Annotated in this window: 55 protein-coding genes, 1 tRNA gene and 1 pseudogene (2 of these 57 cut by a window edge); 14 read left to right on the top strand and 43 right to left on the bottom strand. The window is 36.1% G+C overall.

Annotated features, from left to right (window positions below; all coding sequences use genetic code 11):
* From C8D70_RS16900 to C8D70_RS16890, 3 genes are all read right to left on the bottom strand, one after another.
* On the bottom strand, window positions 1–213 hold the beginning of the coding sequence (locus tag C8D70_RS16900) for an NADP-dependent malic enzyme (protein WP_076596834.1). Its footprint begins 2,076 nt before the window's first position; only the first 213 of its 2,289 coding nucleotides appear in the window; the start codon lies at window positions 211–213; its stop codon lies off the left edge, out of view.
* A 16-nt stretch (window positions 214–229) separates the two neighbouring features.
* Window positions 230–1,081 carry an ATPase gene (locus C8D70_RS16895; RefSeq protein WP_076596835.1) on the bottom strand — a complete coding sequence of 284 codons (852 nt, stop codon included), beginning with the start codon at window positions 1,079–1,081 and terminating at the stop codon, window positions 230–232.
* Window positions 1,082–1,166: 85 nt separating this feature from the next.
* The gene (locus tag C8D70_RS16890) at window positions 1,167–1,430 is read right to left on the bottom strand and encodes a hypothetical protein (protein WP_076596836.1); all 264 of its coding nucleotides are present in this window, start codon (window positions 1,428–1,430) and stop codon (window positions 1,167–1,169) included.
* 362 nt (window positions 1,431–1,792) lie between these two features.
* On the opposite strand from C8D70_RS16890, the gene C8D70_RS16885 reads away from it, so the two are divergent.
* The 8 genes and pseudogenes from C8D70_RS16885 to C8D70_RS21120 all read left to right on the top strand — a co-directional run.
* Window positions 1,793–2,251 carry a GtrA family protein gene (locus tag C8D70_RS16885; protein ID WP_076596837.1) on the top strand — a complete coding sequence of 153 codons (459 nt, stop codon included), beginning with the start codon at window positions 1,793–1,795 and terminating at the stop codon, window positions 2,249–2,251.
* Between the two features lie 3 nt (window positions 2,252–2,254).
* On the top strand, window positions 2,255–2,992 hold the full coding sequence (locus C8D70_RS16880; protein WP_110368085.1) for a lysophospholipid acyltransferase family protein: 738 nt from the start codon (window positions 2,255–2,257) through the stop codon (window positions 2,990–2,992).
* 30 nt (window positions 2,993–3,022) lie between these two features.
* Window positions 3,023–4,468 carry an MFS transporter gene (locus tag C8D70_RS16875; RefSeq protein WP_076596838.1) on the top strand — a complete coding sequence of 482 codons (1,446 nt, stop codon included), beginning with the start codon at window positions 3,023–3,025 and terminating at the stop codon, window positions 4,466–4,468.
* A 94-nt stretch (window positions 4,469–4,562) separates the two neighbouring features.
* Window positions 4,563–5,522: a DUF3810 domain-containing protein gene (locus C8D70_RS16870; protein ID WP_317047800.1), complete on the top strand. Its 960-nt coding sequence runs from the start codon at window positions 4,563–4,565 to the stop codon at window positions 5,520–5,522.
* 770 nt (window positions 5,523–6,292) lie between these two features.
* Window positions 6,293–7,807: a thioredoxin domain-containing protein gene (locus C8D70_RS16865; protein WP_110368083.1), complete on the top strand. Its 1,515-nt coding sequence runs from the start codon at window positions 6,293–6,295 to the stop codon at window positions 7,805–7,807.
* A gap of 191 nt (window positions 7,808–7,998) precedes the next feature.
* Entirely contained in the window at window positions 7,999–10,194 is a 2,196-nt protein-coding gene (locus C8D70_RS16860; protein ID WP_110368082.1) for a peptidase domain-containing ABC transporter, read from the top strand.
* Window positions 10,195–10,357: 163 nt separating this feature from the next.
* Complete coding sequence (locus C8D70_RS16855; RefSeq protein ID WP_110368081.1) at window positions 10,358–11,656, top strand: HlyD family secretion protein; 1,299 nt, start codon at window positions 10,358–10,360, stop codon at window positions 11,654–11,656.
* Window positions 11,657–11,898: 242 nt separating this feature from the next.
* Window positions 11,899–11,994, top strand: a pseudogene (locus C8D70_RS21120) (DDE transposase); the annotation flags it as partial.
* A 110-nt stretch (window positions 11,995–12,104) separates the two neighbouring features.
* Here the strand turns inward: C8D70_RS21120 and C8D70_RS16850 are convergent.
* The 7 genes from C8D70_RS16850 to greA form a co-directional block, all read right to left on the bottom strand.
* Window positions 12,105–12,178: transfer RNA gene (locus C8D70_RS16850), tRNA-Met, on the bottom strand.
* Between the two features lie 44 nt (window positions 12,179–12,222).
* Window positions 12,223–13,515 (bottom strand): TlpA family protein disulfide reductase, encoded by a 1,293-nt coding sequence (locus C8D70_RS16845; protein WP_076596843.1) that lies wholly within the window; start codon window positions 13,513–13,515, stop codon window positions 12,223–12,225.
* A gap of 61 nt (window positions 13,516–13,576) precedes the next feature.
* The gene (locus C8D70_RS16840) at window positions 13,577–13,807 is read right to left on the bottom strand and encodes a signal peptidase (protein ID WP_076596844.1); all 231 of its coding nucleotides are present in this window, start codon (window positions 13,805–13,807) and stop codon (window positions 13,577–13,579) included.
* A 5-nt stretch (window positions 13,808–13,812) separates the two neighbouring features.
* Window positions 13,813–15,780: a T9SS type A sorting domain-containing protein gene (locus C8D70_RS16835; protein WP_083688886.1), complete on the bottom strand. Its 1,968-nt coding sequence runs from the start codon at window positions 15,778–15,780 to the stop codon at window positions 13,813–13,815.
* Between the two features lie 74 nt (window positions 15,781–15,854).
* Window positions 15,855–17,042 carry an ATP-dependent Clp protease ATP-binding subunit ClpX gene (gene clpX, locus C8D70_RS16830; protein WP_110368080.1) on the bottom strand — a complete coding sequence of 396 codons (1,188 nt, stop codon included), beginning with the start codon at window positions 17,040–17,042 and terminating at the stop codon, window positions 15,855–15,857.
* A gap of 66 nt (window positions 17,043–17,108) precedes the next feature.
* Complete coding sequence (locus C8D70_RS16825; RefSeq protein ID WP_110368079.1) at window positions 17,109–17,498, bottom strand: HIT family protein; 390 nt, start codon at window positions 17,496–17,498, stop codon at window positions 17,109–17,111.
* Between the two features lie 57 nt (window positions 17,499–17,555).
* Window positions 17,556–18,026 (bottom strand): transcription elongation factor GreA, encoded by a 471-nt coding sequence (gene greA, locus C8D70_RS16820; RefSeq protein WP_110368078.1) that lies wholly within the window; start codon window positions 18,024–18,026, stop codon window positions 17,556–17,558.
* A 109-nt stretch (window positions 18,027–18,135) separates the two neighbouring features.
* On the opposite strand from greA, the gene C8D70_RS16815 reads away from it, so the two are divergent.
* From C8D70_RS16815 to C8D70_RS16805, 3 genes are all read left to right on the top strand, one after another.
* Entirely contained in the window at window positions 18,136–18,591 is a 456-nt protein-coding gene (locus C8D70_RS16815; RefSeq protein ID WP_076596848.1) for a hypothetical protein, read from the top strand.
* 9 nt (window positions 18,592–18,600) lie between these two features.
* Window positions 18,601–19,050: a D-aminoacyl-tRNA deacylase gene (gene dtd, locus C8D70_RS16810; protein ID WP_076596849.1), complete on the top strand. Its 450-nt coding sequence runs from the start codon at window positions 18,601–18,603 to the stop codon at window positions 19,048–19,050.
* A gap of 268 nt (window positions 19,051–19,318) precedes the next feature.
* Window positions 19,319–20,977 carry a S8/S53 family peptidase gene (locus C8D70_RS16805; RefSeq protein WP_110368077.1) on the top strand — a complete coding sequence of 553 codons (1,659 nt, stop codon included), beginning with the start codon at window positions 19,319–19,321 and terminating at the stop codon, window positions 20,975–20,977.
* A gap of 87 nt (window positions 20,978–21,064) precedes the next feature.
* On the opposite strand, the gene C8D70_RS16800 is transcribed toward C8D70_RS16805, so the two are convergent.
* The 14 genes from C8D70_RS16800 to C8D70_RS16735 all read right to left on the bottom strand — a co-directional run bounded on the left by C8D70_RS16800 (window position 21,065) and on the right by C8D70_RS16735 (window position 33,515).
* The gene (locus tag C8D70_RS16800; protein ID WP_076596851.1) at window positions 21,065–21,577 is read right to left on the bottom strand and encodes a hypothetical protein; all 513 of its coding nucleotides are present in this window, start codon (window positions 21,575–21,577) and stop codon (window positions 21,065–21,067) included.
* A 60-nt stretch (window positions 21,578–21,637) separates the two neighbouring features.
* A complete protein-coding gene (locus tag C8D70_RS16795; RefSeq protein ID WP_076596852.1) occupies window positions 21,638–22,177 on the bottom strand; it encodes a hypothetical protein in 540 nt (179 codons plus the stop codon).
* Window positions 22,178–22,230: 53 nt separating this feature from the next.
* Window positions 22,231–22,935, bottom strand: a complete 705-nt coding sequence (locus C8D70_RS16790; protein WP_110368076.1) for a DUF1361 domain-containing protein — start codon at window positions 22,933–22,935, stop codon at window positions 22,231–22,233.
* Window positions 22,919–24,313, bottom strand: a complete 1,395-nt coding sequence (locus tag C8D70_RS16785; RefSeq protein ID WP_110368075.1) for a DUF4153 domain-containing protein — start codon at window positions 24,311–24,313, stop codon at window positions 22,919–22,921. The genes C8D70_RS16790 and C8D70_RS16785 overlap by 17 nt, the downstream gene beginning before the upstream one ends.
* Window positions 24,314–24,333: 20 nt before the next feature.
* Window positions 24,334–24,657, bottom strand: a complete 324-nt coding sequence (locus tag C8D70_RS16780; protein ID WP_110368074.1) for a hypothetical protein — start codon at window positions 24,655–24,657, stop codon at window positions 24,334–24,336.
* A 9-nt stretch (window positions 24,658–24,666) separates the two neighbouring features.
* On the bottom strand, window positions 24,667–25,152 hold the full coding sequence (locus C8D70_RS16775; protein ID WP_110368073.1) for a Coq4 family protein: 486 nt from the start codon (window positions 25,150–25,152) through the stop codon (window positions 24,667–24,669).
* A gap of 25 nt (window positions 25,153–25,177) precedes the next feature.
* A complete protein-coding gene (locus C8D70_RS16770; protein WP_110368072.1) occupies window positions 25,178–25,477 on the bottom strand; it encodes a hypothetical protein in 300 nt (99 codons plus the stop codon).
* 2 nt (window positions 25,478–25,479) lie between these two features.
* Entirely contained in the window at window positions 25,480–26,319 is an 840-nt protein-coding gene (locus tag C8D70_RS16765; protein WP_110368071.1) for a metallophosphoesterase, read from the bottom strand.
* 24 nt (window positions 26,320–26,343) lie between these two features.
* Complete coding sequence (locus C8D70_RS16760) at window positions 26,344–26,634, bottom strand: hypothetical protein (protein ID WP_083688888.1); 291 nt, start codon at window positions 26,632–26,634, stop codon at window positions 26,344–26,346.
* A gap of 64 nt (window positions 26,635–26,698) precedes the next feature.
* Window positions 26,699–26,989: a winged helix-turn-helix domain-containing protein gene (locus C8D70_RS16755; RefSeq protein ID WP_076596858.1), complete on the bottom strand. Its 291-nt coding sequence runs from the start codon at window positions 26,987–26,989 to the stop codon at window positions 26,699–26,701.
* A 90-nt stretch (window positions 26,990–27,079) separates the two neighbouring features.
* Window positions 27,080–27,697, bottom strand: coding sequence for a hypothetical protein (locus tag C8D70_RS16750; RefSeq protein WP_076596859.1), 618 nt, complete (start codon window positions 27,695–27,697; stop codon window positions 27,080–27,082).
* 172 nt (window positions 27,698–27,869) lie between these two features.
* Window positions 27,870–29,369 carry a RagB/SusD family nutrient uptake outer membrane protein gene (locus tag C8D70_RS16745; protein ID WP_076596860.1) on the bottom strand — a complete coding sequence of 500 codons (1,500 nt, stop codon included), beginning with the start codon at window positions 29,367–29,369 and terminating at the stop codon, window positions 27,870–27,872.
* Between the two features lie 11 nt (window positions 29,370–29,380).
* The gene (locus C8D70_RS16740) at window positions 29,381–32,329 is read right to left on the bottom strand and encodes a SusC/RagA family TonB-linked outer membrane protein (protein WP_076596933.1); all 2,949 of its coding nucleotides are present in this window, start codon (window positions 32,327–32,329) and stop codon (window positions 29,381–29,383) included.
* A 421-nt stretch (window positions 32,330–32,750) separates the two neighbouring features.
* Complete coding sequence (locus C8D70_RS16735) at window positions 32,751–33,515, bottom strand: enoyl-CoA hydratase/isomerase family protein (protein WP_076596861.1); 765 nt, start codon at window positions 33,513–33,515, stop codon at window positions 32,751–32,753.
* 255 nt (window positions 33,516–33,770) lie between these two features.
* Here C8D70_RS16735 and C8D70_RS16730 point away from each other — a divergent pair, with 255 nt between their 5' ends.
* Both C8D70_RS16730 and C8D70_RS16725 read left to right on the top strand, forming a co-directional pair.
* Window positions 33,771–34,322 (top strand): phage tail protein, encoded by a 552-nt coding sequence (locus C8D70_RS16730; protein WP_076596862.1) that lies wholly within the window; start codon window positions 33,771–33,773, stop codon window positions 34,320–34,322.
* 36 nt (window positions 34,323–34,358) lie between these two features.
* Window positions 34,359–35,180, top strand: coding sequence for a T9SS type A sorting domain-containing protein (locus C8D70_RS16725; RefSeq protein WP_076596863.1), 822 nt, complete (start codon window positions 34,359–34,361; stop codon window positions 35,178–35,180).
* Window positions 35,181–35,269: 89 nt separating this feature from the next.
* Here the strand turns inward: C8D70_RS16725 and C8D70_RS16720 are convergent, their stop codons facing one another.
* From C8D70_RS16720 to C8D70_RS16630, 19 genes are all read right to left on the bottom strand, one after another.
* Entirely contained in the window at window positions 35,270–37,954 is a 2,685-nt protein-coding gene (locus C8D70_RS16720) for a DEAD/DEAH box helicase family protein (RefSeq protein ID WP_110368069.1), read from the bottom strand.
* A gap of 60 nt (window positions 37,955–38,014) precedes the next feature.
* Window positions 38,015–38,701, bottom strand: coding sequence for an SMUG2 DNA glycosylase family protein (locus C8D70_RS16715; protein WP_110368068.1), 687 nt, complete (start codon window positions 38,699–38,701; stop codon window positions 38,015–38,017).
* A 142-nt stretch (window positions 38,702–38,843) separates the two neighbouring features.
* Entirely contained in the window at window positions 38,844–41,339 is a 2,496-nt protein-coding gene (gene paaZ, locus C8D70_RS16710; RefSeq protein ID WP_110368067.1) for a phenylacetic acid degradation bifunctional protein PaaZ, read from the bottom strand.
* A gap of 104 nt (window positions 41,340–41,443) precedes the next feature.
* On the bottom strand, window positions 41,444–42,271 hold the full coding sequence (locus C8D70_RS16705) for an alpha/beta hydrolase (RefSeq protein ID WP_076596867.1): 828 nt from the start codon (window positions 42,269–42,271) through the stop codon (window positions 41,444–41,446).
* A gap of 68 nt (window positions 42,272–42,339) precedes the next feature.
* The gene (locus C8D70_RS16700; protein WP_110368066.1) at window positions 42,340–42,906 is read right to left on the bottom strand and encodes a transposase; all 567 of its coding nucleotides are present in this window, start codon (window positions 42,904–42,906) and stop codon (window positions 42,340–42,342) included.
* Between the two features lie 91 nt (window positions 42,907–42,997).
* Window positions 42,998–43,591, bottom strand: a complete 594-nt coding sequence (locus tag C8D70_RS16695; RefSeq protein WP_047429267.1) for a transferase hexapeptide repeat family protein — start codon at window positions 43,589–43,591, stop codon at window positions 42,998–43,000.
* 96 nt (window positions 43,592–43,687) lie between these two features.
* On the bottom strand, window positions 43,688–44,893 hold the full coding sequence (pcaF, locus tag C8D70_RS16690) for a 3-oxoadipyl-CoA thiolase (RefSeq protein ID WP_076596870.1): 1,206 nt from the start codon (window positions 44,891–44,893) through the stop codon (window positions 43,688–43,690).
* 89 nt (window positions 44,894–44,982) lie between these two features.
* A complete protein-coding gene (locus tag C8D70_RS16685) occupies window positions 44,983–45,396 on the bottom strand; it encodes a PaaI family thioesterase (protein ID WP_110368065.1) in 414 nt (137 codons plus the stop codon).
* A 9-nt stretch (window positions 45,397–45,405) separates the two neighbouring features.
* The gene (locus C8D70_RS16680; protein WP_076596872.1) at window positions 45,406–45,714 is read right to left on the bottom strand and encodes a hypothetical protein; all 309 of its coding nucleotides are present in this window, start codon (window positions 45,712–45,714) and stop codon (window positions 45,406–45,408) included.
* An 89-nt stretch (window positions 45,715–45,803) separates the two neighbouring features.
* Window positions 45,804–46,940: a 3-hydroxyacyl-CoA dehydrogenase NAD-binding domain-containing protein gene (locus C8D70_RS16675; RefSeq protein WP_110368064.1), complete on the bottom strand. Its 1,137-nt coding sequence runs from the start codon at window positions 46,938–46,940 to the stop codon at window positions 45,804–45,806.
* A gap of 106 nt (window positions 46,941–47,046) precedes the next feature.
* Window positions 47,047–47,847 carry an enoyl-CoA hydratase/isomerase family protein gene (locus C8D70_RS16670; RefSeq protein ID WP_110368063.1) on the bottom strand — a complete coding sequence of 267 codons (801 nt, stop codon included), beginning with the start codon at window positions 47,845–47,847 and terminating at the stop codon, window positions 47,047–47,049.
* 142 nt (window positions 47,848–47,989) lie between these two features.
* Window positions 47,990–48,454: a 1,2-phenylacetyl-CoA epoxidase subunit PaaD gene (paaD, locus tag C8D70_RS16665; RefSeq protein WP_076596876.1), complete on the bottom strand. Its 465-nt coding sequence runs from the start codon at window positions 48,452–48,454 to the stop codon at window positions 47,990–47,992.
* A gap of 3 nt (window positions 48,455–48,457) precedes the next feature.
* Window positions 48,458–49,267, bottom strand: coding sequence for an alpha/beta hydrolase (locus C8D70_RS16660; RefSeq protein WP_110368062.1), 810 nt, complete (start codon window positions 49,265–49,267; stop codon window positions 48,458–48,460).
* A 6-nt stretch (window positions 49,268–49,273) separates the two neighbouring features.
* Entirely contained in the window at window positions 49,274–50,023 is a 750-nt protein-coding gene (paaC, locus tag C8D70_RS16655) for a 1,2-phenylacetyl-CoA epoxidase subunit PaaC (protein ID WP_076596878.1), read from the bottom strand.
* A gap of 69 nt (window positions 50,024–50,092) precedes the next feature.
* Window positions 50,093–50,374, bottom strand: coding sequence for a 1,2-phenylacetyl-CoA epoxidase subunit PaaB (gene paaB, locus C8D70_RS16650; RefSeq protein WP_027373980.1), 282 nt, complete (start codon window positions 50,372–50,374; stop codon window positions 50,093–50,095).
* A gap of 111 nt (window positions 50,375–50,485) precedes the next feature.
* The gene (gene paaA / locus C8D70_RS16645; protein WP_034695794.1) at window positions 50,486–51,424 is read right to left on the bottom strand and encodes a 1,2-phenylacetyl-CoA epoxidase subunit PaaA; all 939 of its coding nucleotides are present in this window, start codon (window positions 51,422–51,424) and stop codon (window positions 50,486–50,488) included.
* 86 nt (window positions 51,425–51,510) lie between these two features.
* Entirely contained in the window at window positions 51,511–52,596 is a 1,086-nt protein-coding gene (locus C8D70_RS16640; RefSeq protein ID WP_110368061.1) for a 2Fe-2S iron-sulfur cluster-binding protein, read from the bottom strand.
* Entirely contained in the window at window positions 52,596–53,912 is a 1,317-nt protein-coding gene (locus C8D70_RS16635; protein WP_110368060.1) for a phenylacetate--CoA ligase family protein, read from the bottom strand. The genes C8D70_RS16640 and C8D70_RS16635 overlap by 1 nt, the downstream gene beginning before the upstream one ends.
* A 219-nt stretch (window positions 53,913–54,131) precedes the next feature.
* Complete coding sequence (locus tag C8D70_RS16630; RefSeq protein WP_110368059.1) at window positions 54,132–54,710, bottom strand: TetR/AcrR family transcriptional regulator; 579 nt, start codon at window positions 54,708–54,710, stop codon at window positions 54,132–54,134.
* Window positions 54,711–55,079: 369 nt separating this feature from the next.
* On the opposite strand from C8D70_RS16630, the gene clpB reads away from it, so the two are divergent.
* On the top strand, window positions 55,080–57,671 hold the 5' portion of the coding sequence (clpB, locus tag C8D70_RS16625; protein ID WP_076596882.1) for an ATP-dependent chaperone ClpB. It continues 3 nt past the right edge of the window; 2,592 of the gene's 2,595 nt are visible here — the first part of the coding sequence; the start codon lies at window positions 55,080–55,082; its stop codon lies off the right edge, out of view.

The raw sequence follows: 57,671 nt of genomic DNA, 5'->3' as shown, positions 1-57,671 counted from the left end.
TCCTTTTCCCGTATAATCATATACTGTTTCCGGCTTATCATGAATTTCCATACAAGGAACCGCTACTCCCGGAGAGTAAGCCAATGACAGATCTCTTTGAGAAGAGTGTGGCTTTGATGGGATTACTTCAATTTTTCCTTTGGGTTCTGCTTTATGATAATCCAGCGCGGCCTGGCTAAAGTTCTTTTCGTCACGATTGTTGTTACTTGACATAAAATTTTGTTTTTTGTTAAAGTATATATTTAATGTGGTAATCTACTAAGCTTTCAATTGGTTTCTGCACAACATGTCCCACATTTAAATTAAGTTCTGCAGCTACAGAACGTAGTGTATTTTCATAATAATAAGCGATGGAACCGATAAAATTAATCTCGGCGTCATGCGCTTCCTTATAAGGAAGAACCTGATATTCGAAGAAACTTTTCATTTCTTCAAACACCATGTCTTTGAAATAAGGATGGTCTTTTCTTTCGATTACAAATTTGGTAAAATTCGCCAGATATGCGTTGGGCCTTGGAGTATGATACATGTTTTTCAATGCATCTTCAACGGTAAGATGATAATCTGCTTCAAATTCTTTATGAAGATCTGCAGGCAGTTTTTTCATAAAGTATCTGCGTACCAACTGCTTTCCGATAGCACTGCCACTTCCTTCATCTCCGATCAGGAATCCCAGCGAAGGCAATTCTATCTTTACATTTTCACCGTCAAAAAAACAGGAATTAGATCCTGTGCCAAGAATGCACACGATAGCAGGTTTTCCGCTGTACGCTGCATATGCTGCAGCCATCAGGTCTTCCTTTACTATAATCTCTGCTTTTCCAAAAACCTTTTTCAGCTCTTCTTCTATGGTTTCGCAATTTTTTTTCACACCGCATCCGGAACCATAAAAAAAGACTTTGGTAATTGAATTTTTAACCGATATCAGATTGCTATTCTTCTGTATTTCAGGAGCGATCAGTTCTCTGTTGATAAAATTCGGATTGAACCCAATTGTTTCTGTTTTCAGAAAAACTTTCTTAAAGTCATCAAGTATTACCCAATCCGATTTAGTAGAACCACTATCTACAATAGCAACCATATTTTAGATTTTAATTTAAGCTTGCTAAATTATGAATTTATCTTCAATTAGCGTTTAAAAACAACCTGGAAGCTGTCTAAAATCATTAATGTTTGATTTGTGTTTTTTTTTCGTTGAATTGCAAAAGCCAGTCTTCTATTTCGTCTTCCAGATAGGAAGTCTGTAATACCATTGCATTGATAAAATCATCAGGTACTGCTTCTCCATTGGAGTTTTCAAGATTCCACAATTCGTTTGACATATTTTCATATTCTGAATACACTCTTTTGAAGCGGGAATTTTCTTTCTCAAGAGCCTCAATATTTTTCTGTTGAAGCTGGAATTTTCTGTATTTGTTTTGACGTTTCATACAAATATTATTATTAATTGGGTCATAAAAAATTGGAGTATATGCTCTTAACCGCGCACTACAAGATAGAAAAACCATCAACACAAAGAGTTGAAAATGAATTTATTATCAGGTCTTAATTACATCATTCTGAATATTAAAATTAGACATATTTTTTATTAAAAAAAATATTTTAACAACTTTTTTCAGTGTTTAACATATAGTTATAAATTTGCATATTCATATTGTGAAGCTATATAACTGTTGGGATTTCAAAACCATTATGAACAGAAGAAATTTTCTAAGATGTTTATCTGGTGAAAGATAAATCAACCCGGCAGGCTGCCCGATATGTACAAAGATTTTAGTTTTATACTTATTAAATGAAAGAAATACTCTTACGCCAGAAACAGGTTTTGTTCTTCATCATTGCAGGAGGGCTGAGTGCCATTGTAGAAATAGGCAGCTTTAAGATTTTCAGCACCTATCTTCCGCACTTCTTTGTAAAGGAGACCAACTTCTATGGAGTACATTATCCTTTAAGTAACATTTTTTCTACGAGCTGCGGGATTATTACCAATTACTTTCTGAGCATCTGGTTTGTATTTGAAAGAGGAAAACATTCCAAGAGAAAAGAGTTTGCTTATTTCATGGTAGTCTCTTTTTTTTCAACAGTACTCAGCTTAGGTTTTTTCCAAATATTTTACAGCTTCATATTTAAAGATAATATCAATTTATTTTTTTATACCTTGAGCCCGGAAATGATTAGTAAAATTGCAGCAATATTGCTGGTTTCCATTCTGAATTATTCGATAAAAAAGAAAGTAATTTTTAACGGTTAAGCTGTGACAAAAATTTTAAATTATCTCTGGAGATTCTGGCTGCTGCTGTTGGCATTTTTTCTGACGGTAAGTATCGGGATTCCGGTTTATATTTTATCCTTTAATAAAAAGCATTATAAATACGGCTATAAACTAGTCAGGGTCTGGTGTTTCGGTATGTTCTACGGAATGGGCTTCAGATATGACCTGATTAAGCTTTCGGAACAGGAAAAAGACAAAAATATCCCTTATGTTTTTATCTCCAACCATACATCCATCATGGATATTATGCTTGTATGCATTTTGTTTCCGGACCACCCGATATGTTTTGTAGGAAAAAAAGAGCTGGTGAAGATTCCTATTTTCGGAACCATATATAAAAGAATATGTGTAATGGTAGACAGAGCAAGTGCAAAAAGCCGTGCAGATGTATACCGCAGATGCGCCGAGAAGATGGAGGAAGGCAACAGTATTGCCATTTTTCCTGAAGGCGGTGTGCCTGACGACACTTCTATTATCCTGGATGATTTTAAGGACGGTGCATTTATGCTGTCTTCAAAACATCATTCTCCTATAGCTGTTTATACCTTTGTGGGACTCAAGGAAATGTTCCCTTTTGAAAACTCAAAAGGCTATCCGGGAAGAGTAAAGGTATACTTCAATGGAATCATTGAGCCTACGGATTCGCCAAAAGACTTAAAGGCAGAGGCTTATGATAAAATAAAAAAAACCTTAATCAGGTATTCCGTTGAAAGGAAATAGCTATATTTGTTTGTGAAATCTATAATAAATATGTCAAATTATTCTAAACAAACCAATTGGGCCCAATTCATTCCGTTGGTTACTGTATTCTTCTTTTGGGGATTTGTAGCAGCCAGTAATGATATTCTGATCCCTGTTTTTCAAAAAGCCTTCAATCTATCCCAAACGGAAAGTATGCTGGTACAGATATGCTTTTATGTAGCGTATACTGTAGGTTCTTTAATTTATATGCTTGTATCAAAGAGCCTTAAACAGGACTTGATTAATAAAATCGGATATAAAAACGGGCTTATTGTGGGGCTTCTGATTTCCGCATTGGGAACGTTATTATTCTATCCTGCCGCCAATATGCATTCTTTCCCTTTAATGATCTCCGGATTATTTATTGTAGGTTTAGGATTCTCTCTCCAGCAGATTGTTGCCAACCCACTTGCTATTGAAGTAGGTCCTACAGAAACAGGATCTCAGAGATTAACAATGGCTGGAGGAATCAACAACTTAGGAACTACCATTGGACCGCTTATTGTTGCATTTGCTATTTTCGGTTCTGCAAGTGCCGCCAATACAGAGGCGAGTATAGAAAGTGTAAAAATACCTTACCTTATATTAGGAGCAGCTTTTGCTTTGGTGGCTTTAATGCTTAAGTTTTCTTCACTTCCTGCAGTAACCCCAACGAATACTGAGAATACCGATGATACAACTCCGGGAGAGCACAGAACTTCGGCTTTCCAGTATCCTCAATTGGTTATGGGAATGATCGCCATTTTCGTCTATGTAGGAGTGGAAGTATCCACAGCGAGTAACCTTCCTGCTTATATGGAAAAAAATCTAGGATTTGAGACAAAAGATGTAGCACCTTATATCTCTTTATACTGGGCCTCCATGATGATTGGCCGTTGGACAGGTGCTGTAGAAGCATTTGACGTAAATGCAGGATTCAAAAAGATATTAAGATTCTTAGCTCCTTATCTTGCGTTCTGTCTATTTTTATTCGTAAACGCTATTGCGAACCACGATCTTTCTCCTTTCTATGTTTATGGATTTATCATCATTGCGATGATTATCTGTGATATCTTAAGTAAAGGAAACCCGGCAAGAATGCTTCTGATCTTCTCTCTGGCGGGGATTACAGCATTGGTTATCGGGATGTTCACTACCGGAATGGTATCTGTGTATGCATTTACGAGTGTGGGTCTTTTCTGTTCTACGCTATGGCCATGTATCTTTGCACTGGCTATCAACGGACTTGGAAAGCACACCAACCAGGGTTCAGGATACCTTATTATGATGATTATGGGTGGAGGTATTGTAAGCTTTATACAGGGTTATATTGCGGATATTACCAATATTCATTTCAGTTATATAGTAGGAGTTATTTGTTTTGCTTATCTTGCATTCTATGCGATCCGTGTAAGTGGGATTCTGAAAGCCCAGGGCATTGATCTGGATAAAGTATCTAAAGGTAATGGTCATTAATATAACAACAAACATATATAAGAAAAAGAGATTTTGGGCAGGTGTATTACTTGCCCAATTTCTTTTGTTTTATGGATTCTCAAAATCCAAAGTAATGATTTCTTTTTTTGAAATTTTTTTTGAACTTCAGAAAGAAGCTCATCAGATACTTTTCAGCTGGATTCCGTTTTCTATTGGAGATTTGATTTATATTATATTGGGAGGCTTTCTTTTATATTATTTAATTTCTCTATTCAGGAAGCAGCGAAGAAACAATTCCATGATAAAGCTCCTGATCATCATTAATGTCTTTTATTTCATTTATCAGGTATTCTGGGGAATGCTCTATTTCCAGACTCCTATTATTAAAAAACTTTCGAGCCAGAAAGAACCGGATGTAGAAAAAGCAAGAAAACTGGCTCTTGTTTATCTTGAAAAATGCAAGGCGACACGACAGTTTGTACAGGAAGACAGCAAGGGAGTATTTATCATTACTAACCTCACCTCTATTGAAAAGGAAATTCTGTATCAACAGAAAAAGCTTCCTTCTTATATTTCGGATAAAAAAGCTCCTCAGATCCTGAACATTAAACCTAGTATCTTCAAAAATGTAATGAGTTTTACCGGAATTCTCGGATATTATAATCCTTTTACTGCAGAAGCTCAGTATAACTCTGAATTGCCTCATAGTTTCATTCCTTTCACTACTGCCCATGAAAGTTCTCACCAATTGGGTTTTGCCAGAGAACAGGAGGCCAATTTTGTAGGGTATTTATTAGGTATTCATTCCAGCAATCCGGAATTAAGATACAGTACTGAATTTTTCACTTTAAAAAGTCTTTTAAGATTTATTGCAGAGGAAGATCCTCATTTTGTAAAGAAGATCCTTCATCAGTATTCCCCTGCCATGAAAAGAGACCGTGCTTATGAAAAAAGTTTCGTTCTTCAGCATCAGGGATGGCTGGATGAGTTCTTTGGGTTTACTAATAATCTGTTTCTGAAAAGTAATCAGCAGGAAGGTTCTGTTACCTATTCTTACTTTATTGATCTGCTCTTAAATTACGAAAAAACATAAAAAAAGAATCGTATCAGGCGATACGATTCTAAAAACACAAATGATGAAAAAAAATTTATTACCTTGACTTGTTCCCTCATTCAAGGCGATGTAAAAGTACGACATATTTTATAAATACAAAAACATTTCTATCCTTTTTTAAAACTTTATGAAAAATTTATGATTTTTTAAGTTTTTTTGAGTTCATTTTATCTTGTCACAAATCATACAAAATAGCGGTATCCTACACTCAAAACAAGGTTAAAAGTCGTATAAGCTATGAAAAATTAAAAAAATAAAACATTTGTTTAAATAAAAAACATTTCAATTCCATCCCGTTTTACCTATTTTAAAAATTAGAGTTATCCCCTATATTGTATGAGATATTTCTAAAATTTCAAATTCAAAAAATCAAAATATATCCATCATTTTTTTAACTACTATTAAACCTGTTTTTATTCCAAAATTCGCAAAAGGAAGCTAAAGATATATTTCACCCCCGAAAACTCTCAAATATCATAATATTGAAATCAAAACAAGAGAATCTGTAATTCACATCAAAAAAGGTGGTTCCAGCTTGTAATAATACAAACAAACTCATACTTGGGAGATGAGATAAGACTGCTCATTATTAATATCAGTACTATACTACATCGTAAAACTCTAAATCTAATACAATAAAATACTGAAGATCAAATAAAATCTACCAATACCCGTTCATATCTCACTAATAAAGGAAAATATTTTTTGTATATTTAAAACATCTGTGTATTTTAGATAAAAATATTAATATGATTTTTGACAAACTAATTAACCATTTAAAACTCGATAAACAGGAATTTATCTTCCAGTTCAATTCCCATCCCAATTACCCATCTGCACTGGCATTTAGTGACACTCTGAACTTTATGGGAGTAAAAAATGACGCTTACGAACTAGACAAAGAATATTGGGACGAACTTCCTGAAGAATTTATTGCCATTGTTGAAAATTCATTTTCCCTGGTAAAAAAGTCAGGAAGCAATTATTCAGTATATTCAGAAAAAGCAAAGACCTTTGGTAAAGAAGAACTTTATAATAAGTCAACAGATTTCGTGCTTCTGTTTGAGAAAACAGAAAGTGCAGAAAGCAAACTGGTTTTCAATTTCAAACCGGTACTTTATATCATTTTTGCAGTTGTTCTTGCTTATTCTTTTATTAGCCAAACCATTTACGAAGCTCTATTTAACATTCTTTCATTAGCAGGAGTCTATATTTCTCTTGAAATTTTCAACCAGAAATTCGGAAATACTTCTACTGTGATCGGTAGTATATGTGGAGGCGGAGGTGCAGCAGCAAATCAGACAGCCAACTCATGTGATAAGATTATAAAACAGGATAAAACCAGTATTCTAGGGTTAAAATTTGCAGATTTTTCTCTGATCTATTTCGCAGGGCTTGCGGTATTGGGTCTTTTCTTACCAGCTACAGCGTATATCGTAAAAGGTTTTACATTCGTTTCCGTACTGGCAATAGGATATTCTCTGTATATCCAGGCATTTGTAGAAAAAACATTTTGCAGGGTATGTCTTTTAATTATTTCAATCCTTGCAGGACAAATTGTAATAAGCAGTTTATTTTTTGAGAATCTGTCTTTCAGTGTGGGAACTCTCTTATTAACTGTCATTCTGTGGACTCTTGTATTTTCTGCAGTTATTTATTTCAACACTCTTCTTGAGCAAAAAGAGGCACTGCAAAAATCAAATGCAAAAAATCTCAGATTCAAAAGAAACTATGAACTTTTCAAAAATCAGATGGAACAAAATCCAAAAATAGAATTTCAGGATACTGAAACTTTCGCCGTTGGAAAAAGAGATGCCAAGCTCCGTATTTCTATCGTTTCCAATCCATATTGTGGTTTCTGTAAAGATGCACATAAACTGATGGAAGGTCTTCTGGAAAAATATCCTGATGACATTTCATTGCAGATGAGATTCAATTACAGCCCGGACAGAGCTCCTGAAAAATACACGCAGCTTATTTCAGATTTAACTTATATTTACCATAATAAACCTGAAAAAGAATTTTTACATGCTGTAGAAGAATGGTTTGAGACTAAGGATGAAAGCAAAATCAATGCACTTTCCGGCGGAAAAATAAACTCAGAAAATCTGAATCCGCTGGTAGAGATGTCTGTAGAAAACAATAACGCAGGATTAAGCTTTACTCCTATCTTTATCATCAATGGATATCAGTTCCCGGATAAGTATGACCGTGAAGATATATCGTTCTTTATTGATGAATTAATAGAGGATGATGAGATTTAGTAAATAAATCTTCTTCATCTAAAAATTTCACTATCTTAGGAAAAACAAAATAACCATCTGAAAAGATGTAAAAGAATAGAAAAAAAGGTGATCAATGGGACTATTTCCAGTTTACCATTTCATTGAATTATAATTGAATTAAAGCAAAAATGTCGTCATTCATTGACGGCATTTTATAATGAGTAGTAGTTTTGAAAAAAAAGTTTCCTTTTTATAAGCAACCAGATACCAAAGACTGTGGTCCTACATGCCTCAGAATCGTAAGTAAGTATTATGGTAAAAGTATATCCCTGCAGCAGATTCGTAACCTTTCCGAAACAACCCGTGAAGGAAGCAGCCTTCTTGGCCTTAGCGATGCCGCAGAAAATCTTGGATTCCGGTCCATGGGAGTCCAGATCGATTTCAATACCCTCGCAGAAGAAGTTCCTTTCCCATGTGTAGCGCATTGGAACAAAAATCATTTTGTTGTTGTATACAAAATCGACAAAAACAACAAAGTATATATTTCAGATCCCAGCTATGGACTGATCACTTATACCAGAGAAGAATTCATCAAATCCTGGATTGGAGAAAATGCCAAAGAAAATACAGAAGAAGGAATTGTCCTGATTCTTGAAACAACTCCTGCATTTTTCCAGACAGAGTTTGATGCTGAAGAAAGTAAGGCCAGCTTTACATTCCTTTCCAAGTATCTTCTCAAGTACAAGACACTAGTTATACAGCTTGCTATAGGACTTTTAGGAGGAAGTTTACTTTCCCTGATATTTCCTTTTCTTACGCAAAGTATTGTAGACGTTGGAATCCAGAACCAGGATATTAATTTTATCTATGTGGTTTTACTTGCACAGATCATGCTTTTTCTGGGAAGAATGGGAATTGAAACAATCCGAAGCTGGATTCTTCTTCACCTTTCAGCAAGAATTAATATTTCGATCATCTCCGATTTCTTTATCAAACTGATGAAACTTCCGATAAGTTTCTTTGATACCAGGATGACAGGAGATATTATGCAGAGAATTAATGATCATCACAGAATTGAACAGCTTCTTACCAGTTCTTCACTGAATACATTATTCTCACTGGTGAATCTTATTATTTTCAGTATTGTATTATTATTTTATGATTACAGACTTTTTATTGTTTATCTTGTAGGAGCTGTATTATATATCGGCTGGATCAGTTTTTTCCTGAAAAAAAGAAAAGAACTTGACTATAAGAGATTCTCTCAGGTATCTCAGGAACAGAGTAAAGTAATTGAGCTTATCAACGGTATGCAGGAAATCAAAATGCATAATGCTGAAAAACAAAAACGATGGGACTGGGAATTTCTACAGGTAAAACTTTTTAAAATCCGGATAAAATCCCTTTCATTAGAACAATGGCAATCTGTGGGAGGAAACTTTATCAATCAGATGAAAGATATTCTGGTGAGTTTTCTTTCTGCTAAACTTGTTTTAAGCGGAAACCTTACTTTGGGGATGATGCTTTCTGTTCAATATATCATTGGACAGTTAAACAGCCCGCTTCTTCAGCTTATCGACTTTATCAAGCAGACTCAGGATGCTAAGATTTCCCTTGAAAGGTTAGGAGAAATTCATGATAAAGATGATGAAGAAGATAAAAATGAACAGTATGCCACAGATGTTCCGAAACAAGATATCGAAATCAAAGATATGTCATTCAGATACATTGGTTCTGATGTCCCGGTTTTTGAAAATTTAAGCCTTACAATTCCTTATCAGCAGACAACAGCTATTGTTGGAGCCAGCGGAAGTGGAAAAACCACTTTATTGAAACTGTTGATGAAATTTTATGATCCTGACCAGGGTGAAATCAGAATCGGAAATACCAATATGAAAAATATTTCTCCAAGGTACTGGAGAGATCATTGCGGTGTAGTAATGCAGGAAGGATATGTTTTCAATGATACCATTGCCAATAATATTGCTGTAGGTGAAGATCATATCGATAAACAAAAACTGAGACGTGCTGTAGAAATCGCCAATATCAAGGATTTTATTGAAAGTCTTCCATTAAGTTATAATACAAAGATTGGAAATGAAGGAGTTGGAGTAAGTGGAGGCCAGAAGCAGAGACTTTTCATTGCAAGAGCAGTTTACAAATCTCCTGAATATATTTTATTTGATGAAGCCACCTCTGCATTGGATGCCAACAATGAGAAAGTAATTATGGAAAATCTTGAACAGTTCTTTAAAGGCAAAACAGCAGTAGTGATTGCCCATAGGCTTTCTACGGTAAGACATGCTGATAAAATCATTGTACTGGATCAGGGGAAAGTGGTAGAAGAAGGAAGTCACGCTGACCTGGTAGATTTAAGAGGAGAATATTACAGACTTGTAAGAAACCAGCTTGAATTAGGAAGTTAATGGTATATGCAAAATTTGAAAGTTTAAATTAAAATTAATAGTGAGAAATCCCAAATACCTACTGACTCAAGTATTTCAGCACTGGAATAGGTATGATGGAGGTTTTTCAATTATTTAAATTACATTCCCCCTGAAAAATGGGTGGAAATTTTACTACAGAACAATGAAAGAAGACGTTTTAGACAATATTGAACTGCGCTCAGAAAGCGTACAGGATATTCTTACCCAGCCACCGCATTGGATGATCCGCTGGGGAAACACTGTAATATTTATTATCCTCCTGTTGATTCTCTTCATGAGCTACATTATAAAATATCCGGAATTTGTACCGGCTCCTATTATTGTGACTTCCCAGAATCCGCCTGAGAAAATAGAAGCTCGAACCAGCTCCAAAATTGAAAAAATATTTATAAAAGATCATCAGCAAGTTAAAAAGAACGATGTTCTCATGGTGATGCAGTCTGCTGCTAATTATAAAGATATTTTAGAGCTTAAAAAACTGGTAGACTCAATCACACCTGATCAATTATATACCTTTCCAATTGCCCAGGCTTCAAGATTTAAACTGGGTGAATTGCAGGGTGAATATAACAGTTTCGCAAAAGCATTTCAGGATGAAGCTCTTTTTACAAGACTACAGCCTTACGCTCCTGAAAACCTCGCCGCCAATCAGAGCATTTCAGAATATAAAATAAGAATTGCTACTTTGAAACAGCAGAAAAGTCTGGAATCTATAAAATATGACCTGACAAAGAAAAACTTCAACAGATCTCAGGAACTATTTAATCAAGGGGTTATTTCAGCAATGGAACTTGAAAACGAAAAGATCAAATATCTTCAGGCTCAGCAAAATCTTGAGAATATTAAAATCTCCATATCACAAATGGATGAAGGAATCTCCAATCTGAATAAAACAAAAAGCGGAACTGCCATTAATACAGAAAAAGACAGAATTACCTACTCTTCACAAACCCTTCAGCTTCTTGAACAGCTTCGAAAATCTCTAAAGCAGTGGGAACTGAACTATCTTGTTATCTCATCCACGGATGGTGTTGCCAGCTTCCAGCAGTTCTTTGGTGAAAATCAGTTTGTAAAGGTAGGTGAACCCATCCTTTCTATTCTTCCTGAAAATAAAGAACAATTAGTGGGCAGAATGTCTGTTCCTACAACAAATTCAGGAAAAATAACTCCGGGTGAAAAAGTTCTGATTAAACTGGATAACTACCGATTCCAGGAATATGGTATCATCGAAGGAAAAGTACAAAACATATCTCTGATTCCTGATGATAAAGGAAATTATTATGTAGATGTAATTTTACCAAAAGGATTAAAAACAAGCTACAACAAGACACTTACATTTGACAAAGAATTGAGAGGCAGCGCAGAAATTGTAACACAGGATCTGCGACTGATTGAAAGATTTTTCTATCAGATCAGAAAGCTGCTTGGATATCAGGTTTAATAAACTTTTATGAAAAATTAAAACCGTTTTACAGATTTGTAAGCGGTTTTTTTTTGCCTATATTCTAAAAATTGTTACTCAAAATTTATAAGACAGAAAAGTATACTTATTTACACATTTAATCCCTCATTAAAAGGGTTTTCACTGCTCAGACAGGTTGTCAACTGTTTCTTCAAAGAAAGGTATTAAAAAAGCCACTGCTGAAAAATAATAACCAAGTTTTTTCGCGCTTGATCCCTTAATCCTTCAATGCGAAAATAAAAAACTTCAGAATGCAGCTCCGCGGTGTAAAAGACAAAGCATTCTTCTTATTCAGATTAGCTAAACTTTTTGCTTAGCCCCCAACTTTTGCGCTTGATCCCGTTTAAGCTTGATCCTTAAAAGATAAAGTGGCAATTTTTTTAAAAGTAAAAACCGCAATCATTAAATCAATGATTGCGGTTTATTGTAGCGAAGACGGGAATTGAACCCGTGACCTCAGGGTTATGAATCCTGCGCTCTAACCAACTGAGCTACCTCGCCGTTTTGGTGGTGCAAATATAGAAAATATTTCTTTACCTCCAAAATTATTTTAGCTTAAAATATTCTAAAACATCACCAACATGATCTGGTTTACTGATTATCTTATTGTTAGCATCTAAAATAAAATACGTGGGAGTTGCATGAATATTATACAAATCTGTGTAACTACTGTTCCATCCTCTCAATTCGGAATCATTCACCCAAGGAAATGCAGCAATTTTTTGGGTATATGAGTTCTTATCAACATCTAAAGACAGCCCTATAATCTGAATATTTTTTGATTTCAGATCATTATATTTTTCCAAAAGTTTAGGAAGTTCACTTTCACAGTGTGAGCATGTAGATGACCAAAAGACAACAACCTTTTTATCTGCTTTAATATCGTGTAATGATTTTGCAGTGGTATTAACGGGTGACTGGAACTTATAATTAGGAAAAACAGCCCCCATTTCAATATTCGCATTGGATTTCAATGTGGAAGCAAGCCTATCAGTGATGGTACATTTAAGATTTTTGGCAAGAGACAGATATTTACTCTTATATTCATCCATCTGATAGACATCAAAAATATCAATCAATTCTGACAATACAGTCTGTCCTCTTGGAGTCTCTACTTTTAAACGATCTAACAACTTATCAACAGAAGCCGTAACATTGGTATTCCCCCCTGAATTCAGATATGCTACCAATACAGGTCTCAATAATGATGAGCTTTCAAGCATATCACCTGATTTATCCAGAAAGTTGATTATTTCTTCCTGATCTGCCTTTTTAGCTGAATCCGGTGAATTGGAAAGAAACTTGCTGTAATTCGTATTATAATAAGCAATAAACGGATGTTGTGCTGCATCAATTGAACCTGAAGTACCGGAAAGTCTTTCAATTTCTGTTTTCAAAGCTTTTCCAAAATCAGTATTGTCTTTGTAATATTCTTTGATCTGTGCTAAAGCCGGCAAAATAAGCTCTTTCTTTTGTGAACCTTCTTGTTGTTTACTCATCAGATTATTGGCTTCATCCAGATATGTAACATCCTTTACTTTACTATTCTGGATATCCAGTTTAATGCTGACATTTTTATTTTCAGAAATAAAGCTTACGGTATTATTAGAACCTGGAAAATAAACTTTCATCATCCCCATATAATGGTTGGGATATTTAAAAGTCCACGTACTATTCTTACTCTGTTCTTTGGTAACAATAATATCTTTTGATCCGTTTAGTGTATATAGAATGGCATCCTGGTCTTTAAAATCTGACGGAGTCTGAATTGTAACAGTAAATTGAGCCTGCAAAGCAAATGCAGCCAAAACCGCTGATAGCGTATAAATCTTTTTCATAGAGTAAAAATAAAAAAACTCTCCGACTAATCAGAGAGTTTAATATTATTTTAATAAAATTTTATGCTTTTACGCTCTTGTACTTTTTTGTAAAGTAAACAATAAATCCTATTGCCATGATACCCAGTACATATACATACATATCGATTGAGGATGCTGGTGCTCCCGGACCTCCACCTCCGGTTCCTGCCCTAGCTGCTGTTGCACCAGGTGTAGGCGGTATTTTCTCTGCATATGCAAATGATATCACAAAAAGCAAAAGAGCCGATACTAGTTTATTAATAGTTTTCATAGTTGTTATTTTAAGATTTTAGTGTTAATAATTACTCCTTTTTCAGAAACCACTTTTACAACATATGAACTTTTCACTGAACTATCAAGTTCAAGTACAAAATCCGTAGATGTATTTACTGCTTTCTTAGAGATAATAAGCTTACCACTCATATCATAAACTTCAATATCTGCTTTTTTCCAGCTTGGATCAAATCTAACTATATAATTGCTAATTGTAGGATTATAAACAACCACTGTTTTAGACAATGTACTATTAGTATCTTTAGTTATTAGCGTACCTCTGTTAGGCTCTCCATAGTATAAGTTATAAATCTTAGAACCTACAGGAACTACAGCTCCTTGTTTAGCTTCTTGCGGGGTTCCGTTAGCAGATTTATAGTAGAAACCAATTCCTGAAGATAACTGATGTACTCCTGCAGGAATCAATTCAGCATTTTCTCTGATTTCAAATTTATAAGATGTAATTTTCTGACCTGCAGTACCATAATCAAAATTATCCATTACGATATCCTTTCCTAAAAAGTTATTTTCATTAGCTTCGTTAATGTATAACTTATATTGGCCAGAGTAATTAGGATCTTGTCCGCCATTTAAGGCTTCTTCATATGTAACAAGACTATTGCTGTTATCTGTAGCCGCCTGTATTGATGTTGCATTAGAAACCTGGTGACCTGTTGTAGCGTTTGGAGTAACTACGTAATATACTCTTGCTACTTCTTTACCATTAGCATCTAAACCAATTACACCTAATTGTTTTACAGTACCGCTATTAGTTTTAAATGCCGATTTACTTGCATTTACATTATAATCCGTACCAGCTGCTCTAGCGGTATTACTAAATCTTCTGAGAGTGTTAAAATTTAAGGTTTGAGGAGTATTATCTCTTAATTTCATAATGAAAACCCCCATCGGTTTTACGATCAAATTATTAACATCTCCTACCGGAATATGTGTGCTCACATCAAAGGTCATCGTAAGAGGATTCGTAAATGTACTTCCCACACCGGCAACATACTGAACAGTTCCGGGAGAATACTGAATTCCCCAAATATTACTGATAGCATTACCATCAGTAACTCCCCCATTTTCAACATATCCGATTCTTGACAAATCTAAATTCGTTAAAAAAGGATTTCCAAATTCGTAAATGTTCTTACCAAAGGTTCCAGCCCATAGACTGTTAGTTTCTTCAAACTGATCCCAAAGATAAGTATTGTACTTCTCATTATATGAGTTGGTGAAATTACCGTTTGTACCAAAGTTAACTCCATTACCTGCGTTAACTAGGTTGGCAGTCGCTAAAGTAGAATACGGCTTACCATTAATTGTGTAGACTCCACTTGCTGCAGGAGGATTACTAAGATCTAAATTATTGTTTTTTGATCCCAGCATATAATAACCATGAGCAGTAGCTACATTAGTAGTTGTTGCAACAGGTTTTGTATCTGATACAACTGTAGCATTATTCCACATAAAAATAGCATTACCAGAATATCTTACCCCACTGAAAGTTTTGTTTAATTCCGGAGAAAGAGATGATAATACTTTATCATTAAAAGGCAAAGCCATTTGCTGGTAAAAATCACCATTACCATGCTTAGCGTTTCTATACTCTTTACTAACAATACCTGTAACATTAGATTGGGATAATCCGTCTACGTATAGCTGACCATACGTAGAAGTAGCAAAGGAAGCAGGGGTATTAAGTCTTAAGATTATATTTCCGCCATCAGTCTTATCAGCACCACTGGCATCAATTGTTTTTAAGAGATCCGTACCAGATCCTACAACCATGATATTTCCATGTACGTCCAAAAGACCATTACCTTTTGTTTGTACACCTCCACCACTATAAACTAGGGTGCCTTCGCTCACATACATATTAGCATTAGTGTCAACATGACATAATATCTGCGCCTGAACAGAATAACCAATTGCTAAAAGACCTATAGCAAATAAACTTTTTCTCATTGTATAAATTATTTGTGTGTTAATACAATCTTCACCCGCAAAGGTATTATTATTTTTCTTAAAAAAAAAATTTTTTATCTATTAATCAAAACATTATCTTCAGTTAGGATAATTTCTTTCTCCTCTCCTATTGAAAACATATAGTCTTCTAGAACTTTTTCGGTGGTACCTCTAAGGCCTCTAGCACCTAATCCTTTTTCAATAGTTTCCTCTACGATTCTTTCAATTGCTCCGTCTGTAATTACCAAATCTGTGCCATCCATTTTAAAAAGTTCCACAAATTGATTCACGATAGAGTTTTTAGGTTCCTTCATAATTCTTACCAACGTCTCTTTCGTGAGTTTATCAAGGTAAGTAATGATTGGAAATCTTCCTAAAAGTTCCGGAATTAATCCGAAAGTACGAAGATCAATCGCATTAATATTTGTTAATATATATTCGTCCTCGTCAGTTTTATTGATTTTTTCAGAGCTGAAACCAATTGCCTGCTTGTTCATTCTTCTTTCGATGATCTCCTTGATTCCGTCAAAAGCTCCTCCTGCAATAAATAAGATGTTCTGAGTATTGACCTGGATATATTTCTGATCCGGATGTTTTCTTCCTCCTTGTGGCGGAACATTCACAATACTTCCTTCCAGCAGTTTCAGTAATCCCTGCTGTACGCCTTCTCCTGAAACGTCTCTTGTAATACTTGGATTGTCTGATTTTCTGGCAATCTTATCAATCTCATCAATGAAAACAATTCCTCTTTCAGCTTTTTCCACATCATAATCTGCTACCATCAGAAGTCTTGAAAGGATACTTTCGACATCTTCTCCTACATATCCTGCTTCTGTTAAAATAGTAGCATCCACAATACAGAAAGGAACATTAAGTTCTCTGGCAATTGTCTTTGCCAAAAGAGTTTTACCTGTTCCCGTCTCCCCTATCATAATAATATTTGACTTTTCAAGCTCCACTTCTCTGTTTTCGTCCTGAGCATGAAGCAATCTTTTATAGTGGTTATAAACAGCAATTGATAGCTGCTTTTTCGCCTGATCCTGTCCAATCACATACTGATCAAGGAATTCTTTGATCTCTTTCGGCTTTTTAAGCTCATCCATGCTGTTTGCAGGTGAATATCCTGTTTTTGATGCACCATCTTTTACAATAGCATGTGCCTGCTCTATACAATTTTCACAAATAAAACCATTCTGCCCAGAAATCAGCATCTGTACTTCATTTCTTTTTCTGCCACAGAAAGAACATTGGTTGGAATTCATATGATATAATATATATATATGTTAAAGAAAATCGTAAAAAATTACTTTTTTACGATTTTCTGGTTGTTAAGAATTAATTATTGAGTGTTGAATCTCTGTATATTCTTCGTTCGTTAATTTTAATCTTTCATTTCTGAAATTCATGTCTTCCATCTTATTTAAAGGAATCAGATGGATGTGTGCATGAGGAACTTCAAGCCCAACCACTGCTACTCCTACTCTCACACATGGAACTGCAGTTTTGATCTTCTTGGCTACCTCTTGGGCAAATCCCCAAAGGTTTTTGTATTCTTCACTTTTAAGATCAAAAATCAAATCCACTTCTTTTTTAGGTACTACTAAAGTATGTCCCTTCACCAAAGGCATTGCGTCTAAGAATGCAATGAAGTCTTCATTTTCTGCAATCTTATAAGAGGGAATTTCGCCATTGATGATTTTTGTGAATATAGTGCTCATTTTATCAGAAGTTTGGGTTAGATATTTAGAAGGTTAGAAATAAAAGGGAATATCAGACTATAATGAGATGTCTAATACTTCAAAAGACAGTTTGTTTCCGTTTGGTAAAATAATTTCAGCAACTTCACCAATAGCTTTTCCTAACAGCCCTTTTGCAATAGGCGTGTTCACAGAAATCTTTCCTGTCTTCAGATCGCTTTCGTTATCTGGTACCAATGTAAATACCTGCTCTTGCTTGGTAGCATTGTTTTTAAGTTTCACTGTCGTTAAGATGGAAACTTTTGAAGTATCTAATTGGCTTTCGTCTATAATTTTAGAAGTAGAAATTACGTCTTTCAGCTTGGAAATTCTCATTTCAAGCATCCCCTGAGCCTCTTTAGCCGCATCGTATTCTGCATTTTCAGACAAATCTCCTTTATCTCTTGCTTCTGCGATCTGCTGAGTAATTTTTGGTCTCTCTACAGTTTCCAACTGTTCCAGCTCAGCTTTCATTTTCTCCAGGCCCTCCTTAGTTACATAGCTTGCCATAATTTTCAAAATTTAGTTTTAGTATAAAAAAATAATCCGACATTTGTCGGACAATGTTTTCGTGTTGTAATCGTTTAACTTTTACAAATATATAAAAATTTAAATTGAAATGAAAAAAACTTTCTCAATCTTATCCATTTTCATTTTATTGATTTTCAGTAATTTAACCATAAACTCTTGTGGAAGCAGAGAAGATACGGTGAACTGCTTCCCCAATGTTCCTATCAATGTATCACTTAATCTAAACCTTCCTGCTTACTACGTTTTGAACAATATCAACGGCTGGATTTATGTGAATGAACAGCAATCTGGCACGAGAGGACTTATTATTGTTCGAACCGCAAACGGATTTAAAGTCTATGACAGGAATGCTCCACATATATGTCCTGATAATAACACCACTCTTGAGGTAAAAGACAATATTGCCATCATATGTCCGCAGGATGATACAAGATGGATCTTAAGTACGGGACAGCCGGAATCGGGAGCCAAAACTTCTCTGCCGCCTAAAACTTATCCTTACAGTTACGATGCCGCAAGTAAAATCTTAAATGTTTATTATTAAAAATATAAGATGAAGATCGTTATACAAAGAGTTTCTGAAGCCAGTGTAAGAGTAGAAGGAAAAATTGTTGGAGAAATCGGAAAAGGACTAATGCTGCTTGTAGGCATAGATGAAAATGATGAAAAGACAGATGCTGACTGGCTTGTACAAAAAGTTTTAAACCTGAGAATCTTTGGAGATGAAGATGACAAGCTTAATCTTTCTGTGAAAGATATTTCAGGAGAAATCCTTTGCATCAGTCAGTTTACATTGATTGCAGATTATAAAAAAGGCAACAGACCTTCTTTCATAAAGGCAGCAAAACCGGATAAAGCTGTACCGCTTTTTGATTATTTTAAGGAAGAAACAGCTAAATCGGGATTAAGAACCGAAAGCGGAATCTTCGGAGCTGATATGAAGGTTTCTCTTATCAATGACGGACCGGTTACCATTGTAATGGATTCCATTACCAAAAGCTAAGCGGAGAAGATAAAGGGGTAAAACATACGCAATACGTTTCAATTTATGAAGCGTATTTTTTTGGTTAGTAAGCAGAAAAATATCTGTCATTACACCTCACAGGTTTTGAAAACCTGTGAGGTGTACCATTCATAAACAAAGAAATCCTTTATAGAAAAGGAAGGAGTAAAAATAAAAAAAATAAATTCACAAAAATGTGATTTGTTCTTATTTTATTATTATTTTTGAAGCAAATAAAAACTGATTTACAACCATTTAACAAAATTATATGAAAACAAAAACCACCCTTTTCGCATTATTTGCGTTCTGTTCTACGCTGTCTTTCGGGCAGGACAGCCAGTCTAAAATGGCTGATGATCAAAATTCAATTATTTATGTATGTTTTTCAAAAGGCATCAATTCAGAAAAAACAGCTTTCAGCAGAAATGCTGATCTGGAAAGATTTTCAAGAGAAAACCACATCACATTTAAGTATGATCTGGACTTTACAGACAGCAAACTTGATGAAATGGCCAGAAGCAGCAAAGCCATCGGTAATTCCGGAGAGTCTGTGGAAAAGCTGAAAAGAATCTATAAGGCTGATATTCCTCTTCAGAATAAAGAAGCTTCAGAAAAAATCATTCATGCTCTTGAGAGATTTCCTGAAATAGAATATGTTTCCGTAATGAGTGCCGAACCTATCGAACCACCTTTGGTAAATGCTTTTGTGGCAACTCCTGATCTGGAAGGCCTGCAGACCTATCTGAATGACAATCCGGGAATCAATGCTAAATATGCATGGTCAAGAGGAATCACAGGACAGAATATCCGTGTGCGTGATGTAGAATATGGCTTCTATAAAACTCATGAGATGCTGTCTAACCAAAATTCAATACAACTTGAGTCCGGTTATTCTCCTAATGCAGGATTAGCCAATAATAATTACCGTGATCATGGAACTGCTGTGGTAAGTATTTTAGGTTCAGTAAAAGATAATACAGGACTTACCGGAGCTGCTTACAGTGCTTCTGAAATAAAAGGTTATATGGAATGGACCACCGTGGGATACAACCGGGCTTCTGCAGTGAGCAGATCTATTAATGCATCTCAGGCCGGAGATATTATTTTATATGAAATGCAGACTGGCGGAAAAGACGGTCAGTATTGTCCTGCGGAATATGATAAAGTAATCTGGGATCTTACCAAAGCCGCTACTGATTCAGGAATTATTATCATTGCAGCAGCAGGTAATGGAAACCAGAATCTGGATGATCCGTTTTATGCAGCCTATCTTGCAAGAGGAAACAGTGGTGCTATTATTGTAGGAGCAGGATCTCCTAATACTACCCATTCGAAATTAAGCTTCAGTACTTTTGGAAGCAGAGTGGATGTTCAGGGCTGGGGAAGCAGTGTGATGGCGGCAGGTTATGGATATTATGCGAAATATGACAATGACAACAACAGAACTTATAATTATTTCAGCGGTACAAGTTCTGCAACACCGGTAGTTTCTTCTGCAGCTATTTTAATCCAGTCTTTTTATCGTCAGACTACAGGTCAGTATTTAACGCCTTCGGCAATGAAAAACCTTTTAATTTCAACGGGAATTCCTCAGGGAGGAACTGTAACGGGTCAAAAGATTGGCCCACTTCCTAATGTGAAGAATGCCATTCTTAAGCTGGAAAGTAAATTTGCAGCACCTGTTAAAACTTTATCTGCCTTAGAGGTTAAAATTTATCCTAATCCGTCCAACAGTTCTATCGCTCTTAAAAGCAGTGAAAATAAAAAACTGGATGTAGAGATTATTAACCTTCAGGGACGAACTGTTATCAAAAATTCAGTTTTACCAAATGAAAAAATTGACATCTCACAGCTGCCAACAGGTCAGTATATTATTAACATTAATGAAGGCCAGAGAAGAGTTGTTGAGAAACTGACAAAACTCTAAATAAAAGATTTTTTTACCTATTTTACTTCATATCAAACCCTCTTCCAGAATACTGAAAGAGGGTTTTTAATAGTATTTTTTATGTACTTATTTTGCAGGAACGCTGCTGAAATTAAGCGCCACTTTGATATTCATATCTGAAGAAGTCTGATTCTTCAGCTCATAAACTGTTCTTACAGTTAATCCTGAACTTTTTACAATTTCATCCAGGAATCCTGTATCATTAAGATCAAGATTTAAGCTGGAAGAATTGCTAGAGATATTGGAACGTGAAGCCACCAATCTTTCTCCTGTTCCGCTAGAAGAAACGTATATTTTTACAGTTTTAAAGGCACTCAGATTCCCTCCTGAAGGAGATGCCACAGAGATTTTCGCGTCTGAAATTCTTACGTCTTTAATCTTTGCATTGTTATTTCCTCCGAACCATGTCTGTACATTGGTAGCCGTTGCAGTGGAAGAAACTTCTTTATCTGCAGGAACTCCCGTAGATACCAAAACATTAGTTGTGTATGGAAATGTATTCTGAACCAATGACTGTACGGTTCCGCAACTTACAAGTACAGCTGAGGCAGCCATTGCTGTTAGAACTATATTTTTCATAATTTAAAATTTTAAACTTCAGAGTTTAGTTTTCAGAAATTGTACCAAATTGATTAAATATTATTCAACCGTTACTGTGAAACTTCCTTTGGTATTTCCTGAAGCCATATTACTTTTTCCGATAATCAGCCACACTTCACCTTGTCCGGGAGTATCATAAGTAATTTCTCTTCCAAAAGGTCCATCATAGTTTCCGTTAGGAAGCCTGATTTGATTGAAACGAATATTAAAATCTTTCTCTTTTGTTGAAATTTTCGCTTTAATATTGGGACGGTCGTAACGGGTCAGCTTTAAGACTAAATCCTGATCATCTTTCGTAAACTCTTCTCCAATTGTAAAAGGGAGCTGGTTAGCATCCGCCGTTCTTATAATCTGACCATCTTTTTCATTTCTCATTACCCCTTTGCGTAAAACTTCCTTAGTGACCGGAGCATTGTTAATAATTGAATCTTTTTTTCTTAATGCTGCAGAATCTGCTTTTACTACAGAATCCGGCATTTCTGTTACCACTGTAGAATCTTTCTCCGGAACGTTTGCCACAGCAGGTTCTTTTTTACAGGCAACAATAATCAAAGGAATTAACAATAGGCTTTTTTTCATAATATTAATTTTAAAAGTGGATCAACATTTATTATGCTGAGCTCATTTAAATGCTAAAATTGTTCCATTCCGTTTAATGATTTATCTTCCGGCTGCAATTCTTTTTCATTATTGATTCCTGCCCATTTAAATGTAAAGTACATAAAGTTGAGCATAATTCCCATCAAAAGGGTGACGCCCCATGTTTTGGTATATTCCATGGGATAGATGAATCTTACCACAATATCTGAGAACAGACCAAAAGGATTGTTGAGTACATCCCAGCTGTTCCATCTCAAAAATCGGCCAAGATAAACCCCAAAGCTGCTCATGAAAAGGAAAAGCACAGTTACTCCATTGATAATATTTGTTTTTCCATAATCAGAAAGTCGTTTTTCAATATCATTAAGACTTATAAAACCACAGATCAGCCCCGTCCATGCATAGGAAAGAATCACAATCAGGTCATACCAGATTGGTATGCCATTTCTTGCTCTGAGATGAAAAAGATCCGTAAGAATGTAGGGAGAATTGGGGAAGAACAATATCCAGACTACTATAATAAAGATGAGTGAAATTGTACTTCTGATCTTAAAAGCAAGAATGAATGAACTTAATAATAAAGGAATCCACGCCAGAAAAAGATTCCAGTTGAGAAACAAAAATACTTTTGTATCACTGATATAATATCTGAAAGCAGAGAGACTGAAACAGAATATAGTCATCATTATCAACAATACATTAATTTTAAATCCTGAGGATTCAATAAGGTTTTTCATGATCTTCTATATTTATGGTCTGATAATACAAAATCTTTGAAAGGAAGGTTTTGGATCTCTCATTTTTCACTTTATCCTGCAAAGTCTTTTTTAGTTTCTGATCATTTTTTTCATCTGCATATTTCAGGAGTGCTTTTTCACTGAAGCTAATAGAAGTTCGGTGATAATTAACCGCAAAATCTTTTCGTTTCATATTCTGGGAAGTGATAAAACCACCCCAGTTGAAATAGCTGCATACAAGAACGGTTGCATAAAAATACCAGATCATTGTATTAACAAGGAAAATGTTTCTTTTTTGCTTTTGAATTTTAATATAAGTCAAAGCCAGGCCGATCAGTGATAAAAGAAGGAAAGCAAATACACCAAGTCTTTTATAGGTAAATGCATAATAAACAATATACTCATAGTTTTTAAGCGCTGCGGAAACAACAAGAACAGCATTGAGAAAAATCCATATTTTGGCTAATAGTTTCAGTGAACCTGCTTTTGAATCAAAATTAAATCCTGATTTAAAATAAAACATAATCACCAGAATTGCCATGACAATAGACATAATAACTGCGTTTACTCTTTCATGGGTTTCTTCTGAAAGCTGAACAGGTGTTTTTACGGCTTCATAAAACTGTTCATAATTGTAGGTAACAATAAAGAAAATCAATAGAATATTCAGCAAAACAAAAGAGATTACTCCACTCATTCTTTCTGCGTCAAGATCAAGAAAGGAATAAGTAGCTTTGGGAATCCGGGAATCTTTGCGGAAATCGTTATCCAGAACATGATTGTTTTTATAGATTAACTTTTCCACCGCATAATTCCAGTAATTAAAGGCAATAAAGAATCCTAACACAGAGAGACAGAATACCTGCCATAGATTAATATCCAGCTCATAATCTGTGAAAAGGGCTGCAAAATGGTCGCTTCCTGCAGAATATATCCCAAAGAAAACAGAAACCAGCACCAGCGGAATCAAAAAGAAAGCCAATGTCTTTTGCCATAGTCCTGAAAAGTTTTTCTTAGGCAGCCATTCATCAAAGCTAAAAAAACGACAGAAGGAAGTACAGCTATTCAAGATAAAAACCGGAATTAAAAAGAGGATCTTCAGTCTTCTGTTCTTTGATTTGTATCCCAGCAAAAGCAGCGAACTCATCACAGCAATAAATGATGTAAAATCTCCAAACCAGGCAAATGCAATACTGGAAAGAATACTTGTTGCAAAAAGAACATAAAATATTCCTGTTTTATTTTTTGCAGGTGTCCTGAAAAGGGTTAATGCTGCGTAGACTATTCCCAGGATTCCAAGGTTTAGCCCTACATCCTGTTCATAAAAGACGATAACAAAGAGAATGGCTGTAAGAAATATATAATGATGTGTTTTCATGAGGTTAATTATTTAAAGATTTAAAAGGTTGAAAGATCTGAGAGATTTGAAAGAAATTCAAAGTATAAAACGAGGTAGATTAAAGCAACAGGAACATTGAGCAACAGAAGAAGTACAGAATTTCCGTTCCTTTTCTTTCCGGAAATATCACTCAGGTATTCCATCAATTCATATAAAATGGTTAACAGATTCACTACTGCGGCGATCACCACATAGTAAAATCCGAGTATCACGAGAAATTCAGCTTTTGTAATCCAAAATAAAAGCAGTAATAAGGTACCCAGCAAAAAGGAAATCAGAAACGTTTTTGCTCCCAGCGGACTGAATTTTATTTTTCTCATCATCTTTAAATTTTAATGGAGGATGGCTGTTTCTTTTTGTTGAATGAAGTCTTTCACATGTTCATAATTCTGCCATAGCAGTCCTTCAAAGTCCCAGTGATGAAAGGTTCTCATATTTTGTCCTTTTTTATATGCTTTGATATAAATTTTCACATATTCAGGAAGAATAATTGTTCCTAATACGATTGCGGCCAGAAGGTGCGCATTGAGTTTACCGTTTCCAAGCAACAGATACTGCATGGCAATTTCATCTTCGAAGTTGGTTCCACAGCCGGTAATCAGATGGTGTACGTCATGATTTTCCATTTTGGGGATCATTGAAAAGCCATGTTTTCTGTAAAACTCTCCCAGTTTCCGGCCTAAAGAATCTTCCTGAAACTCCAGCAGCTGTTTTTCATTGAACTGCCACTGTCTTTTTTTCTTTTTAAAATATTTTCTGTATAATTTTTGAGTTTTATTGTACACAAAAAGCAGAAACTGAACGCGTATTTTTTTCATAATAGTATTGATATATTTATGAATGTTAATCGAAAAGGCTAAGACCTATAATAGTGTAAGTGTATGCGATGGGAATATTGGCTGCCAAAATGAGTATGCCTATCATACATTCTTTAAATTTTGACGTATTTACAATACCATATGTCAAAAGTCCCAGTATACATAATAAGTTCACAGGCACTCCAAAAATGATTAGCAAATAGCCTGCACCGGCAAACCAGTCATTTTTTGTAATAAGTGCTCCTAAAAGACAGAGAGTTCCCACTGAAAAAAATACTCCGAATACGGCCTTACTTAGATTTATTATTTCTGAATCTTTCGTCATTATTAAGTTTGAGTTAAGGTGAAAACAGTAATTTCCGGACGTACCATAAATCTTATCTGGAAAGAATGTCCTATAGCCCGATTGATGTAAAGCATTCTTCCATCTTCCAGATCTATTTCTCCCGACACATATTTTTTATTTTTTACAGGAAGAACCGGAGTAATAATACCGGGAATCCGACATTGCCCGCCATGAGTATGTCCGCTTAAAATCCATCCCTGATAGCTGTTCCAAATATCCAGATCACAGGCGTCTGGGTTGTGGCACAATACAATATTGGCTTTTGAGGAGTCATATTCACTCATCACATTTAAGGAATAGAAATTAGGCGACCAAAGGTCTTCAAGTCCTATAAAATTCAGTCCATGGATTTCCTTCTGAGCATTTCTCAGCACTGTAATACCTCTGTCTTTAAGAATTTCACAGATACTATCTGAGCATTCTATATCTTTCCAATTTTCACCATAATCATGGTTACCGAGGATTCCAAAAGTGCCTGACGTTCCCAAAACACAATTTTCCATTACAGTTTCAAGTGCTTTTTGTTCTTCTGGTGTTCCCTTGTTTACATAATCGCCAGTATACACTACAAAATCCGGCTTAAACTGTTGGGCTTTCTGAAAAGATTCAATCAGAAAATTCCAGTCGAAACGATTTCCCACATGCAGATCTGAAATCTGCATCAATTTCTTTCCTTCAAGAATCTTTGGCAAGTTTTTAACAGGAAGTTTTCTTTGTACAAATTCCACCCAAAAAGGTTCTATCTGCCACGAATACAATGCCGGGAAAGCACCTGCCAATGAAAGATAAGCTAGTCTTTTAATGAACTCTTTTCTAGTCATATTAAATACTGAATAAATCCGGCTTTAGCTTCCCGCAAACGGGCTTCCGAAAATCCCTACCGCCAGCTCGGCCCAGATCAAAGCAAGAGCCAGCAAAATAAAAATGCAGATCAGGACTTTGTGGCTTTGCTTTTTGATTTTATTTCGGACCAGGTTAATGAGAAAAGCTGCTGTAAAAAGTAAAGCTCCGGCTATCAGAAAATCTGAAGCTGACCAGTTTACTTCTTTAGAAAATAGATTTCCAGCCAAAGGAATACTGAGTAAAGCCAATGGAAGGACATAAATTGCGAGTGTTTTTTGTTTTTGTGTCATCATTTAATTTAATTTTACAATATAAAGTACTTTGTAATTCAAAGTTAATTTTTAAAAAAATATAAGACTATCGTCCCAATAATTTTTCAAGAGCATCCAAATGTTCGGTAAATGCCTGTCTTCCGCTTTGTGTAACGCGATAAGAGGTTTTAGGCTTCTTCCCGACAAATTCTTTTTTCACTTCTATATAACCAGCTTTCTCCAGAGCATTGCTATGGCTTGCAAGATTTCCGTCTGTAATTTCGAGCAGGCTTTTCATTTCAGAAAAATCAACCCAGTCGTTGACCATAAGAACGGACATAATCCCCAGTCTTACACGGCTTTCGAATTCTTTATTGAGCTGATTTATTTTGATCATTTTACTTTTTCTTATTTATTCTGCAGTCATTACCAAAGGCAATACTTATGCTAATTTTGCTATTGAATAGCAAAATTATATCCTCATCCATTATTTATATTTCTTATGCATGATCAATCCATAAACGATATGCAAAACTCCAAAACCAATAGCCCAGAACAGCAATCCCCATCCTAAAAAGAACAAAGAAACAAGTCCTAAAATAATTTCTAGATATCCTAAATACTTTACATCCGTTAATGTATATCGTTCTGCTGCTACCAGAGCCAATCCATAAAAAATAAGTGTAGCCGGAGCAATGAAAACAAAAAGATGATGATAAAGTAGAGCGAGACAAAAGACACCGCCTGCTACCAAAGGCACTGCAAAGGTAAACAAAAGTCTTTTTGTTATGGCATCCCAGATCTTCAAACCTTTCTTTTTGCTTTTATGGGCGGTAAAAATATAACCGCTAAGGACTGCAACAACCAAAATAATAGATCCAATCAGGACAAGTTCTTTCACTAAGGAAGGGCCTAAAATATTTCTGTCTCCATCAAAATAGCTGATTCCTTCTCTCTGAAAGACAAAATACACATATACAGCTCCAATAATTGCCGCTAACCCGGCCACAACTCCGGATAAGCCACTCAAAGAAATAAATCTGGAAGACCGTTCCATCATAGAACGAATGTGGGATAAGTCTTCGTGATAGTTTTTTGAACTCATAAAAAGAACTTTGAATTACAAAGTTAAAAATTATTTTCAATTCGCCAAGTTTTTATTTAAAATTTTGGAAATAATTTTTTGTTAAAAATCTCATCTTTGTGGTTACTTCTAGAAATAAAAAGAGAACCAAGCCATAGCCGGGTTCTCCATAATATATTAAAATTTGTACGTGTTATAATGGATTCTGAACAATCAATGGGTTAGCATTAATTTCAGTTCTTGGAATCAGGAATTCCCAACGTAGATCTGTATTAGCAACTGTCATTACGTTATTAGTAACTACAGAAGAATGATTGGCACCTGTTCTATCTAAGCCTTGATTTAATCTTTTCAGATCCAGGAATCTAAAACCTTCACCCCAAAATTCAAGCCTTCTACTGTTAAGAATTTCAGTGATATAAGCTGCTCCTGTTGTTGTAGCACCAGGATAAGAAGGATTTCTGTTTTTTGCAAATACATCAAAAACTGCTTTAGAACCAGCTTCGTTTCCTAATCTTGCTAAAGCTTCCGCTTCAATAAGATACATTTCTGCAGATCTCATATAAGGCACATCTACCCTGCTGTCTGCCTGGCTTGCTGCAAGGAACTTCTGTCCTGTATATGGAAATTTAGAATAGGTAGAAGGTAAACCAAGAGAATTATGGGCACCTGTTGGGTCAAAGTTTTTAGTTCTTATATCCGTGGATGGAAATGAAAGGAATAATTTACTGTTAATCGCTTTTGGAGCTTGACGAATATTAGTTGAGTTAAAGTTCCTTGACATATATGCTCCAAAATTTGAGAACGTATCTCCCTGATCCGCTATAATTGTAGCTCCCCACATCCATTCACCATTGCCTGCCAAATTATTAAAGCCTGCAGTATAAGTCGCATTATCCATCAATGGAAATCCTGTACGAGCGGATTGGGCCGCAGTTACTGCAGCTGCATAATTACCTTGCGTTAATGCTATTCTAGCTTTTAGTCCTAAAATCACTTTATCATTAAAATGAGATTTTGTAGCTCTTGTACTTCCAAGTCTGGCTGCAGCCTCATCAAGGTCTTTATTGATCTGAGTATATACTTCTTCTACCGTATTTCTTGCCAGAGGCACTTCATTAGCCAACAATCTGATCGGAACGCCAAGCTGAGTATTGTTCGTACCCGGCACATATCTTTTACCATAAATCTGAACCAGCATATAATAACAGAACGCTCTGAATGCATATGCTTCACCAATGGCTGTTTTAATAGTAGCTGCATCAGCTGCAGTAGATGCAGGAACTGATGGACCATTAGCAATAACCATATTTGCGTTTCTGATCAATGCATAATAAAACTGGTAAGGATAAAGATCATTGGAAGCATTATCATTTACCTGATCCTGCCATCTTACAGCTGAGACATACCAGCCATTTCCTGTAGATGGAAAAACAAGGTCATCTGCTAAAGCATCCATTATAATCATGATTCCGCCCTGACCATTCTGTCCTTGATCACTTTGTCTGTAATACATATCTCTATGCATCCCATTTACAATAGCCATAAGGTTGGCAGCACTTGAATAAGCCGCGTCCTCAGAGGCCGCAGTTGTAGGATCCGTTTCAAGATAATCACTCTCACATGAAACCGTTCCTGTAAAGACTGAAAGAACAACAGCCCATTTTATATATTGTTTTGCGATATTTTTCATTACTTAATTATTTAAAAAGATACATTAAATCCTATTGTTACTACTCTCGCCGGTGTATATCTGTTTGACGCAGTACCATTGAATGCCTGAGCAGGCTCCAATCCTTTTCTTGCTGTTTTGCTCCATAAGTTTTCACCTGAAACAAGGATTCTTAATCCTGAAACTCCCAGCTGAGATAAAGTTTCCGGAGTAAAGCTGTAACTTAAAGTAGCTTGTCTAAATGTAAGAAAATCTGAGCTTACCAGCCATCTTGATGAAGCAGCATTAGAACTTGTATATGTTGAAGAATTCAATGCCGGAATATCTGTGATTTGCCCAGGTGTTGTCCATCTGTCCAGAATATCAGTACTTAAAGCTCCTCCCTGTGAGTAACTAGACATCAAAGCAGCATAGTTGGAGTCATACGTTTTTCCACCTAACTGATAGGTAAACATTGCTGATAGTGACCATTGTTTATAGGTAATTGTAGTTCCAAAACTTCCAAACAAGTCAGGAATTGCTGTGCCAGAATAGTCATATTTTGCTTTATTGAAGTTGGTAGTAACTTTTTGTCCATTCACCGTTCTGATATCGGCAGCTGTTGTATTAGCATAAGCATCAGCAACCAGGAATAAAGGTGAACCATCCGCAGGATCTACCCCATACCATTGTCTTAACCAATAATCATACACTGAGTGTCCTACAGAAATTTTCTTAGTTCCATTGATAATTTCCGTTATCCCATTGGAAAGTTCTGTAATCTGATTTTTAAGTGTAGATGCATTGGCATTAATATTCCAGGTAAAATTTTGATTTTTAATGACATCTGCATTAATACTGAATTCAAATCCCCGGTTATACATAGTTCCTACATTTCGGCTAATTGTATTATCGGGAACACCTGAAGAAACCGGAACCGGAACCGGGAAAATCAGATCTTCAGTCACTCTGTTATAATATTCTAGAGACCCTGTAATTCTATTATTTAAAAAGCCAAAATCAATTCCTACATCTGTTTGTTTATTAGCTTCCCAGGTAATGGTAGGATCAGCCAAAAAGCCAAATAAGATCCCAGGCTCCTGGGCATTATTATATCCTAAAGTATATGTACTTTTATACATATAATAACTGTCTGTTCTGTCATTTCCTACTTCACCATATGATCCTCTCAATTTCAATTCACTGATAAGATTAGAATTACTTAAGAATTCTTCTCCTTTCAGCCTCCATCCTGCACCAATGGACCAGAATGAATCCCATCTTACATCTTTAGCAAATCTGGACGAACCGTCCCAACGGATAGATCCTGAAAGTAAGTATTTTGATTTGTAATCATAATTCAATCTTGAAAACACCCCTTCTTTTCTGTAGTTGTCTGTACGTGAAGTAAGTGATGATGGAGTCACAAAGTTGACCAACTCATCATTATCATCTACAATCTGACCTTTTTTATACCCATATAGGTACTCGTACATAAATTTATAGTTTTCATGCCCTAAAAGGAATTCAAAATTATGATCTCCAAATTTTCTTTTATAATTCAGGAGCTGATTCCATGTAAAGGTTTGTTCTGTAAAACTATATTTTTCTGCTGAGCCTCCTGGAGCTGCATCACCAATAATTTTATTTCCGTAGGTACTTCTTCTGTTATTTCTGATATCATACCCTACATTAGTAGACAAAGTAAGATAAGGGTCTACTTTGATTTCAGCATAGCCTCTGGAAATAATATAATAGTTTTTAGATAGATCCTTATTTAAAAGGGTTTCCTGAATTACGTTTCTTCCAGCTGCTGCATCGGCACCTCTGGCACTTCCAGCATCATAGACTATGTTCCCATCATTGTCATAAAGAGTAGCAAAAGTATTAGGATCATGAGCATAAGGACTGTAAATAGGTCCCATTGTTCTTGTCCATCTGTATGGGTTGATATAAGCAGAATTATTATCTACACCTTCTACCGAGTTATTTCCGTTAGAAGATACTCCACTGATACTACTTCCTAATTTCAACCAGCTTTTAACCTGAGAATCTACTTTTAATCTTGCCGTAAATCTTTCAAAATCTGATTTGATAAGATATCCGGTTTCGTTGGTATATCCTACGGAAGAAAAATAGGTTGTTGTATTACTTCCTCCACTGTAATTTAATTCATAATTCTGTCTGAATCCGGTATTCATCAATGGTTTTTGCCAATCTAGGTCTGTATATTTTAACTGAGCATTTGAGTTCAAAAGTCCATTGACAACTAATTGATTATCCGGAACATTAAAAACATTGGTTTTAAGAACACCTGAAATCAATTGTGCCGTAGCGTAAGCATTGGCATCCGCCAAACTAGTACTTGGTATAGAAGTCATTCTACCATTTCTTATTGATTCCCAAATAAGCGGATAATATTGATAAACATTCACTCTGTCATATTCCGGGATTGATCTTCCTACCGCTCCGGTACTCATACTAAAGTTGAATGCATCTTTTCCTTTTCTACCGGATTTGGTAGTGATCAAAACAACACCATTGGCTGCAGCAGAACCATACAAAGAAGTGGATGCAGCATCTTTCAGGATATTGAATGATGCAATATCATTGGGATTAATTGCTGCTAGAGAACCTGTATATATGGTACCATCTACTACATATAAAGGATTTGTTGTAATACCATAAGAACCTATTCCACGGATCTGAATACTTGGTGAACTTCCAGGCTGACCTGTACCTGTACTTACTTTCACACCGGCACTGGCACCATCCAACGCCTGCCCAATACTTGTTATTGGCCGATCAGCAAATTGTTTCGCTTTTACTTCAGTATTGGAGCCAACCATTGTTTCTCTTTTCTGGCTTCCGTAAGCAACCACCACAATTTCATCAATCTTAGTATCCTGCTGTATGGTGTCGCGCTTAGCCTTTTGGGCTTCTACCATGTGTCCTCCTACGAAGAACAACACTGCAGTACTTAATATTAACTTCACTTTCATATTTAACATATTTTAACAGTATGAACGCAAATATATGTAACAAAAATTAATAAAAGGATAACAAAAAGACAATTAAACAAATTAAATAGAAATAATTCATTATTTTAACCAATAATTCAATATTTATTAAAAATATAAGTTAAAATTTAGCTAATTTAGTTTTTAAAATATCAAACAATTATTTAAAACCTGTTAAAAAAATAAAAACATCAAACTAAAAAGATAGTTTTATTGATACTACAAGACAATTAACTAAAATAATACACAAATAATACAATTTAAAAAACACAATGAAAAATGCTAGATTTTTATTAAAAAAACATTAAAATCTAAGATTTTGATAAAGCATAAAAAAATCCGGAAAAGCAAACGCTTCCCGGATAATGTTTAAATAAAATACTTTTTTAAAACAATTAAAAAATTACTTTGCTCTTAACCTTTCTTTGATGGATTCAATATTTTTCTTAGCTGAGTCCTCAAGAATAAGACTTGCACTCATATGAATTCTTGCCGGCATTAGTTCATTGAAGTGATCTGTTCCTTCCCATGAAACCTTTTTAATTAATGACAAAGCATCACTGCTTCTTGAAGCTAAAGTCTTTAAAAATTTCTCCAGTTTATCATCCATTTCCTGAATACTATCAGAAACAGAATGATAAATATTATGCTGCTCAGCCCATTCTGCAGATCTGAAGTCTGCATCAATGGCCATTGCGGAGAATTGCGACTTCCCTATTTTTCTTTCAACATAAGGCCCAATTACAAAAGGTCCGATTCCAAGGTTGATTTCCGTAAGCGCCAGAGCTGAATCTTTAGTGGCAAAACAATAATCTGCTCCACAGGCAATTCCAACTCCTCCACCGGTAGTTTTTCCCTGCACTCTTACCACTACAATTTTCCCACAGTTTCTCATTGCATTTAAAACTTTAGCAAAACCTCCGAAAAATTTTGTGGAAGCTTCCAGTTCCTCGATTGCTAAAAGCTCATCAAAACTTGCTCCTGCACAAAACGCTTTCTCACCTGCACTTTTTACTAAAATAGCTTTCACCTCTTCTTTTGCTCCTTCTTCAAGGATAGTTTCTGCCAGTTTTTCTAAAATTGCTCCCGGAAGAGAGTTGCTTTTTGGGGTTCCGAAACTGATTTCGGCAATATTATTTTTAATTTCTGATGCTACAAATTCGCTCATTTTTATTTTTATTGGATTCTTACAAAAATACGAAATACAGCTCGTTCAGAGAAACTTAAAATATAAATTTTCTTTTTGAATAAGCATACTTCAAGATGTTATTACGTAGAAATACGGAGTTTTAAATTTGGTATTTTCTACTCTAGTACCTCCTTGTTATTAATCGTTCCTTTGAACTGAGAATTAACAACCAAAAGGCGGAATCTGAAAAGCCTGTAAAAGAGTAAGAAATCTAAAACTAAAAAAAATATTATCATGGACGAGTACATTGGAATTGTAAAATTATTTGCAGGAAATTTTGCCCCTAGAGGATGGATGTTTTGCGATGGAAGTTTAATAAGCATCTCAAGAAATTCTGCCTTATTCTCTATTTTAGGAACAACTTATGGTGGAGACGGCATCACTACTTTTGCTCTGCCCAACTTAAAAGGGCGTATGGCTTTAGGCGCAGGAAATGTAAATGCCAACGAATATTATCCTTTGGGCGCAGTGTCAGGTACTACACAAAATACACTTTTAGCATCAAACCTTCCAAGCGTAGGGGCAGGGTTTCAGCTTAAAGTAGCGAATAAAAATGCCAATTCATCTACTCCAACGGCCACTTCAACAATTGCTATCTCAGGAACACAGGTGGGAAGAGATTTCAATGCAGTACCTAGTTTTGTGAATAATGCTAACCCTGATACGGTTATTAATAATCAAAGCATTAGCTTCATCGGCCAAAGCCAGCCTGTGAATAATATGCCGCCTTATCTTGGCTTAAATTATATCATTTGTGTGGAAGGTATTTACCCACCAAGGGATTAATAGCCATACAACAACCTAACATTTAAAACAAAAATCATGAAAAGCACTACTTTTTTAGCAATCTGTAGTCTGCTCATTTCAATTTTCTCATTCGGGCAGACCAGTACAGAACAATTTGAGACAGAATCGAACGCAAGTACAAGCTTCACCGATAATGGGGTTATATTCAATATCATTTCCCATACAAGCGTTTTCGATATTCAGGGAAATTTTCCCGGAACTGGCTGGAACGGAACAGCCAATGACAACAGATATATTGATAATTCCAATGATTCTCAATTTCCGCCATCATTTAGTATTAAGACCACGTCTAATCTGTTTAAAGTAAACAGATTCTGGATGTATCTTTCTGCATTGAACCTGGATCTGAATGTGGCAGGAACACTTACTGTAACCGGAAAATTAAGTGGAGTAACAAAATTTACTCAAACAAAAACTACCGGATTTGCTACAAGTTTAGGTACTACAAACGGATTCACTTTGATTGACTTGACCAATTTAAACGGGCAAAACTACTCAAACATTGTGATTGACGAGTTGCAGATCACCGCGAACGGAGCCTTCCGATATGTAGGTTTGGATGCTTTCACCTGGGTAAAAGACAGCAATCTGGTATTGGGAACTTCGGAAGCTAAAAGCACTAAAAAAGACTTGACTGTTTATCCTAATCCAACCAGCGGGCCAATTTCTATCACTACAGAAAAAGCCAGTGAAGCTAAAATCTACAGCCTGGACGGTAAAATGCTGAAGGCTGTACCAACTCAAAAGGGAAATAATGAAATCAATATTTCAGAACTTCCAAAAGGAGTTTACATTATTAAAACAGCAACAGAGTCTACCAAAGTAATTAAGAACTAACTTCAGAAAATTAATCATAAGTTCCACATTCCCATAAAGATTCTAATTCATGAATGACAAATCCCTTTCGACGAAGGGATTTTGTCATTTTATCGGGTCCATTTGTGAAGATGCTCTATCCTTCCGTTTCTATTGAGTAAAGCCTGGAATCTGAGTTTTAACAAAATTTCACGTCCTTCGATAGTTCTTGTAAAAACCAATTCAGATTTCCCTATCATTTTATCCCATAGCTTTTTAAAAAAATCTGCATTTTTTTTATTTTTTGCAAAAATCTCAGGTATTGGATAATACATATCTTTTTTCAGAAACAATAAACTTCTTTTATGTTTCAACAAATACCTTGGATTATCTATTTGTGACACCAACTCATGTAAAGTTTGTATAAACTGAGCATTTTCATACTGACTTCCTCCATCCAGATAACAAAATGCATTTTTATTTTTGTCTGATGAGCTTACAATTCTAAGTTTTTCAATAGAGGTACAGATTACTTTTTGATGAATTAAACCATATAAAATTATTTCAGCCAGGGAACTAAGCTGTCTTCCAACATCTTTACATCTTAAATATTGTTTTGTAGATCTGTATAGTTTCCCACCATATACAGCAACACCTGCAATTCCAAATAAGCCAACCAGCAGTGAAAAACTTTTTACAGATTTAATTTCATCAATATTCCGGAGAAGTCCCATCATAAGATCCTGACAGAATAACAATATGGAAGAAACTATTATCTTCGCAAAACTTCCACTCATTTTACCCAAATAATCCATCCGCATTTTCTCCATACCTGCCATATTGACTGAGGGGACTTCTATTTCTTCTACCAAAACATTTCCTTTATCAAGGGCTGTTTTCCATCGCTGAGCAAGGGCAGTTCTATTTTTTGCCCATGCAAAAAATATCTGATTGATTTTTGGTAATTCTTCTTTACGTTCTATCGTTTTAATATTCAGCCGTTCAAAATTATTTTCTATGGTAGCCTCATCCTTGTAGGAAATCCCTACAAAGGTTTTAAATCTTTTCTGGATATTACTGAAGTCCTGTCCTCCATTGATATCATGAGAATCAAAACATACCATGTGCCAGATATTTCCAGTTTTGTTTACATTATCTTTATCTGTTCTTATCACTCTTCCCCTCATCTGATTAGAGAGTACAAAAGAACTTACAAAACTAGCCAGCACAAGGCTGTTGATTTTGGGAGCATCCCAACCTTCTCCCAACAAAGACTTGGTTCCAATTAAGATCTGGATTCCTCCACATTGAAAAATCTCGGTTATTATTTGTACCACGTCATGTTTTATCTGATCTGAGAGACTGATTATCAAATAATCCTGATCATAGTACAAAGGAGAAAAAGACACTCCCGAAATACTTTTCCTGAAACAAAATTGCTCAAACATATCTTTAGCACTCACTGGAATGATAACCAAACTGCCTGTAAGAATTCCGATCTTTTTATGCTGGAAATTTTCTCTTCTTAATTTTTCAAATATTGGAACGGCTCCTATTTTATCGAGGTTTAATGTATTCTGAGTTTCAGTAACCAAATATTCTTTTCTTATAAAGTCTGTAAGGATTACCATTCTGAGATCTTCTTTAAGAACTGAAAATTCAAAATCTGCAATTTCTTTTATCCCCTGAAGTTTTCCAATACTTGAGTTAAGAATCTGATTAACATTTTTACTATTATAAAAACTGACTGTCCTCTGCTCAAGAAATCCTGCTCTTCTGAGTCTGTTGCCAAGGTCTGTCCGATGTTCTTCATATTTTTTAAAATTAACTTCATCCAGTACGAGGTAAAAATCAAGAAGCTCTTCCATCCAGAAGAAATCGAACCCGGGAACATATTTTTGCTGGTCTCCAATGATATTAAAATGAATATCCGAAATCTCTTTTCCTCTGAAATGAAGATAAACAAGCCCGGAGGTATAAGATGATATATTTTCATAAATCCATTCCAGATGTACAGCAGGGTTCAGATAAACAGGATGTAGCTCAAGGGCTTCCAGTAGCGTATCATCATTTTGAACTTCTTCAAAAAACATGGCAGCCTGATGGTGATGATATTCAATTTTTTTCTCTTCCTCTTTTGAAGGTGAAGTAAAATAAACCAAATCCTGATGAGGGCAAAGATCTCCTTCAATCATCAATTCAGGAACAGAAATTTCTACATCAATAGGACCATTTAACTGAATATATTTTTGCCATTCGGCACCGGAGACATCAAAAGGAGGGGTTGCAGTGAGAGCAACTATGGTAGGACTAATTCTATTTTTCAATTCCAATAGACTTCTCCACCATGCATTTTTCAAATGATGCGCTTCATCCAGAATAAGAGTGCCTACTTTTTGCTTCTCGAGCTTTTTAATAATTTCCGCAACTGAGATTCTTGAAGATTTTTTTATCTGATCTTCGTCGTCTTCATCAGTTCCATAAGCAGAGTGAATTCCCTGATAAGTTGTAACAGTTATAATTCCTGGATTTTTAATGTCAGAAGATATCCATTCAGGGATATTTTCCGTATCCAGAAAGAGTTCACAAAACCTCTGAATCCATTGGTTCTTGATGGCTAAGGTAGGAGCAACAATCAATGCAGGCTTATCAAGTCTCAGCATTATTTCTAATCCCAAAACCGTTTTCCCAGAACCCGGAGGAGCAGAAATATGGAGATGACCATTCTTTAAATGCTCATTCATGTTGTCTAAAATTTTCTTCTGATAAGTTCGCCAGCGGTATTTAAAAGTTGCCTTTTCAGGAAAAACATTCATAAGCCCAATTTAATAAAAAACCAGATAAACAATAATAGAAAATTATAGGTTCTGAATATTTCATCCTTTTAATGATATAATATACTTATCTATATAAATCTGTTTTTCTTTGGATTTATACTGTTGGATATAGCGTGGATGCTCCAGAACTGTCATTTTATCAAACAGTTTTGCTTCTTTGTTTAGTTTTGAAATAAAACCGGCATTCTTTTTACCAAGAATAAAAACTTCTGATACATCAAGATTGAGACTGATATGTTTCTTCAAAGATTCAATCATAAAATCCTTTACGGCTTCGAATAATTTTTTATCGTCATAATAATTAGCATTAAGCCAGCCATTTTTTGTTTTTCTAACAATAGCCAGTGGAAATGGAGAATTGATATAAATATCTTTATAGAAAAGATCAGCACCTCCATAGTTTTCAATCATATCATAGATGAAAACGGAAGAAATTTCATGAGTATGGGCAGATTCCATTTTGATTCCGCAGACACTTTCCAATCTTTTTGTATCGGTAAACGGAACTCCGGTTACTCCAGCTCCATGACGGCCTGGATTGATTCCGATAATAAATTTTCTTCGGGATGAATCATTATAATATTTATGATAAAACGTCTGCATTACCATTAATGTTTCAGGGTTTTCCAGATACGGATTCAAAACATTAAAACCTTCAGGTAAATTTCCTGTATAGCTCAGGTTTTCATTGAACTTTATAACATGGTCTGCAAAAGTTTTGCTCATAAAATCATTTTCTATTGTAAATAAACAACATTCCCATTTGCACTATCCATGTCAAGGTTTAAAACCTTGACATGGATAAAAATCTATCAAAAAATCCCTTTCATTTGATGAAAGGGACTCTAAATTTATATTTTATTCTGAATTAAATCAATCCAAATTGTTGGAAGTGGTGTGTAAAATGCTTTTTGTGCATCAGTTCCCACATTTCTTTATTCAGTTTTCCGAAAACGTAATTCATGTGTTCTGCCTGTGGATTTTCTTTGTAATAAATCACAAATTTCTTCAGGTTATCCATGAATGACAGTTTTGCAGCTTCCAGGTTTTTGTGTCTTGGTTCAGGAAGTGAACCATCCTGCGGAAGGAACGGAGCAGTGAATTCTTTTGGCATTGCTCTGTGGTTGTATAGTGAGTCCTGCCATTTTTCAAGATGTTCCTCCGGGGTGAAGCATTTATCTGCTTCAGGCTCTCCAAAACTTACCAATAAAGCCTGCTCAAGATGTTCTATCATCTGCTGCGGAGACATTTTTCCCCAAAGTGCAGCAGTATTTTCCGTTAAACTGTTTACTATTTTCTGAACATTTTTCACATTCAGGTCGATGAAAGGTGATTGTTTTGCGACCAATGTTAAGATTGTTGCCACGCAAACCACCTCATCCCTTTGGTTTACAACCTCAACCAGCCACTTTACAACACCGGAAGGAATGTTTCTCCCCTTTACTCCTCTGTTGATTTTTTCTTTTGCTGTTAAATACACTGTGATGGTATCTCCGGCGTATACAGGTTTGAAGAAACTGCAGTCTTCTAATCCGTAATTGGCAATAACAGGTCCTTTTTTACCAGAAACAAATAATCCTGCTGCTGCTGAAAGGATGAAATATCCGTGAGCAACTGTTTTATCAAAAATAGTACCTGTTAAACTTGTAGCGTCTGTATGGGCATAGAAATGATCCCATGAAACATTGGAAAAGTTGACGATATCTGCATCAGTAACTGTTCTTCCTGCTGTTTCTAAGGAGTCTCCTACTTCCACTTCCTCAAAATATTTCTGGAAAGGATGCTTGTCTGAGAATTTTTTCTCTGCTCCCTGCTGATAAATCTTAGTGATTGCTTTCAGTACATCCGGAGATCCCTGGATTGCTGTTTTCTGTAGGAAGAAATGAAGACCGCTCAGTCCGCCCATTTCCTCTCCGCCACCTGCTCTACCAGGACCTCCGTGCATCAATGTAGGAAGTGGTGAACCGTGGCCTGTGCTTTCTTTAGCATTATCTCTGTTTAGTACAAAGATTCTTCCGTGCTGGGAAGCCATTTTCCATGAAGTTTCAGCGATAAAGTTCTCGTCATGAGAAACAATAGATCCCACTAAACTTCCTTTTCCTCTTTTTGCCAATGCAGCTGCTTCTTCAGCATCTTTATATGGCATTAATGTAGATACCGGCCCGAAAGCTTCTACATCGTGAGAGATATTTTTTTCGAAAGGTTTGTCGTTCAGGAATAGTTTCGGACTCATAAATGCTCCATTTTCGTAGTTAGCATCTACCAGTTCATGTTTCCCGTCATAGACAAGTTCTGTTTCTGATTTTAATAGATTTACTTTTCTCAGAACTTCTTCGTACTGCTGTCTTCCTACCAAAGATCCCATTTTGGTTTCCCTGCTTAATGGGTTTCCGATTTTCGTCTGATCCAAAGCTTTAGACAAAGCATTCTGAACGTCACCAATTAAGTGTTCGGGAACGATAATTCTTCTGATAGCCGTACATTTCTGCCCTGCTTTTGTCGTCATTTCGTTACGAACTTCTTTGATGAATAAATCGAATTCAGGAGTTCCCGGTTTGGCTTCCAATCCAAGGATAGAACAGTTCAGTGAATCTGCTTCCATATTGAAACGAACGGCATTTCCTGCGATAGATGGCAGTGATTTTAATTTTCTACCTGTGTGAGCAGAACCGGTAAATAAAACAGAGTCTCCATCCTGAACATAATCAAGAATATTTCCCGGCTCTCCGCAAACTAACTGCACAGCGCCTTCAGGCAATATTCCACTTTCAATCATATCCTGAAATACTGCATTGGTAAGGTAAGATCCGAAAGGAGACGGTTTTACAATAGAAGGAACACCTGCCAGCAGGGAAGTGGATAATTTTTCCAGCATTCCCCATACCGGAAAGTTATAGGCGTTGATCTGTACAGAAACCCCTTCACTTGGCGTTAAAATATGAGTCCCCAGGAAAGTTCCGTTAGCGGAGATCTTCTGAGTGTCTCCGTCTACCCAGAATGAAGTATTAGGAAGCATTCTTTTTGCCAATCCGGAATAGGTAAAGAAAGTTCCGAAACCTCCTTCGATATCCACCCATGAATCCACATGGGTAGCTCCTGTTTTGTATGATAAGTCGTAGTATCTTTTCTTTCTTTCCAGTAAATAAAGTGCTACTTTTTTCAGCATTTCTCCCCGATCATAGAAAGTCATTGAAGAAAGGTTTTTGTATCCTACAGTTCTCCCGTAGTCAAGAGCCTGTTCAAAATTAAGTCCTTCTGTATCGGAAACAGCAACCTGTTCCCCTGTAACGGCATTGTACAAAGGAATTCCGCTTCCGGTACCTTCTACCCATTGTCCGTAGATATAGTTTTTTAACTTTTCCATAAAATATTTAATTTATCAATGTAGCAGTATAACAATTTACCAATTATTGGTTATTACGAATTTATTGTTACATTTTTACATTAGTATATTGTTACATTTATCTTTTATTTCGGTTCCTGATAAGGAAACATTTTCACTAATCCTTCATATAAACTTCTGTGAAGAATGGTTGCATGATTGTCTGTTTCCATCATTTTATACTCTAATGTCCAGTTTTTCTTTCCTGTCTTTTTCAAAATACTGTAGAAAGCCTCAGCTTCTTTTATCATTATCTGATGTTCTCCTTTTCCTACAGAGACATAAACAAACTTTTTCGTATCCGGAGATTTTGAAAGCAGTTGGGAAGCCTGTTTTAAAAGGCTTTCATTATCCCACCATAAGCTTGGACTGATGATAAAATAGTTATTGAACATTTCCGGTTTTTTCAAAAGGATTTCTGTTGCCAGAAGCCCTCCCAAAGACTGACCGAAAAGGTACTTATCCGTTGTTTTAAACTGACTTTCCACGTAAGGTTTTAATTCTTTTTCAAGGAATTCAATAAACTTATCAGAATGCCCTGTTGTAGGATAATCTTTCTGCAAGTCTTTTAAATCCGTATGAAAGGTATAATCTCTTTTTCTGTCTATATTAGCAACTCCCACCACAATGGTTTCCGGCATGGAATACATCAGATTAAAGAATTGTATTAACCCTGTCACGTGAATAAAATCTTCGTTCATGCTTCCATCTAACAAATAGATCACCGGGTATGATTTTGTTTTATCAAATCCTTGTGGAAGATAAATATTCAGCGTTCTGTCTTCATTTAAGGTTTTGGACTTAATGGTCCTCACTTCTCCTATTGTAAGCGGTTTTGATGTAACCGTCTGTGCTGAGAGCGTACACCCCACCGTAAACATCATGCTGCATGCAAGCGCAATTTTTTTAATCATATTTAATTTTTTAACCCTAACGGTTTTTAAAAACCAGTTAGGGTTGATTATTAGCAATTATTCAAAATTTAAAAATCACATTCAACAGTCGACTTATGATAATTTCTAAAAATTTCTAGCGAATCAAAATACTGCATGATTTCCTTTCTATTCAATTTACTTTCTTTTTCAGGATTTACATATGAATTATATGAAGAATTCTTCCATTGATCAATTTTATTTACAAATCCGTGATTAATCGGATTATTATGGATGTAATGGAGAACTTTCAATAAATATTTCTCATCTGATATTTTCTTTCGTTTTACCGCATTCAGAAAAAGAGTCCCTTTTCTATTATATTTTTTGTTGTAAGCTTTAGCATAAGCATTCAATAAATTACCAAAATGCTTCATTAAAAACTGATGCTCATTTTCAATACTCGCATCATTAAAATCCTTAAATCTCAATAACAAATGAAAATGATTAGGTAATAGACAATAGGCATAGATATCAGCGACCGGAAGAATATATTTTTCTACCTTTTCCAGAAAAAAATGATAATTTGATGGCTCACGAAAAATAACTTCAGTCCCGTTTACATGAGAGAAAACGTGATATACACCTTCAAATTCAAAATTTTCTGTATTAATCATTTTAAATCTGGTATTTTAAATTTTAAACCAAACGGGTTTTAAAAACCCGTTTGGTTTAATGATCAACAATTATTAAAAATAAGTTATACTATTATTTTATATCATCCCAGATGCTGTAATCCACAATTTTGGTTGGGATCTGCTGAACATATTCCGTAAAAGGCTCACAAGGCAGAATAGCTTCTTTTCCTTCTCTTGCCAGCTCCTGATATAATTTTGTTCCTTCTGTTTTCCAGTGAATCATTTCGTCAGAAACATCACGGATAATCTTTGCAGGGCTTCCTACCACCAGTTTTCTTGGTTCACATCTGAAATTGGCTGGTACAAAAGCGAGTGCTCCGACAATACTTTCATCACCGATATAAGCTTTGTCCATTACCACAGAATTCATTCCGATCAGACAGTTTTTTCCAATGTGTCCGGAATGGATGATTGCTCCATGTCCGATGTGTGCGGATTCTTCCAATATGGTTTCTATATTCGGGAAAACATGAAGAGTACAGTTTTCCTGTACGTTGGCTCCATCTTTAATAATAATTTTTCCCCAATCGCCTCGAATGACTGCGTTAGGACCGATATATACTTCTTCACCTATTTCTACATTCCCGATAATCACTGCCTGCGGATGAATGTAGGCAGAGGGTTTTATAATGGGACGAATCCCGTGGTATGAGTAGATGTTCATATTTTTTAATTTGAAAATATGAGAATGAGATAATTTGAAAATTAATAATGTCTTTCAACATTTTCAAATTCTCAAATTGACTCACTTTCAAATTCATTATACTTTTTCAATCACCATCGCATACCCCTGTCCGACACCGATACAAAGGGTACACAATGCATATTTTTTATCCTGCTTCTGAAGTTCCATTGCAGCAGAACCTACGATTCTTGCTCCGGAAACTCCCAATGGGTGGCCGATTGCAATTGCACCTCCGTTCGGGTTTATTCTTGCATCATCATCTTTTAACCCTAAGCTTCTTGTTACCGCCAGTGCCTGTGCAGCAAATGCTTCGTTGAGTTCAATGATGTCCATATCTTCCAGAGAAAGGTTTAATCTTTTCAATAGCTTTTGGGTAGCTTCTACAGGTCCGATTCCCATGATTCTTGGCTCAACACCTGCTACGGAAGATCCCAGAATTTTTGCTTTTGGTTTTAAACCATATTTTTTTACAGCTTCTTCACTTGCTAAAATCAAAGCAGCTGCACCATCATTCATTCCTGAAGCATTTCCTGCCGTTACGGTTCCTTCTTTTCTGAATGCCGGGCGAAGTTTTGCCAACCCTTCCATAGATGAGGTTGGTTTAATGAATTCATCTTTTTCAAAAACAATAGGATCGCCTTTTCTCTGAGGAATTTCAACTTTTACAATCTCTTCTGCCAGTCTTCCGCTTTCCTGAGCTTTTGTAGCTTTCTGCTGAGACCAAAGGGCAAATTTATCCTGATCTTCTCTGTTGATCTGGTGAATATCTGCTAAATTTTCTGCAGTTTCTCCCATTCCGTCTACCCCATACATTTCTTTCATTTTTGGGTTAATGAAACGCCATCCAAAAGTAGTATCAAACATCTGGCTGTCTCTACCAAAAGCTGCACTTGGCTTAGACATTACATAAGGAGAACGTGTCATATGTTCTACTCCTCCTGCAATATAAATTTCTCCTTCTCCTGCTGCAATGGAACGGAATGCATTGGCTACCGCCGACATTCCTGAAGCACAAAGTCTGTTGACTGTCTCGCCACCGATTTTGTAAGGAAGACCAGCTAATAAAAGTCCCATTCTTGCAACGTTTCTGTTATCTTCACCTGCCTGATTGGCACATCCGAAAATAACATCCTCAATTTCCTCTACAGGGACTTCAGGATTTCTTGCTACTACTTCTTTGATTACAATAGCAGCTAAATCATCTGCTCTTACTTCTGATAATCCTCCCTGCAGTTTTGAAATGGGAGTTCTGACATAGTCTATGATGTATACGTTGTTCATTTTTATTTGCTTTAGGCTTTAAGCTATATGCAGTAGGCTCTATCAGCTTCAAAAAAGCTTACTGCCTATTGCTTCAAGCTTACTGTTTATTATAATTCTGTTACTTTTTTTCCGATTTTGTAGACTGTTCCTACAAATTTTGCAATCAGTTCTTCATTCTGGTTGGTAATTTTAATGTCATAAACAGCCGTTTTTCTGGTTTCATTTACCAAAATGCTTTCTGCTCTGAAAGTATCACCTTCTTTTCCTGCTTTGGTAAAGTTGATGATACAGTTTAACGCAACGGCAGCGTCTCCGGTATTGTTGGAAGAAAATGCCAGCGCAGAGTCTGCAAACGCAAAGGTAACTCCGCCATGAACTGTTTTAAGCCCATTCAGCATTTCCTTCTTAATTGGCATTTCTATTAAACAGTAATTTTCTTTTACTTCAATCATTTTGATATTCATCCACTGGGAAAAAAAATCCTGATTGAACATATAATCTGCAACTTGTCTTGGGTTCATTTCTATTAATTATATGTTTGTTATTTCTTCATACAGCTCATCGGATAATCTGTCGTAAACACTCATGGTTTTCCCCAGAATGATCTGCTCGTATGAAAGTCTTTCTGAATCTGATGAATTTTCAGAGGGATAGGATGCATTTAGATCAATCCCGTTTTCGTTCGCCAATCTTTTGATCAACTCTTTATATTTTTCATTAAACTTTCCTAATAGCTCAAGCCTTTCCTGCTCATCAACAGAGGAAGCTTCCTGAGTTAAATACTGTTTCTCAATTAAAAGTCTGGTCTCCAGCTCTGCTCTGAATTCATCTATATTCATAATATCAATTTGAAAATTAAATAAATTTGAGAATTTGAAAATGAGAACTTGTTATAATCAATTTTCAAATTGGTACATTTTCAAATTATCTAATTCATTTTACGAAGTAATGGACTTTGTCTGTATCTTTCTTCCTTATATTCTTCGTAAAGGTTCTGAAGGGTTTCGGAGATTTTTGCATACCCGATTTCTTTCCCCCAGCTTAATAATCCTTTTGGATAATTAACGCCTTTCTGCATGGCCAGTTCAATATCTTCATCATTGGCAACGCCTAATCTTTTGGCTTCAACCGCTTCGTTGATCAGCATAGAAATGATTCTCAAAAAGATCTGTTGATATAAGGCGTCATCTTTCACGGCTAAAGGTTTTTCTGCTCCTTCGCTGTAATCGTAGAAACCTTTTCCTGTTTTTCTGCCGTGAAGTTTGGCTTCAGACATTCTTTGCTGTAATAAAGAGGGCTTGTATTTCGGATCGTAGAAATAATCTTTGTAAACAGTGGTTGTTACTGCAAAGTTGACATCTACTCCAATAAGGTCCATCAATTCAAAAGGTCCCATTTTGAAGTTACCCAATGTTTTCATGGCTTCATCCACCTGTTCCGGTGTTGCGATGTTTTCTTCAACAATTCTAAGGCCTTCCCCATAATAAGGTCTGGCAATTCTGTTGACAATGAACCCGGGAATATCTTTAGCAATAACAGGAGTCTTCCCCCATTCTTTCATGAGGTTGTAGATTTTCTCTGGTAATGTTTTTTCTGTTAATAAGGACGGAATGACTTCCACTAAAGGCATCAATGGAGCGGGATTGAAAAAGTGAATTCCGATGAAACGCTCCGGTTTCTTGAGTTCTGCACCAAGAGAGGTGATAGAGATAGATGAGGTATTGGAACTGATGATACAGTTTTCTGAAACATAGTTTTCAAGTTCTGTAAACACCTTCGTTTTAATATCTTTGTTTTCAATAATTGCTTCAATGATTAATTCACAATCCTTGAAATCTTTAAATTCTGTAGCAATGGAAATATTAGCTAAAATTTCAGTCATTTTCTCTGCCGAAATTTTTTGTTTATCCACCAATTTGGTGAGCGTTTTTTCCAAACCAACTGTTGCCGTTTCTACTTGTTTTGCGTTGGCATCATATACCCATACTTTGCATCCGTTCGTTGCGGCTACCTGTGCAATGCCGATTCCCATGGTTCCGGCACCGATAATTCCTACATATTTCATAATGTAAAAGTGTATCAATGTAACAATGTAACAATCATTGTCATGCTGAGCTTGTCGAAGCATCTCATTGATAAACTGCTACATTGGTACATTGTTATATTAGTTCTTATTTTCCTTTATAATTAGGTTTTCTTTTCTGTAAAAAGGCATTTACACCTTCAATGAAGTCTTCTGTTTCTGCGGCTTCCTGCTGAAGATCTCCTTCCAGCTCAAGCTGTTCTTTCAGGGTGTTGTTATAAGAATTGGCAAATGCTTTTTTCGTAAGCTTAATGGCTGCTGTCGGCATGTTTGCCATTCTTTCAAGAATTTCCATAGATTTTGGAACGAATTCTTCTTCACTGAAAACTTCCGCTACAAGACCATAAGATTTAGATTCTTCTGCAGATAATTTTTTACCTGTAAATGCTAAATAATTGGCTAATTGTCTGCCTAAAAGCTTAGGTAAGAAGTATGTTCCTCCTGTATCAGGAATCAAACCGATATTTGAAAATGCCTGAGCAAAATATGCTTTCTCGTTAGCTAAAACGAAGTCAGAGATTAAAGCCAGCATAGCTCCGGCTCCTACTGCCGGGCCGTTTACTAAAGCGATAACCGGTTTTTTGCAACGGGTAACTTCCATTACCAAAGGGTTATAGTAGTCTACCACAATTTTTCTGATAATGTCACGATCATGGTGTTCTTTGCCTGCCACAAAAGCTTCATCCAGATTCTGACCTGAGCAAAATGCTCTTCCTCTTCCGGAAATGGCCACACATCTAACGGTTTCATCTTCGCTGCATTCTTTAACAAAATCTCTAAGATCTGATAAAGCAGGTTTGGTAAGAGCATTCATCGTTTCCGGTTGATTAAGATATGCGATTTTCAGCTTTCCGTCAAAATGCGTTTCAATATCAAGTTGTGTATACATAGTTTTTATTAATTTATTATTTAACAACGCACTAATTTAACAATATAAATTAATGTAACCGTCTAATAATTTAACATTATAACAATTCTTTCGATATGCTTTGCATAGCCGTAAAATTTGTTGCGGATTGGTTGTTTATTCATCAATGACATTTAAAATAATCAAATGGCTCCAGGCAGTCTAAACATTGATAAGAAGCCTTACACAAAGTAGACCCAAATCTGCTGATCTGCCTGGTATGCTCAGAACCGCAACGAGGACATTTTTTCGGTTTTCCGATGTGGTGTTCGTCTGCTCCTTTTTCGGGAGGTGTAATTCCGTAAGCACGGAGTTTTTCTCTTGCTTCATCGGTAAGCCAGTCTGTTGTCCAGATCGGAAACATCTTGGTTACAACTTTTGCTTCCCATCCGTTTTCTTTCATCATTTTGATAATGTCTTCCTCAATGGTAAACATAGCGGGACAGGCGGAATAAGTAGGTGTAATGATCACTTCACAGGTATTTTCACCTGTAATCTGTGCATCTCTTACGATTCCTAATTCCACAATATTGATTACCGGAATTTCCGGATCGGGAATTGTTTCTAATAAATCTAAAAGCTGATTCATATCTTATTTTTTATCAGAATCAAGAATTGCTTTCATTGCATTCTGATAATCCAAATTATCTGTTATTCCGTTGTGATACTGATCTTTTAATACAATCAGACGATCACCTTTTTTAAAGTTATTTTTAAGTTTTAAAGAGGCTTTATAGTTAATAACCTCATCTTTATCACCGTGAAAAATAACGACTGGTGACTGAACGGTTTTTAAATATTCACAAGTCTCAAAATTATATTTCAGTAAAAACTTCGGAAGGAATGAAAATTTCTGATTCATTTCATCTTCCATGCTGTAATACGGTGCCTGTAAAATCAATAATCCTGCATTATGCATTGAAGCTAATTTTGCAGCTAATCCTGTTCCTACAGAATATCCTAAAATAATAATTCTGTTTTCCGGATATCTTTTCAAAAGCTCTTTGTAAGCATTTTCAACATCCGAAAAGATCTGATTTTTATTATTAATTTTATCTTCACTTTTTCCGTACCCCCTGTAATCAAGTATCAAAGTATCATAATTCATACTTCGATACAGCTGAGCTACTATTCCCCAGCTTTTTATTGATCCTCCGTTTCCATGAAGATAAAAGATGACTCCTTTTGAATTTTGAGCTTTGAATAAAACAGAACTCAAATGCTTTCCATCCTGCGTTTTGATGGGAACTTCTTCAAAATCACCATCAAATGTAAACTTGTAATTTTCGGGTAACTTTTCAGGATAAAAAATAATTTTCTCCTGATAGAAATAGATTCCAACACATAGTATCACATAGGCTGCAAGAAAAAAAGCCAATATCCCAAGAAGCAACTTCTTCATAATTTACTACCACGTACAACCAGGATATGCTCTCTGCATATACTGAAGTTCACAAAGGATATACCCGAAATACTCTGTATGATATCCTGTTCTTGATTTGGGCTGCATGAAAGGATTTTCCGGATATTCTAAACCGAAGTCTGCAAAATCTTTCTTTGTAATGGAAAGAAACTCTTCGTAAAGAACGTCTGCATTGGGAGCAATGTTCAAGGCAACAAGGTCGTCTTCACCTTCTGTTTTAGCAAAAAGCCCCTTTGTATATTCCCAGATATTTTCAATAGCTTTTACCAAACGGGACTTACTTTCTTCTGTTCCCTGCGCGAAGATTTTCATCCAGGATGCAGCGTGTGTATAGTGATATCTTACTTCTTTCAATGATTTTTGAGCAATGGCAGCTAATTCTTCATTAGCAGAATTGGATAAAGCTTCATACATCAGTTTTTGATATACAGACAATACATATACTTTAAGAATAGTCTGTGCATAATCTTCATTAGGAAGTTCTGTCCAATGTGCGTTAACGTATTCATGCTCGTATCTTAAAAATGCGATATCATCTTCGCTTTTGCCATTGTCAATCACTCGTGAAGCATAAACGTAGAAGTTATTGGCCTGTCCCAGTTCATCCAACGCAATATTCGTCAATGCAATATCTTCCTCCAGGTAAGGGCCTTCACCGCACCATTCGGACAAACGCTGTCCCATAATGAAACTGTCGTCTGCTAGTTTTAATAAATAATTATATAATGGGTTCATTATTTTAGCTTTTGGCTTTTGGCATATAGCTTTTAGCAAATTGCAAGCAGCTAATAGCCATTAGCATTTTTACATATTTTTTACGTCGTTAGGAATCTCGTAGAACGTTGGGTGACGGTAAAGTTTGTCATCAGCCGGATCAAAGAATGCTTCTTTATCTACTCCCTCTGAAGTCACAATATATTTACTTGGAACCACCCAAACAGAAGTTCCTTCTTTTCTTCTTGTATAAACGTCTCTTGCATTCTGCAAAGCCATTTCTGCTGTGGGTGCCTGTACAACTCCAACATGTTTGTGAGATAATCCCGGTTTAGTCTGAATAAACACTTCCCACATATCTAAATTTGCCATAGTCAAATAAATTTAACAATGTATCAATGTACCAGTTTAACAGTGAGATGCTTCGACAAGCTCAGCATGACAAAGATTGTTACATTTCCACATTGGTATATTGTTACATTATTATATTACTTCTTTTTGTTGTTTCTCTGCAAAAGCAGCTGCTGCTTCTTTTACCCATGAATTTTCTCTTTGCGCTTTTCTCTTAGTTTCGATACGCTTTTTGTTGCAAGGTCCGTTTCCTTTTAAGATTTCCATGAATTCATCCCAGGGAAGTTCTCCGAAATCATAATGCTGTCTTTCCTCGTTCCATTTCAGATCTTTATCAGGAATGGTTAATCCTAAGAATTCAGCCTGAGAAACAGTAACATCGATAAATCTCTGACGAAGACTGTCATTACTTTCTCTTTTTACTCTGTAATTCATAGAGATTTTAGAGTTGGGTGAACTGTCATCATTAGGTCCGAACATCATCAGAGCCGGCCACCAGAAACGGTTTAATGAAGCCTGAGCCATTTCTTTCTGTTGTTTTGTTCCACGGCATAATGCCATCAAAATTTCATATCCCTGTCTTTGGTGGAAAGATTCTTCTTTACAGATCTTTACCATCGCTCTTGAATAAGGACCGTAAGAATTCCCCATCAGCATTACCTGGTTCATAATAGCAGCACCGTCTACCAACCAGCCAATGGCTCCGATATCTGCCCAGCTTAAGGTAGGATAATTGAAAATACTTGAATATTTTGCTTTTCCTTCCAGCATATCATCATAGGTAGCATCTCTGTCTGCCCTGATGCTTCCGTCTCCTAACGTTTCAGTGGCAGAGTAAAGGTATAAACCATGACCTGCTTCATCCTGAACTTTTGCCAGAAGAGCCATTTTTCTTCTTAATGAAGGCGCTCTGGAAATCCAGTTAGCTTCCGGCAGCATTCCTACAATTTCGGAATGCGCGTGCTGTGAAATCTGACGAACCAATAATTTCCTGTAATCATCAGGCATTACATCTTTGGGTTCTACTTTATTTTCTTCGTGAACGTATTGAACAAATTTTTCTAAGTCCATAATTTTTTCAATTTAGCAATATACCAGTCTGGCAATGTACCAATGATTGTTACACTGGTAAATTGTTACATTGTTACATTAATTTTTTAAACATCATAATTTAGCATCACCACATTGGTTGTAGGGTGACACTGACAGGTAAGAACGAAGCCTCTGGCTACTTCTTCTTCGGTAAGCGCGTAGTTTTTCTCCATAAAAACCTCTCCTTCCAGAACCTGCGCCTTACACGTACAGCAAACGCCTCCTTTACATGCGAAAGGAACCGGAAGCTGATCTTTCAATGCTTTATCTAAGATACTCTCTTTTTTAGAATTAAGGTGGAACGAATATTCATCATCATCAATGATTACTGTTACCATGCTTTCAATATTGGCAATCGCCTTGAATTCATCACTCATTTCCTCCGTATTTTCTTCATCCGGAGCGGTGAAATATTCGAATAGCACCTGAATAGCAGGTACTTTTTTATCCTTTTTCAGATAGTCTGCAATCCCTTTGATCATTTCTGAAGGACCACAAATAAAATAAGTAGCTTCTTTTACATCAATATCTGTATATCTTTCAAATAGCTGCTCCAGTTTTTCAGCAGAAATTCTTCCTTCGAAAACAGGATCTTCATGCTTTTCACGGCTCACTAAATAAACTACTTTCAATCTGCCGTTAAAAGATTCTGCCAATTTATCAATTTCAGCTTTCTTCATCACGTGATTCATACTTCTGTTGCTGTAGAACAGATAAGCATTTGAATTCGGTTCCTGATAAAGGCTTTCTTTAATATTGGACAAAACGGGGGAAATTCCGCTTCCTGCAGCCAGCCCCACATAAGTTTTCACGTTTGAAGGGTGATAAGAAGTATTGAAACCACCCATAGGAGGCATTACTTCCAGCACTTCATCCATATGAAGATGTTCGTTGAAATAACCGGATACTTTCCCGCCTTCAAGCAGCTTCACCAATACTTCCAGTGTGTTGCCTTTTTCACTGGGAGCATTACAGATAGAGTAAGAACGTCTTTCTTCATTTCCGTTGATCATCATTCGGAAATTAAGATACTGTCCTTGTTTAAACCTGAACTTGTCTTTCAGTTCTTCAGGAATTTCTACCGCCACATTCACTGCTTCGGAAGTATCTTTCTGAACTTTAACTGTTTTAAGTTTATAAAATGAATTCATTATTTTTTTAGTATTCTATTAATTTTTCCACCTTCGCACTTCGGCAAACTGTCCTGGGCATGAACTTTCACTTTCGTAGTAATTCCTACCCTCTTTTTTATTTCGTTTTCTATATTTTTTCCAAAGTTCCCGACAAAATTAAAATAATCATCGGTATTTGATTCTATTCTTTGAGATTTTACCAATTCATCATCGATTTCAACATCAATATCCAAAGCGACACACATCTGTTCTTTCTCTACAGGCGTAAGATAGTAGTTTGGAACCACTCCTTTTACATAAGAAAAAGCATCTTCAATCTGGCTTGGATATACATTCACTCCTCTTACGATCAGCATATCATCTGCTCTTCCTACAACAGGTTTCATCTTCACCATTGTTCTTTTGGCACTTTTATCGTAATAAAGGCTGGTGATATCATTCGTCCAGTACCTTAAAAGAGGCATTGCTTTCTTGGTTAAAGTGGTAATGACCAATACACCTTCTTCTCCAAAAGGAACCGGCTGTTGGGTAACCGGATCTAAAATCTCAGGATAAAAATGATCTTCCCAGATATAAGCGCCTCCCTTCTCTTCGAAATCCTCCATGGAAACTCCCGGGCCGATAATTTCACTTAAACCATAAATATTGGTTGCATGAACACCTAGTCTTTCTTCAATATGTCCTCTGATAATTTCCGTCCATGGTTCTGAACCCAGCACTGCATATTTTAGACTGATTTCGTCTGCAGAAATTCCTCTTTTTGTAAATTCATCTGCAATGGTTAAAGCGTATGACGGCGAACAGCAAATGACCTCCGGCTTAAAATCTACAATCAGATCTACCTGTCTTGCCGTCATCCCTCCCGAAATAGGAAGAACACTCATTCCCAGCATTTCAGCTCCGTAATGAAGACCTAAGCCTCCGGTAAAAATCCCGTAACCATAAGCATTATGCAGCTGCATTCCTGGTCTTGCTCCTGCGGCATGTAAAGATCTTGCCACCACTTCACTGAAAAGGTCTACATCTTCTTTCGTATACCCTACCACAGTCGGCTTTCCTGTCGTTCCGCTTGAGCAATGAATCCGCTGAAGCTCACTTTTAGGAACGGTAAATAATCCGAACGGATAGTTATCCCTTAAATCCTGCTTGTAAGTAATAGGAAGTTTAGTGATATCTTCAATCGACCTAATATCCTGAGGAGATATTTGCAATGCATCAAATTTCTTTTTATAAAATTCCGACTTATCCCCCAAATAGCTGATCAGGCTGATCAACCGGTCGGATTGAAGCTGTCTCAACTGATCCAGCTCCAGATATTCAACTGAAAAATCCATAAAACTAACTAACATTTGTTAGGTGTAAATTTAAAAAGATTTTGGAAGCTGGCAAAATTTTTATGATTTTTATCATATTTTGAATGATTCTAAATAAGAAGAAGTCATTAAAATGATGCTCACTTTCATTCTGAGCGGAACGAAGTGGAGAGAAGAATCTTTTAAAAATCTACATTCTTTTACGAGATTCTTACTTCTCCAGAATGACAAACAGAATGGTTATTTCTTTTGATTTCCTAACAATCCAAAAAGAATTTTCTCCCTTATTTCGTCGGTAATTTCATCAGTGGAATCACTGCTTCTTTTGAACCAGAAATAGGAGTTATTTAAAGTATGCAGAATAAATCTTGTGGTAAATGACGGAGATTTTAACTCCCAGTTTTCAGCTTTATAGATCTCGGAAATCAGTTCCTCAATTTCCTGCTGGTAGTTTTTTCTTAATTCTACAAATTCGGGAAGTCTTTCTTCAAGATGTTTCCATTCATTGGAATAGATATGGGTAACATCACGGTTTTTAAGAACAACAGAAAGGTGTTTATCCAATAGCAGGTTCAGTTTTTCCTTCGGTGCAACAGCTGTATTTTTTACTTCCTGAAGTTCATCGAAAAACTCCTGAGCAATGCCAAAGCAAATCCATTCCAGAATTTCTTCCTTTGAACGGATATGGGCGTACAGTGATGCTGCTTTGATATTGAGTTTGGTAGCAAGATCTCTTACTGAGCTTCCCATATATCCTTTCTCTTTGAAAAGTTCTACTGCTACGTTGAGTATTTTTCTCTGTTTTTCTTTTAGTTCCATCTGGTAAAATGCAAAAGTAATTATTCTGAATTAAACTGTTCATTTTTTGCTCGGAAAAAGAAAAAGACGCTTTATTTTCATTGTAATTATCAGGATACTTTACTCTACTATGACTATTTGTTCATGAATTTCAAAGAAATAATTGCAAAACCGGAAAATTTGTCAAGTTAAATTACCGTTAAAAATACAATATCCGGAAAATTTGTCCTATTTTTTTGTAAATTTAATAATTGAACAGTTTTTGCGATACACTCATCGAATAAATGATTAAATAATTGATGGCATTAAGAAACTGAGCCTTAGAATTTAGTTTCTTGATGTTTTTAAAAACTAAACTTAATACAAACCATTACTAAAAATATAAAAGATATGAACTTAAACCAATATACTGTAAAATCGCAGGAAGCCATCCAGGCAGCACAGCAGGTTGCTATGGAATTGGGCAACCAAAGTATCGAACCTCAACATCTCCTTGAAGGAATCTTCCAGGTGGATGAAAATATATCGCCTTTCTTACTGAAAAAATCTGAAGCAGATGCCAATTTGGTAAGAGAGCGCAACCGTGAAAATTTAGAGAAACTTCCAAAAGTACAGGGAGGGAACATTTATCTTTCTCAATCTGCCAACAAAGTACTGCTGGACGCCCCCAATATCGCAAAGAAAATGGGTGACGAATATGTAACGATTGAACACTTATGGTTATCTCTGCTGGAAACTTCTTCTGAAGTATCCAAAATGCTGAAAGATATGGGCGTAACCAAAAACCTGCTGGAAGGCGCTATCAAAGAATTAAGAAAAGGAAGCAAAGCCACTTCTGCAAGTTCAGAGGAAACGTATCAATCCTTAAATAAATATGCTAAAAACTTTAACGAGTTAGCAGCAGAAGGGAAACTGGATCCTGTAATAGGGCGTGATGAAGAGATCAGAAGGGTTTTACAGATACTTTCCAGAAGAACTAAAAATAACCCGATCCTTATCGGAGAACCCGGTGTAGGTAAAACTGCAATTGCTGAGGGAATTGCTCATAGAATTATCAGCGGTGACGTACCGGAAAACCTGATGGATAAAACGTTGTTCTCACTTGACATGGGAGCTTTAATCGCCGGAGCCAAATACAAAGGTGAATTTGAAGAGCGTCTGAAATCTGTTGTGAATGAAGTGATCAAATCAGACGGACAAATCATTCTTTTCATTGACGAGATCCACACTTTGGTAGGAGCCGGAGGCGGTGAAGGAGCAATGGATGCAGCTAATATTTTAAAACCTGCTTTGGCCAGAGGGGAATTAAGAGCCATTGGTGCTACTACGCTGAACGAATATCAAAAGTATTTTGAAAAAGATAAAGCGTTGGAAAGACGTTTCCAGAAAGTGATGGTGGAAGAACCGGATACTGAATCTGCCATTTCTATCCTTCGTGGTATTAAAGATAAATACGAGGCTCACCACAAGGTAAGAATCAAAGATGAGGCAATTATTGCTGCAGTGGAAATGTCTCAGAGATATATTTCTGACCGTTTTTTACCGGACAAAGCTATCGACCTTATTGATGAAGCTTCTGCAAAGCTTAGAATGGAAATCAATTCAAAGCCGGAAGAACTGGACGTTCTGGACAGAAAATTAATGCAGCTGGAAATTGAATTAGCCGCCATTTCAAGAGAAGGCAACCAGACCAAGATTGATCATCTTAAAGAAGATATTGCCAAAATTTCTGAACAGAGAAATGAGATCAATGCCAAATGGCTGAAAGAAAAACAGAAAAGTGAAGATCTTACCCAGATCAAAAAAGATATTGAATCTCTGAAACATGAGGCAGAAAGAGCTTCCAGAGCAGGAGATTATGCCAAAGTAGCGGAAATCCAATACGGAAAACTTCGTGAAAAAGAGGAAGAGCTTGCCAAAGTGGAACTTGAAATGCAGAATCATCAGAATGAACTGATCAAAGAAGAAGTTACGGCAGAAAATATCTCTGAAGTGATTGCTAAATGGACAGGTATTCCTGTCACCAAGCTGCTGCAGTCTGAAAGAGATAAGTTATTGAATCTTGAGGCTGAACTGCACCACAGAGTGGTAGGACAGGACGAAGCGATTCAGGCGGTTGCAGATGCGATCAGAAGAAACAGAGCCGGTTTGAGCGATGATAAAAAACCTATCGGATCCTTCTTATTCCTGGGAACAACCGGCGTAGGTAAAACCGAGCTGGCAAAAGCATTGGCAGAATTCCTGTTTGATGACGAGAACAATATGACCAGAATTGATATGAGTGAATACCAGGAACGTCACAGTGTTTCAAGACTGGTAGGAGCGCCTCCGGGATATGTAGGATATGATGAAGGAGGACAGTTGACTGAAGCCGTAAGAAGAAGACCTTATTCCGTAGTGCTTTTAGACGAAATTGAAAAAGCGCATCCGGATGTTTTCAATACATTACTTCAGGTTTTGGATGACGGACGTCTGACGGATAATAAAGGGCGGGTGGTGAATTTCAAAAATTCTATCATCATCATGACCTCCAATTTAGGTTCACATCTGATTCAGGAGAATTTTGAGAATCTTACGGAGGAAAATCAGGATGAAATTGTGGATAAAACAAAAGACGAGGTCTTTGATCTTTTGAAACAGACTCTGCGTCCGGAATTCCTGAACAGAATTGATGAAATTGTACTCTTCCAGCCTTTAAGAAAGAAAGAAATCGGAAAAATTGTTCAGTATCAGCTGAGAGGATTCAATGAAATGTTATCCAAACGAAACATTATTATGACTTTCACTCAGGATGCCGTAGATTATCTGATGAATAAGGGATATGATCCTGCCTTCGGAGCAAGACCATTGAAAAGAGTGATTCAACAGGAAGTTTTAAACAAACTGTCTAAAGAAATCCTTGCAGGAAACGTAAACGATGGAGACCGAATTACTCTGGATTATTTTGTAGAAACAGGACTGGTTTTCCGACCTGCCGAACAA

Source organism: Chryseobacterium sp. CBTAP 102 (genome assembly GCF_003201365.1).
Lineage (GTDB): Bacteria > Bacteroidota > Bacteroidia > Flavobacteriales > Weeksellaceae > Chryseobacterium > Chryseobacterium candidae.
The sequence above is the reverse complement of the archived record's forward strand: the minus strand, read 5'-3'. Positions and strand labels throughout refer to the sequence as shown.

Excerpts from the sequence above, each read along its gene's own strand:
- C8D70_RS16895 (WP_076596835.1), bottom strand. The coding sequence starts at position 1,081 with ATGGTTGCTATTGTAGATAGTGGTTCTACTAAATCGGATTGGGTAATA.
- C8D70_RS16890 (WP_076596836.1), bottom strand. The coding sequence starts at position 1,430 with ATGAAACGTCAAAACAAATACAGAAAATTCCAGCTTCAACAGAAAAAT.
- C8D70_RS16885 (WP_076596837.1), top strand. The coding sequence starts at position 1,793 with ATGAAAGAAATACTCTTACGCCAGAAACAGGTTTTGTTCTTCATCATT.
- C8D70_RS16875 (WP_076596838.1), top strand. The coding sequence starts at position 3,023 with ATGTCAAATTATTCTAAACAAACCAATTGGGCCCAATTCATTCCGTTG.
- C8D70_RS16870 (WP_317047800.1), top strand. The coding sequence starts at position 4,563 with ATGATTTCTTTTTTTGAAATTTTTTTTGAACTTCAGAAAGAAGCTCAT.
- C8D70_RS16865 (WP_110368083.1), top strand. The coding sequence starts at position 6,293 with ATGATTTTTGACAAACTAATTAACCATTTAAAACTCGATAAACAGGAA.
- C8D70_RS16855 (WP_110368081.1), top strand. The coding sequence starts at position 10,358 with ATGAAAGAAGACGTTTTAGACAATATTGAACTGCGCTCAGAAAGCGTA.
- C8D70_RS16845 (WP_076596843.1), bottom strand. The coding sequence starts at position 13,515 with ATGAAAAAGATTTATACGCTATCAGCGGTTTTGGCTGCATTTGCTTTG.
- C8D70_RS16840 (WP_076596844.1), bottom strand. The coding sequence starts at position 13,807 with ATGAAAACTATTAATAAACTAGTATCGGCTCTTTTGCTTTTTGTGATA.
- C8D70_RS16835 (WP_083688886.1), bottom strand. The coding sequence starts at position 15,780 with ATGAGAAAAAGTTTATTTGCTATAGGTCTTTTAGCAATTGGTTATTCT.
- clpX (WP_110368080.1), bottom strand. The coding sequence starts at position 17,042 with ATGAATTCCAACCAATGTTCTTTCTGTGGCAGAAAAAGAAATGAAGTA.
- C8D70_RS16825 (WP_110368079.1), bottom strand. The coding sequence starts at position 17,498 with ATGAGCACTATATTCACAAAAATCATCAATGGCGAAATTCCCTCTTAT.
- greA (WP_110368078.1), bottom strand. The coding sequence starts at position 18,026 with ATGGCAAGCTATGTAACTAAGGAGGGCCTGGAGAAAATGAAAGCTGAG.
- C8D70_RS16815 (WP_076596848.1), top strand. The coding sequence starts at position 18,136 with ATGAAAAAAACTTTCTCAATCTTATCCATTTTCATTTTATTGATTTTC.
- dtd (WP_076596849.1), top strand. The coding sequence starts at position 18,601 with ATGAAGATCGTTATACAAAGAGTTTCTGAAGCCAGTGTAAGAGTAGAA.
- C8D70_RS16805 (WP_110368077.1), top strand. The coding sequence starts at position 19,319 with ATGAAAACAAAAACCACCCTTTTCGCATTATTTGCGTTCTGTTCTACG.
- C8D70_RS16800 (WP_076596851.1), bottom strand. The coding sequence starts at position 21,577 with ATGAAAAATATAGTTCTAACAGCAATGGCTGCCTCAGCTGTACTTGTA.
- C8D70_RS16795 (WP_076596852.1), bottom strand. The coding sequence starts at position 22,177 with ATGAAAAAAAGCCTATTGTTAATTCCTTTGATTATTGTTGCCTGTAAA.
- C8D70_RS16790 (WP_110368076.1), bottom strand. The coding sequence starts at position 22,935 with ATGAAAAACCTTATTGAATCCTCAGGATTTAAAATTAATGTATTGTTG.
- C8D70_RS16785 (WP_110368075.1), bottom strand. The coding sequence starts at position 24,313 with ATGAAAACACATCATTATATATTTCTTACAGCCATTCTCTTTGTTATC.
- C8D70_RS16780 (WP_110368074.1), bottom strand. The coding sequence starts at position 24,657 with ATGATGAGAAAAATAAAATTCAGTCCGCTGGGAGCAAAAACGTTTCTG.
- C8D70_RS16775 (WP_110368073.1), bottom strand. The coding sequence starts at position 25,152 with ATGAAAAAAATACGCGTTCAGTTTCTGCTTTTTGTGTACAATAAAACT.
- C8D70_RS16770 (WP_110368072.1), bottom strand. The coding sequence starts at position 25,477 with ATGACGAAAGATTCAGAAATAATAAATCTAAGTAAGGCCGTATTCGGA.
- C8D70_RS16765 (WP_110368071.1), bottom strand. The coding sequence starts at position 26,319 with ATGACTAGAAAAGAGTTCATTAAAAGACTAGCTTATCTTTCATTGGCA.
- C8D70_RS16760 (WP_083688888.1), bottom strand. The coding sequence starts at position 26,634 with ATGATGACACAAAAACAAAAAACACTCGCAATTTATGTCCTTCCATTG.
- C8D70_RS16755 (WP_076596858.1), bottom strand. The coding sequence starts at position 26,989 with ATGATCAAAATAAATCAGCTCAATAAAGAATTCGAAAGCCGTGTAAGA.
- C8D70_RS16750 (WP_076596859.1), bottom strand. The coding sequence starts at position 27,697 with ATGAGTTCAAAAAACTATCACGAAGACTTATCCCACATTCGTTCTATG.
- C8D70_RS16745 (WP_076596860.1), bottom strand. The coding sequence starts at position 29,369 with ATGAAAAATATCGCAAAACAATATATAAAATGGGCTGTTGTTCTTTCA.
- C8D70_RS16740 (WP_076596933.1), bottom strand. The coding sequence starts at position 32,329 with ATGAAAGTGAAGTTAATATTAAGTACTGCAGTGTTGTTCTTCGTAGGA.
- C8D70_RS16735 (WP_076596861.1), bottom strand. The coding sequence starts at position 33,515 with ATGAGCGAATTTGTAGCATCAGAAATTAAAAATAATATTGCCGAAATC.
- C8D70_RS16730 (WP_076596862.1), top strand. The coding sequence starts at position 33,771 with ATGGACGAGTACATTGGAATTGTAAAATTATTTGCAGGAAATTTTGCC.
- C8D70_RS16725 (WP_076596863.1), top strand. The coding sequence starts at position 34,359 with ATGAAAAGCACTACTTTTTTAGCAATCTGTAGTCTGCTCATTTCAATT.
- C8D70_RS16720 (WP_110368069.1), bottom strand. The coding sequence starts at position 37,954 with ATGAATGTTTTTCCTGAAAAGGCAACTTTTAAATACCGCTGGCGAACT.
- C8D70_RS16715 (WP_110368068.1), bottom strand. The coding sequence starts at position 38,701 with ATGAGCAAAACTTTTGCAGACCATGTTATAAAGTTCAATGAAAACCTG.
- paaZ (WP_110368067.1), bottom strand. The coding sequence starts at position 41,339 with ATGGAAAAGTTAAAAAACTATATCTACGGACAATGGGTAGAAGGTACC.
- C8D70_RS16705 (WP_076596867.1), bottom strand. The coding sequence starts at position 42,271 with ATGATTAAAAAAATTGCGCTTGCATGCAGCATGATGTTTACGGTGGGG.
- C8D70_RS16700 (WP_110368066.1), bottom strand. The coding sequence starts at position 42,906 with ATGATTAATACAGAAAATTTTGAATTTGAAGGTGTATATCACGTTTTC.
- C8D70_RS16695 (WP_047429267.1), bottom strand. The coding sequence starts at position 43,591 with ATGAACATCTACTCATACCACGGGATTCGTCCCATTATAAAACCCTCT.
- pcaF (WP_076596870.1), bottom strand. The coding sequence starts at position 44,893 with ATGAACAACGTATACATCATAGACTATGTCAGAACTCCCATTTCAAAA.
- C8D70_RS16685 (WP_110368065.1), bottom strand. The coding sequence starts at position 45,396 with ATGAACCCAAGACAAGTTGCAGATTATATGTTCAATCAGGATTTTTTT.
- C8D70_RS16680 (WP_076596872.1), bottom strand. The coding sequence starts at position 45,714 with ATGAATATAGATGAATTCAGAGCAGAGCTGGAGACCAGACTTTTAATT.
- C8D70_RS16675 (WP_110368064.1), bottom strand. The coding sequence starts at position 46,940 with ATGAAATATGTAGGAATTATCGGTGCCGGAACCATGGGAATCGGCATT.
- C8D70_RS16670 (WP_110368063.1), bottom strand. The coding sequence starts at position 47,847 with ATGTATACACAACTTGATATTGAAACGCATTTTGACGGAAAGCTGAAA.
- paaD (WP_076596876.1), bottom strand. The coding sequence starts at position 48,454 with ATGAATCAGCTTTTAGATTTATTAGAAACAATTCCCGATCCGGAAATT.
- C8D70_RS16660 (WP_110368062.1), bottom strand. The coding sequence starts at position 49,267 with ATGAAGAAGTTGCTTCTTGGGATATTGGCTTTTTTTCTTGCAGCCTAT.
- paaC (WP_076596878.1), bottom strand. The coding sequence starts at position 50,023 with ATGAACCCATTATATAATTATTTATTAAAACTAGCAGACGACAGTTTC.
- paaB (WP_027373980.1), bottom strand. The coding sequence starts at position 50,374 with ATGGCAAATTTAGATATGTGGGAAGTGTTTATTCAGACTAAACCGGGA.
- paaA (WP_034695794.1), bottom strand. The coding sequence starts at position 51,424 with ATGGACTTAGAAAAATTTGTTCAATACGTTCACGAAGAAAATAAAGTA.
- C8D70_RS16640 (WP_110368061.1), bottom strand. The coding sequence starts at position 52,596 with ATGAATTCATTTTATAAACTTAAAACAGTTAAAGTTCAGAAAGATACT.
- C8D70_RS16635 (WP_110368060.1), bottom strand. The coding sequence starts at position 53,912 with ATGGATTTTTCAGTTGAATATCTGGAGCTGGATCAGTTGAGACAGCTT.
- C8D70_RS16630 (WP_110368059.1), bottom strand. The coding sequence starts at position 54,710 with ATGGAACTAAAAGAAAAACAGAGAAAAATACTCAACGTAGCAGTAGAA.